This is a genomic window from Paenibacillus sp. MT86, from assembly GCF_058792535.1.
Genome location: NZ_CM179499.1, coordinates 6,866,542 through 6,924,212, shown reverse-complemented (window position 1 = coordinate 6,924,212; position 57,671 = coordinate 6,866,542). Strand labels below are relative to the sequence as shown.

General features: G+C 48.1%; 47 protein-coding genes and 2 pseudogenes (1 of these 49 running past the window's edge). 42 read left to right on the top strand and 7 right to left on the bottom strand.

Going from position 1 to position 57,671, the window contains the following annotated elements; all coding sequences use genetic code 11:
- Positions 1-93 precede the first annotated feature (93 nt).
- From yycF to AC3RCL_RS31535, 5 genes are read left to right on the top strand one after another with little or no spacing between them, the layout of a single operon-like run.
- The gene (gene yycF, locus AC3RCL_RS31555; RefSeq protein WP_009591483.1) at positions 94-825 is read left to right on the top strand and encodes a response regulator YycF; all 732 of its coding nucleotides are present in this window, start codon (positions 94-96) and stop codon (positions 823-825) included.
- Entirely contained in the window at positions 825-2,654 is a 1,830-nt protein-coding gene (gene walK, locus AC3RCL_RS31550; protein ID WP_015738098.1) for a cell wall metabolism sensor histidine kinase WalK, read from the top strand. The genes yycF and walK overlap by 1 nt, the downstream gene beginning before the upstream one ends.
- Positions 2,651-3,925: a YycH family regulatory protein gene (locus AC3RCL_RS31545; protein WP_492533942.1), complete on the top strand. Its 1,275-nt coding sequence runs from the start codon at positions 2,651-2,653 to the stop codon at positions 3,923-3,925. The genes walK and AC3RCL_RS31545 overlap by 4 nt, the downstream gene beginning before the upstream one ends.
- A gap of 37 nt (positions 3,926-3,962) precedes the next feature.
- The gene (gene yycI / locus AC3RCL_RS31540; protein WP_009591504.1) at positions 3,963-4,712 is read left to right on the top strand and encodes a two-component system regulatory protein YycI; all 750 of its coding nucleotides are present in this window, start codon (positions 3,963-3,965) and stop codon (positions 4,710-4,712) included.
- Between the two features lie 7 nt (positions 4,713-4,719).
- Positions 4,720-5,523 carry an MBL fold metallo-hydrolase gene (locus tag AC3RCL_RS31535; protein ID WP_009591509.1) on the top strand — a complete coding sequence of 268 codons (804 nt, stop codon included), beginning with the start codon at positions 4,720-4,722 and terminating at the stop codon, positions 5,521-5,523.
- A 145-nt stretch (positions 5,524-5,668) separates the two neighbouring features.
- On the opposite strand, the gene AC3RCL_RS31530 is transcribed toward AC3RCL_RS31535, so the two are convergent.
- Positions 5,669-5,932 carry an alpha/beta-type small acid-soluble spore protein gene (locus AC3RCL_RS31530; RefSeq protein WP_175495081.1) on the bottom strand — a complete coding sequence of 88 codons (264 nt, stop codon included), beginning with the start codon at positions 5,930-5,932 and terminating at the stop codon, positions 5,669-5,671.
- Between the two features lie 328 nt (positions 5,933-6,260).
- Between AC3RCL_RS31530 and AC3RCL_RS31525 the strand changes: the two genes are divergently transcribed.
- The 4 genes from AC3RCL_RS31525 to AC3RCL_RS31510 all read left to right on the top strand — a co-directional run bounded on the left by AC3RCL_RS31525 (position 6,261) and on the right by AC3RCL_RS31510 (position 10,239).
- On the top strand, positions 6,261-6,530 hold the full coding sequence (locus AC3RCL_RS31525; protein ID WP_492533939.1) for a hypothetical protein: 270 nt from the start codon (positions 6,261-6,263) through the stop codon (positions 6,528-6,530).
- A 524-nt stretch (positions 6,531-7,054) separates the two neighbouring features.
- Positions 7,055-8,422 carry a S1C family serine protease gene (locus AC3RCL_RS31520; RefSeq protein ID WP_015738095.1) on the top strand — a complete coding sequence of 456 codons (1,368 nt, stop codon included), beginning with the start codon at positions 7,055-7,057 and terminating at the stop codon, positions 8,420-8,422.
- 415 nt (positions 8,423-8,837) lie between these two features.
- Positions 8,838-9,005, top strand: a complete 168-nt coding sequence (locus AC3RCL_RS31515) for a CxxH/CxxC protein (RefSeq protein WP_007129186.1) — start codon at positions 8,838-8,840, stop codon at positions 9,003-9,005.
- 187 nt (positions 9,006-9,192) lie between these two features.
- Positions 9,193-10,239 carry a GTPase gene (locus AC3RCL_RS31510; RefSeq protein ID WP_492533936.1) on the top strand — a complete coding sequence of 349 codons (1,047 nt, stop codon included), beginning with the start codon at positions 9,193-9,195 and terminating at the stop codon, positions 10,237-10,239.
- 93 nt (positions 10,240-10,332) lie between these two features.
- Here AC3RCL_RS31510 and AC3RCL_RS31505 read toward each other — a convergent pair whose 3' ends face one another.
- The 3 genes from AC3RCL_RS31505 to AC3RCL_RS31495 all read right to left on the bottom strand — a co-directional run bounded on the left by AC3RCL_RS31505 (position 10,333) and on the right by AC3RCL_RS31495 (position 11,408).
- Positions 10,333-10,626: a hypothetical protein gene (locus tag AC3RCL_RS31505; protein WP_090909598.1), complete on the bottom strand. Its 294-nt coding sequence runs from the start codon at positions 10,624-10,626 to the stop codon at positions 10,333-10,335.
- Positions 10,627-10,736: 110 nt separating this feature from the next.
- Positions 10,737-11,180: a HEAT repeat domain-containing protein gene (locus tag AC3RCL_RS31500; RefSeq protein ID WP_492533934.1), complete on the bottom strand. Its 444-nt coding sequence runs from the start codon at positions 11,178-11,180 to the stop codon at positions 10,737-10,739.
- Between the two features lie 54 nt (positions 11,181-11,234).
- On the bottom strand, positions 11,235-11,408 hold the full coding sequence (locus tag AC3RCL_RS31495) for a DUF3934 family protein (RefSeq protein WP_015738091.1): 174 nt from the start codon (positions 11,406-11,408) through the stop codon (positions 11,235-11,237).
- A gap of 266 nt (positions 11,409-11,674) precedes the next feature.
- On the opposite strand from AC3RCL_RS31495, the gene AC3RCL_RS31490 reads away from it, so the two are divergent.
- The 9 genes and pseudogenes from AC3RCL_RS31490 (at position 11,675) to AC3RCL_RS31450 (ending at position 21,406) form a co-directional block, all read left to right on the top strand.
- Positions 11,675-12,253, top strand: coding sequence for a TetR/AcrR family transcriptional regulator (locus tag AC3RCL_RS31490; protein ID WP_015738090.1), 579 nt, complete (start codon positions 11,675-11,677; stop codon positions 12,251-12,253).
- A gap of 76 nt (positions 12,254-12,329) precedes the next feature.
- On the top strand, positions 12,330-13,454 hold the full coding sequence (locus AC3RCL_RS31485) for a cytochrome P450 (RefSeq protein WP_492533931.1): 1,125 nt from the start codon (positions 12,330-12,332) through the stop codon (positions 13,452-13,454).
- Between the two features lie 190 nt (positions 13,455-13,644).
- On the top strand, positions 13,645-14,124 hold the full coding sequence (rlmH, locus tag AC3RCL_RS31480; RefSeq protein ID WP_090909602.1) for a 23S rRNA (pseudouridine(1915)-N(3))-methyltransferase RlmH: 480 nt from the start codon (positions 13,645-13,647) through the stop codon (positions 14,122-14,124).
- A gap of 92 nt (positions 14,125-14,216) precedes the next feature.
- Positions 14,217-15,413 (top strand): FRG domain-containing protein, encoded by a 1,197-nt coding sequence (locus AC3RCL_RS31475; protein ID WP_015738087.1) that lies wholly within the window; start codon positions 14,217-14,219, stop codon positions 15,411-15,413.
- Positions 15,414-15,431: 18 nt separating this feature from the next.
- On the top strand, positions 15,432-16,634 hold the full coding sequence (locus AC3RCL_RS31470; RefSeq protein ID WP_015738086.1) for a DUF262 domain-containing protein: 1,203 nt from the start codon (positions 15,432-15,434) through the stop codon (positions 16,632-16,634).
- A 355-nt stretch (positions 16,635-16,989) separates the two neighbouring features.
- On the top strand, positions 16,990-18,207 hold the full coding sequence (locus tag AC3RCL_RS31465) for a hypothetical protein (RefSeq protein ID WP_015738085.1): 1,218 nt from the start codon (positions 16,990-16,992) through the stop codon (positions 18,205-18,207).
- Positions 18,200-19,990 carry an ATP-binding protein gene (locus AC3RCL_RS31460; protein WP_015738084.1) on the top strand — a complete coding sequence of 597 codons (1,791 nt, stop codon included), beginning with the start codon at positions 18,200-18,202 and terminating at the stop codon, positions 19,988-19,990. Before AC3RCL_RS31465 ends, AC3RCL_RS31460 begins: the two co-directional genes overlap by 8 nt.
- Positions 19,991-20,306: 316 nt before the next feature.
- Positions 20,307-20,870, top strand: a pseudogene (locus tag AC3RCL_RS31455) (helix-turn-helix transcriptional regulator).
- Positions 20,871-21,001: 131 nt separating this feature from the next.
- Positions 21,002-21,406: a VOC family protein gene (locus AC3RCL_RS31450; RefSeq protein WP_404564272.1), complete on the top strand. Its 405-nt coding sequence runs from the start codon at positions 21,002-21,004 to the stop codon at positions 21,404-21,406.
- A 122-nt stretch (positions 21,407-21,528) separates the two neighbouring features.
- Here AC3RCL_RS31450 and AC3RCL_RS31445 read toward each other — a convergent pair whose 3' ends face one another.
- Positions 21,529-22,635: a PRK06851 family protein gene (locus AC3RCL_RS31445; protein ID WP_492533927.1), complete on the bottom strand. Its 1,107-nt coding sequence runs from the start codon at positions 22,633-22,635 to the stop codon at positions 21,529-21,531.
- Between the two features lie 313 nt (positions 22,636-22,948).
- Here AC3RCL_RS31445 and pnuC point away from each other — a divergent pair, with 313 nt between their 5' ends.
- From pnuC to AC3RCL_RS31420, 5 genes are all read left to right on the top strand, one after another.
- Positions 22,949-23,626, top strand: coding sequence for a nicotinamide riboside transporter PnuC (pnuC, locus tag AC3RCL_RS31440; RefSeq protein ID WP_096777242.1), 678 nt, complete (start codon positions 22,949-22,951; stop codon positions 23,624-23,626).
- The gene (locus tag AC3RCL_RS31435) at positions 23,623-24,633 is read left to right on the top strand and encodes an AAA family ATPase (RefSeq protein WP_492533925.1); all 1,011 of its coding nucleotides are present in this window, start codon (positions 23,623-23,625) and stop codon (positions 24,631-24,633) included. The genes pnuC and AC3RCL_RS31435 overlap by 4 nt, the downstream gene beginning before the upstream one ends.
- Positions 24,634-24,710: 77 nt before the next feature.
- Complete coding sequence (locus AC3RCL_RS31430; RefSeq protein WP_096777240.1) at positions 24,711-25,595, top strand: NUDIX hydrolase; 885 nt, start codon at positions 24,711-24,713, stop codon at positions 25,593-25,595.
- Between the two features lie 3 nt (positions 25,596-25,598).
- The gene (gene ybiA, locus AC3RCL_RS31425; RefSeq protein ID WP_492533922.1) at positions 25,599-26,162 is read left to right on the top strand and encodes a riboflavin biosynthesis intermediates N-glycosidase; all 564 of its coding nucleotides are present in this window, start codon (positions 25,599-25,601) and stop codon (positions 26,160-26,162) included.
- A gap of 64 nt (positions 26,163-26,226) precedes the next feature.
- Entirely contained in the window at positions 26,227-26,634 is a 408-nt protein-coding gene (locus AC3RCL_RS31420) for a DUF7668 domain-containing protein (protein WP_492533920.1), read from the top strand.
- A 179-nt stretch (positions 26,635-26,813) separates the two neighbouring features.
- Here AC3RCL_RS31420 and AC3RCL_RS31415 read toward each other — a convergent pair whose 3' ends face one another.
- Positions 26,814-27,998, bottom strand: a complete 1,185-nt coding sequence (locus tag AC3RCL_RS31415) for an ROK family transcriptional regulator (RefSeq protein WP_249732900.1) — start codon at positions 27,996-27,998, stop codon at positions 26,814-26,816.
- A 321-nt stretch (positions 27,999-28,319) separates the two neighbouring features.
- On the opposite strand from AC3RCL_RS31415, the gene AC3RCL_RS31410 reads away from it, so the two are divergent.
- The 12 genes from AC3RCL_RS31410 to AC3RCL_RS31355 all read left to right on the top strand — a co-directional run bounded on the left by AC3RCL_RS31410 (position 28,320) and on the right by AC3RCL_RS31355 (position 44,127).
- Entirely contained in the window at positions 28,320-28,904 is a 585-nt protein-coding gene (locus AC3RCL_RS31410) for a YdcF family protein (RefSeq protein ID WP_096777236.1), read from the top strand.
- Positions 28,905-29,099: 195 nt separating this feature from the next.
- Entirely contained in the window at positions 29,100-30,575 is a 1,476-nt protein-coding gene (locus AC3RCL_RS31405; protein WP_492533918.1) for an ABC transporter substrate-binding protein, read from the top strand.
- A 126-nt stretch (positions 30,576-30,701) separates the two neighbouring features.
- Entirely contained in the window at positions 30,702-31,652 is a 951-nt protein-coding gene (locus AC3RCL_RS31400) for a carbohydrate ABC transporter permease (RefSeq protein WP_096777234.1), read from the top strand.
- 29 nt (positions 31,653-31,681) lie between these two features.
- Complete coding sequence (locus AC3RCL_RS31395; protein ID WP_096777233.1) at positions 31,682-32,518, top strand: carbohydrate ABC transporter permease; 837 nt, start codon at positions 31,682-31,684, stop codon at positions 32,516-32,518.
- Positions 32,515-33,276 (top strand): Cof-type HAD-IIB family hydrolase, encoded by a 762-nt coding sequence (locus AC3RCL_RS31390; protein ID WP_492533915.1) that lies wholly within the window; start codon positions 32,515-32,517, stop codon positions 33,274-33,276. The genes AC3RCL_RS31395 and AC3RCL_RS31390 overlap by 4 nt, the downstream gene beginning before the upstream one ends.
- Positions 33,277-33,320: 44 nt before the next feature.
- Positions 33,321-34,430, top strand: coding sequence for an SGNH/GDSL hydrolase family protein (locus AC3RCL_RS31385; RefSeq protein ID WP_492533913.1), 1,110 nt, complete (start codon positions 33,321-33,323; stop codon positions 34,428-34,430).
- A 104-nt stretch (positions 34,431-34,534) separates the two neighbouring features.
- Positions 34,535-40,603 (top strand): CehA/McbA family metallohydrolase, encoded by a 6,069-nt coding sequence (locus AC3RCL_RS31380; protein WP_492533911.1) that lies wholly within the window; start codon positions 34,535-34,537, stop codon positions 40,601-40,603.
- 126 nt (positions 40,604-40,729) lie between these two features.
- Positions 40,730-40,894, top strand: coding sequence for a hypothetical protein (locus AC3RCL_RS31375; RefSeq protein ID WP_492533909.1), 165 nt, complete (start codon positions 40,730-40,732; stop codon positions 40,892-40,894).
- 422 nt (positions 40,895-41,316) lie between these two features.
- Complete coding sequence (locus AC3RCL_RS31370) at positions 41,317-41,526, top strand: hypothetical protein (RefSeq protein ID WP_492533907.1); 210 nt, start codon at positions 41,317-41,319, stop codon at positions 41,524-41,526.
- A gap of 214 nt (positions 41,527-41,740) precedes the next feature.
- On the top strand, positions 41,741-42,295 hold the full coding sequence (locus AC3RCL_RS31365) for a TetR/AcrR family transcriptional regulator (RefSeq protein ID WP_492533905.1): 555 nt from the start codon (positions 41,741-41,743) through the stop codon (positions 42,293-42,295).
- 198 nt (positions 42,296-42,493) lie between these two features.
- Positions 42,494-43,270 carry an AAC(3) family N-acetyltransferase gene (locus AC3RCL_RS31360; protein WP_492533903.1) on the top strand — a complete coding sequence of 259 codons (777 nt, stop codon included), beginning with the start codon at positions 42,494-42,496 and terminating at the stop codon, positions 43,268-43,270.
- Between the two features lie 257 nt (positions 43,271-43,527).
- Entirely contained in the window at positions 43,528-44,127 is a 600-nt protein-coding gene (locus AC3RCL_RS31355; protein ID WP_492533901.1) for a uracil-DNA glycosylase, read from the top strand.
- A gap of 81 nt (positions 44,128-44,208) precedes the next feature.
- Here the strand turns inward: AC3RCL_RS31355 and AC3RCL_RS31350 are convergent, their stop codons facing one another.
- Complete coding sequence (locus AC3RCL_RS31350) at positions 44,209-45,288, bottom strand: hypothetical protein (RefSeq protein WP_492533899.1); 1,080 nt, start codon at positions 45,286-45,288, stop codon at positions 44,209-44,211.
- 435 nt (positions 45,289-45,723) lie between these two features.
- Between AC3RCL_RS31350 and AC3RCL_RS31345 the strand changes: the two genes are divergently transcribed.
- From AC3RCL_RS31345 to AC3RCL_RS31315, 7 genes and pseudogenes are all read left to right on the top strand, one after another.
- The gene (locus AC3RCL_RS31345; RefSeq protein WP_192570195.1) at positions 45,724-47,586 is read left to right on the top strand and encodes a sensor histidine kinase; all 1,863 of its coding nucleotides are present in this window, start codon (positions 45,724-45,726) and stop codon (positions 47,584-47,586) included.
- On the top strand, positions 47,583-49,133 hold the full coding sequence (locus tag AC3RCL_RS31340; RefSeq protein ID WP_192570196.1) for a response regulator transcription factor: 1,551 nt from the start codon (positions 47,583-47,585) through the stop codon (positions 49,131-49,133). The genes AC3RCL_RS31345 and AC3RCL_RS31340 overlap by 4 nt, the downstream gene beginning before the upstream one ends.
- 271 nt (positions 49,134-49,404) lie before the next feature.
- Positions 49,405-50,334: an ABC transporter permease gene (locus tag AC3RCL_RS31335; RefSeq protein WP_492533897.1), complete on the top strand. Its 930-nt coding sequence runs from the start codon at positions 49,405-49,407 to the stop codon at positions 50,332-50,334.
- Positions 50,335-50,355: 21 nt separating this feature from the next.
- A complete protein-coding gene (locus tag AC3RCL_RS31330) occupies positions 50,356-51,303 on the top strand; it encodes a carbohydrate ABC transporter permease (protein ID WP_009590967.1) in 948 nt (315 codons plus the stop codon).
- A gap of 117 nt (positions 51,304-51,420) precedes the next feature.
- The gene (locus tag AC3RCL_RS31325; RefSeq protein ID WP_096777216.1) at positions 51,421-52,944 is read left to right on the top strand and encodes an ABC transporter substrate-binding protein; all 1,524 of its coding nucleotides are present in this window, start codon (positions 51,421-51,423) and stop codon (positions 52,942-52,944) included.
- A gap of 129 nt (positions 52,945-53,073) precedes the next feature.
- Positions 53,074-55,854, top strand: a complete 2,781-nt coding sequence (locus AC3RCL_RS31320; protein WP_492533894.1) for an endo-beta-N-acetylglucosaminidase — start codon at positions 53,074-53,076, stop codon at positions 55,852-55,854.
- Positions 55,855-56,439: 585 nt separating this feature from the next.
- A pseudogene (locus tag AC3RCL_RS31315) lies at positions 56,440-57,671 on the top strand (ATP-binding protein) (it continues 791 nt past the right edge of the window).

Here is a 57,671-nt window from a genome sequence, read left to right as displayed (position 1 = left end):
GTGTGGTAAAATGGAAAGAAGACCGTTTAAGTGTGAGTTCAAAAAGGGACTTTTTGAACATCCTCTTTAAGAAGGTATGAGGTGAACAGGAAGATGCAGGGAACCATTCTGGTGGTGGATGACGAACAGCCCATCGCCGATATTTTAAAGTTTAACTTGGAAAAAGAGGGCTATGAGGTCATCTGCGCCTTTGACGGCATCAGCGCCGTGGAGATTGCGCTCACGCAGCGGCCGGATTTGATGCTGCTTGATTTGATGCTGCCCGGCAAAGACGGAATGGACGTGTGCCGCGAGGTACGTGCCGCTAACCTGCAGATCCCGATCATCATGCTGACGGCGAAGGACGGAGAGATCGACAAGGTGCTTGGGCTTGAGCTCGGGGCGGATGATTACGTGACAAAGCCGTTCAGCACGAGAGAAATACTCGCACGCGTGAAGGCGCATCTGCGACGTCAGCAGAAGCCGGACAACTCGGCGGATAACACAGGCGGCACAAGTGCAGGCGGACAAGGCCTGCGGCTGTTTGAGCTGTTTATTGATACGGACATGTACATGGTATATAAAAGCGGGGAAGCGCTCGATCTGACGCACCGCGAATATGAATTGGTTTATTATTTGGCCCGTAATGCCGGCAAAGTGATGACTCGGGAACATTTGCTGCAGGCGGTATGGGGCTTTGAATACTTTGGCGATGTGCGAACCGTGGACGTGACGATCCGCCGGCTTCGCGAGAAGATTGAAGAGAATCCGAGCAAACCGGAATATATCCTGACTCGGCGCGGACTGGGCTACCTGATGCGCAGCGCGAAAAACGGAGGCCTGTAATGAAGTGGCTGTCCTTCTTCCGCACCATCCAGGCGAAGGTCATCATCATTTATGTCCTTCTCATTCTGATCGCGATGCAGCTGATCGGGGTGTATTTTGTGAGTGCGATGAAGAACTCGCTGACCAGCAACTTCACGAAGGACTTGCAGGAACGCGCCGAACTGATGTCGGTTTTGGCGGCCAAAACCCTTGGCGGCGAGAACGATACCGAGGAGGATCCGATCGAGAGCCTGCGCGTCATGGTGAACAATCTGTTCAACCTGAACGGCGCCGAGATCCAGGTGCTGGATTCCACCGGGCGGGTGCTGACCACCTCGCTGCCCTCCCATGCCGATTATGTGAGCACCAAGAACACGCAGACGGTTGTCAGTCGGGCCTTGCAGGGAATACAGGATAATGAAGAGTACATCATCGACGATGATAATATCCGCAAAAAAGTGGTGGCCAAGCCCGTCATGTACAACGAGAAAATCGTCGGCGCGATATATATCGTAGCCAGCATGAGCGAGCTGTACAGCACGATGCAGCGGATCAACAATATTTTTATATCGGGCATTCTTTTGGCCCTCGGCTTGACCGCGGTGCTCGGCGTCATCCTGTCGCATACGATTACTCATCCGATCAAGGAGCTGACCAAGCACGCGCGGGCCGTCGCGGACGGCCGGTTTACCGAGAAAACGCCGGTATTCGGCAGCGATGAGATCGGCCAGCTCAGCCAGGCGTTCAACTATATGACCAGCCGTCTGCGCGAAGCTCTCTCGCAGAACGAAGAAGAGAAGGAGAAGCTTGCTTCGATCCTGACCAATATGAGCGACGGCGTGATCGCAACCGATGAGGCAGGGCGTGTCATCCTGATGAACCGGCGCGCCGGCGAAATGCTGGGCGTGGAGGGGGAAGAACTGGCAGGACACGATATCGTGTCCCTGCTGGGCCTGGAAGAATCCGAATCCGAAGCCTTGGCGCGCGGCGAAGGCCATGATTCGAAGCTGCTTGAGATTACGCCGCGCGAGGGCGGCGAGCCGTTCATGATGCGCGTGACCTTCACGCCGATTCACCGGCGGGAGATCGGCATCACGGGTACGATTGCCGTGCTGCAGGACGTCACCGAGCAGGAGAAGCTGGAGGCATCCCGGCGGGAGTTCGTGGCGAATGTATCCCATGAGCTGCGCACGCCGCTGACCACCATCAAGAGTTATACCGAGGCGCTGGAGGATGGCGCACTGGAGGATAAACAGATGGGGCCGAGATTCGTCGGCGTCATCCAGAATGAGACCGGCCGGATGATCCGGCTGGTGACGGACCTGCTGCATTTGTCCCGGCTGGATTCCAAGGAGGCCGCTCTGCATAAGGAGCGGACGGACATCGTGGAAATGCTGGAGGACGTAGAGGACCGATTCTCTTTCCAAATGAAGCAAAAGCATATTCGCACCATTATCGAAGTGAAGCCGGGCGTATCCACGGCGATGCTGGACCGGGACGGCATTGACCAGGTTCTCGATAACCTGATATCCAACGCCCTTAAATATACGCCGGACGGAGGCACCATCACCATGGATGCAAGCATAACGGAGGAAGGCATGTTATCCTTATCCGTTAAGGATACCGGGATCGGTATTCCGAAGAAGGATCTGGACCGGATCTTTGAGCGCTTCTATCGGGTGGATAAAGCACGGACGCGCAATTTAGGCGGAACGGGCCTCGGTCTGTCCATTGCCCGGGAAATTGTCAGGGCACATGGAGGTTTCATTACGCTTCAATCCGAATTGGAGAAGGGCACCACGGTGACCTTTACCTTGCCCCTGGACGATGAGGGGAGGGTGTTAGCGTGAAGGAACGATTGAAAACCGTGCTGCTGGTCCTGTTGGTCGTTGGCAGCTTGGTACAGAGTTATGTGTTGATTTTCCGTTTTCCGGGCAGCGACTCGGTTGTGCAATCGAAGGACGCCTATATCCGAACCGAGGAGATGGGGCCGGAAGAGAAGCCCGAGAATCTGCTCTTTCCCGACAAAATGGTCATTCATCTGGGCGAAGACAAGCATACGGTGTTCTATCCGAACGATACGTTCTATAATCTCGTGTATAACCGGCTTAAAGGCCGGACCTTTGATAATTTCCAGCGGCGGATGGTCAGCAACATCGATTGGGCCAAGGTTCGTTCCGAGAATCGAGGCATTGAGCTGAGCTTTGATTCAGGCATTCCGGTAACGCTGCTCCAGAGAGTGATGCAGATCGTCCCGGATACCCTGTTTGAAGGGGAAAGCATCAACAAAATGTGGCTGTACAGCGTGGAAGGCGAAGCGAAGATCCATGTCATGTTTTTCAGTACGGAGGGCGATGTCGTCTATGAAGCCGCCCAGGCGGATTTGACCGTACAGGACGTGGATCAGCTGGTGGACTTCGGGCTGAGCTGGACGCCGTATAAGATGGTGGAAGGCCGGTATTATACCCCGGAGAAGGAGCTGAATATGGTCAGCATTGAGCTGCCGATCGGGGAATATACGGTTGATCAAATGCAGCGCAGCCTGTTTTTTGACCCAAGCATCACCCGCAACATTCGGGAAAAAGACGGCTCCGAGATTTATACGGACAGTAAGCGGAGCCTCCAGGTAGACCAGGGACAGAAATGGATCAGCTATACCGATCCGGCTGCGCCGCCATCCGGAGAGAGCAGTCCCGGCAAGGATGTGCTGTCCGCCATCGATTTCGTGAATCAGCACGGGGGCTGGAACGGCACATACAGGCTGGCTAAAGCGGGTGAATCCGAGGATCGGACGCTGGTGAAATTCCAGCAATACTACGGCGGATTTCCGACCCTGAATACGCCAGGCTTCCAATATGGCGTCATGGAATTGGACTTGCAGCAGGGAACGGTAACCTCCTATGAGCGCTCGCTGTTATATCTCGAGCCGGCCTCTTTGAAGAAACAGATGGTAAAGCTTACGGGAGGCGAGGCCTTGGAAGCGAAGCTGAAGCCTTACGAGGAGAGTGTGGTTACAGGTCTGGATCCCGCCTATTTACCGGTGCTGACGGGAGAAGGGCTGCTGCTGAAGCCGGTATGGGCTTTAAAGCTCCAGAACGGCTCGGTTGTCATACTCGAGTAATCATTCGGGGTACATTGAATCACAAGGAGGGATATTCATGGATTGGGGCCGTGCCAAAAATGTTCTGATTTACGCGTTTTTGCTGCTGAATCTGGTACTGGGCTATCAGCTCTGGATGGATTACCGCGAGCAGGTCGGCTCCAATCTGGATTTCACCTCGCTTTCCGAGAGCACCCAGCAGGTGATGGAGGAGAATGGGATTCAATTGCTGAGTCCGATCCCGACGGAAACGCCGCAGCTGCCCAAAATTAATTATATCTACAGCGCGGAAGCCCAGGGCGAGCCGGTAGGACTGGAGCAGCCGGTGGACACGAAGCTGATTTATGCCGATGAGAAGGAATTGCGCAATGCGCTGGAAGGCAAGATTGCGGATCTCGGGAACTATCGCCATGACGAGCCGTCGGACAAGGAGAATGTCTTCATATTCCGGCCGTTGGTGCAGAAGGAATGGCCGCTGTTTAACGTGGAGTTGGAGTTTATCCATGAAGCCCAGAAGATTCATGCGTTTCGCGAACCCGTGTTTGAGATTCTGCCAAGCAGCGATATGGAGGAACAGAAGGTTCTGCCTGCATCGAAGGCCTTGGAAACCCTTATCGAACGTAATTTCATCCCGCCTGATTCGGCGGTACGCGATATTCAGCTTGGTTATTATGGGCAGTTGTTTAATACAGAGGATCAGTTGGCAGCACCGACCTGGCGGTTTACGCTGGATCATGGCGAGATGATCTATGTGCAGGGCATCAGCGGGGATGTGCTGACGCCAAAAAGCGATACGACAAAGGAGTAACAAGACTATGGGGATTTCATTTTCCGTGCTGTCGAGCGGCTCAACGGGCAATGCGACCATTGTCCGCAATGAGGATACGACACTGCTGATCGATGCGGGCCTAAGTGCAAGGCGCATCGATGAGCTGTTGAAGGAACGCGAAATGATGGGAGAAGAAATCGACGGAATTCTGGTCACGCATGAGCATTCGGATCATATCCGGGGGCTTGGCGCGGTGGCGCGCAAATACAATCTGCCGATCTATGCGAATGAGAAGACGTGGGAAGCGATGAGCAAGTCGCTGGGCAAGATTGCGGAAGAGAACCGGATTGTGCTGGAGAGTCATGAGGTCAAGGATTTTGGCACGCTGCGGGTGGAGCCGTTTGAAATATCCCATGACGCTGCGGCACCGGTCGGTTACTGCTTCTATGACGGCGACGAGAAGCTGGGCGTTGCCACGGACCTCGGTTATGTCAGCGACAAGGTGAAGAAAGCGCTGGATGGATCGGATGTGCTGGTGCTGGAAGCCAATCACGATATCGAGATGCTCCGGATGGGACGGTATCCGTGGAATACCAAGCGCCGGATTCTCGGCGATATGGGGCATTTGTCGAATAATTCGGCAGGCGATGCGTTAAGCGAATTGCTGACGGGCGATACCAAACGGACGTATCTGGCCCATCTCAGCCTGGATCATAACATGATGGACCTGGCAAGAATGACCGTACGCGATACGATGGAAGACCGCGGCTGCTTCTTCAAGGACAGCGAGTTTAAATTGTGCGATACGTATTATGACCGTCCGACCCCTTGGGATAAAGTCGGGGAATAGTTTAGTGAGACAGCTTGCCTTGGACGAATTCAGCATTCATAACATGGATATCTTAAAATAGGCATGAGCAAAACAGCCCCATGATGACGTGGGGCTGTTTTGCTGTTGCGGACAGACGCATCACATGCAGAGAAACGGCTCGTCTCTAACGCTTGCTGAGGCTTTCTTGCGCCATACGAACCATTTCCCGAACCATGGAACCGCCGATAGCACCGCCGACTTTACCCGCCTGTTCGGTGGTCAGGTCTCTGTTGTCGCCGGGTTTCAGCGGTACGCCGAGTGATTTGGCCACCTCATATTTGAGGTCCTGCTGCCGCTGCGGGTCGACTTGATAGCCTTCGTTTCGCATCACGTTCGTCATGAACTGCTGCATTTCGGGACTCCGGTGCCGCCGTGACCTTCTTGCCATCCTTAACCCTCCTTGCATATGGTTTCCCCTTCATAACATTCCCTGCGGGCAACCTGCAGATGAATGGATAACCTAACCAGTGCCAGAAAGCGGAGAAGCAGGTCGAAATCCTATGGCTTGCGCAGGCAATGTGCTTTTTTGATAGGCCAAACAGGGTAGACGAGCCTTGTCTGCAGGCATACTGCAGAGGGGACGGGGAAGTATTTTTGCAGCGGAGAGCTTAGGAAAGAATAAGTAACGGTGAATCCAAATAGGAATGATGTGTGGGTCGCCGGAGAGATGTAGCGCGGTACTCCGAAATGAACATAATTGGCCTGGAAGACCAACCGTGGTTGCCATTTTCTTAACACATTTGTTCGGTATAGTCTTTAAAGGGGGAATGCACGAATCAAGGGCTGCCGCTGCCAGGATTGCGGGAATGCCGGAAGAAGGGGTCATGGAATATCCTCGAAAAATGGAACCTTTTGGCTGTCTGGCTCGTATACAAGGGTATTGTGTTCACCCGGACAATCGCTATGAATCGAATGTAAAATCTCTCTTTACACAGACTCTTAAAATTGCCATCAATTTAGCATTTGTTTTTACCAAAGAAAGCTGACGTGAACCTGTGTTCGTGTGGTACAATAGGAGCACCGGAAGGTCTGAGGGCTGTGGTTAAGCACCTGCAACGAACTAGAGGACGGGGTGCTTGTAGACGCCAAATGAAGCCAACCCAGGTATTCCCATCTTTTTTAGAAAAAAACGGATGTTTCGCGCTTAAAACGCCCTGTTTGTGGTAATAGAAGGATACAGGGTCTTTTTTGAACGGTCGGGTGTCAATACATACCTTTTCTGGAACTAGATTTCTGGCTGTGGGTTCAAATATTGGATAAGGAGCGATATTTCACTAAAAGTTCAAAGACAGAGCTCAAAAATGCAACTTTTTGAGCCGCAGAAGAGTCATACAATAGAGAGATATTTAACAGGTGGCACGCTGCCGATTCATAGAAAGATAGATACATGCGGTGCAAGGCGGTTGTTATGACGACAAGATGATTTTAGTAGGTCAGTCGGTAATGGCGGTAGGTCTGAAGCTGGTAAAGTATCTTGACGCGTAGCAACCAAGGGGAGAGAGGGATCGCAATGGGATTGTTTGACGATGATTTCTATTCAACTAAAATTTCCAGACGGAGCAAAAATACCAGCGAGGACCGATCTGAGCGAACGAAGTGGCGGTCCACCCGCCGCAGGAAGGGTTTATCCACATTCCAGATTTCCGCGATCAGTTCCGTGTGCAGCGCCTTGATTGCGGTGATGCTGTTCAGCTTCATTACAGGTCATCCTGCGACGTCGTCACCGATTACCATGATCAATGGCAGTCATCAGCTGTCCACGTCGGATGGCGATCCATATGAACGGATTATTAGCGCTGCCCAGAAGGTGCGTCCTGCGGTTGTCAGCGTATTGACGCACAAAGAGACTCCGCTGCCTGAAGAGGAAGGGATCGAGGGTGAAGGTCTGGAAGAGGAATCCGGCACGCTGCCTGAGGATGAGGGCGACTTCGAGCTTCCGGAAGGGTTCGACTTCGGCGATGATTTTGATTTCGGTGAAGATTTCGGCGGCTCGCAAGAGGATGCCCTTGGATCTGGCGTCATCTTCAAGAAACTCGAGGGCAAAGCCTTCGTGATTACGAATAACCATGTGGTGGAAGGCGCCGATTCCCTGGAGGTTGTGCTGGTAGGCGGCGAGAAGAAAAAAGCGACCTTGGTCGGCACGGACAACGTCAGCGATATTGCCGTTCTGTCGATTGACAGCAAAGGCATCGGCGAGGTTGCCGAATTTGGAGACTCCTCCAAGCTTCGTCTCGGCGAAACGGTCATCGCCATCGGCAACCCGCTGGGTTTGGGCGATACGCTGACCTCCGGGATTGTCAGCTATACCAACCGCATCATTCCGGTATCCCTGAACCAGGACGGCATTTACGACTGGGAGCAGGAGGTCATCCAGACCGACGCAGCCATTAACGAGGGCAACAGCGGAGGCGCTTTGGTGGACCTGAACGGTAAAGTCATCGGCATCAACACGATGAAGATTGCCGACACCGGCGTCGAAGGACTCGGGTTCGCGATTCCGGTCAACGAAATTACGGAGGTCGTAACCGAGCTGATGCTGAAGGGGCATATTGCCCGCCCTTATCTCGGCGTATACACCGTCGACTTGAGCAATCCGTATGCTCCGCTGAGCAAGAAGGAGAAGGAGGATCTCAAGCTGCCGAAGACGGTAACCGAAGGCGTGGTCGTGCTGGATGCGCTTGGCCCTGCGCTGGATGCCGGTCTGCAGCTGAACGACGTGATCGTGAAGCTGGATGGCAAACCGATTACAACGACGCTCGAGCTCCGCAAGCACCTGTACTACAACACGAAGGTGGGCGGAGACCTGAACGTGACCTTCTATCGTGACGGCAAGCTGCAGTCGCTGAAGGTCAAGCTGGAAGAGAAGCCTGGAGAATAACGCAGGCTGTCTTGGCGGACGATTTTGCTCAGCAAGTGTGCAAATTCCCGCAAAGATGTGTTTGTTCGGTGTTTATTGAAGCAAATAGCGGGTATATATTATCGTTAGCATGGAATAGAATCCATATATAGAGAGATGGAAAAAGGTTAGATACGAGCCGTTAAAAACGGCTGCGAAAGAAGAGCGTGTTTCACGCTCTTTTTTTGCTGCTCACCTGTAATTAAGTTGGGCGGAAGGCCTTGGGATGTGAAATCCATGGATGGATCGGAAGCTTTTGTGGGTTGAAATACAGCGGGGATGGGCAATTGGGTTAAAAACATTTCTTTTTCTCGTAGAGTGTGGTAGAACAGAAGAGTGGCTATACTGGTTTGAAGGTAAACACAACATGAGGCGAAAGATAGAAAGGATGCATAGAATGTACGTCGTATGCAAGGAACATGTGGAACTAGCGATCGAAAATTTCGTGGATGAATATGAGGATGCCCCGGATATTGTTGATCTGAAGGAGACCGAGTTTTCGGACTGGGACCCACCGGTGAAGTGCGCGGAGTGCGAGAAGCATGCTGAATTTTTAATTGTGTAACGTGAATTTTTTAATTCAATAAATAATGCGAATGGGAAAGCGTGATGAATTCACGCTTTTTTTGTTTAAGAGAATCATGAAGGGAATCGAAGAAACGCAGCTTCGGTGGACAGTCCTGCGTAGTGTATGATGAATGTATAGATTGCACGGAGGCGCGAAAACCTATCGTGAATGGAGACGATCAGAAATGGATGACTTCGGAAAAGCTTGGGAGGAAGAGATCAAGAGGGCAGCCGATGAGGCCTACGAGAAGGAAATGGATGAAATCAACCGCCAGTTGAAGCAGGAAATCCTCATTGCGCTGATTGGCGACGTGAATACGGGCAAGTCTTCCACCATGAACCAGATCGTGGGCGAAGAGGTGGCCGGCGTCGGGGCAGAGCCTGGGGAAACGACGGAAATTCATCCGCACAAGTACAAGGACCATATATCCTTTATCGATACACCCGGATTGAATGATGTGAACACCGCCAATTCGGAGGTGACCTTGAATTACTATAAACAGGCGGATATCGTGCTGTTCTTTCTGAACGCTGCAGGCACCGTCTTCTCGGAGGCGGAGAAGAAGTCGTTTCAGAAAATTCAAGGCGTTAACTCGAACATCCTTATCGTGCTGAACAAAATCGACGCCGCGGATGAAATCGATCGCCTGGTGGCGCGTGTGCGGAAGGAGACCGGAGGGCGCTATGAGGTTGTGCCGGTGTCCTCACGGACGGGCCAGAACATCGATCGGCTGCGGAGCAGCATTCTGGAGATACTTAAAAAAAAGTCTAAAGACATCCTCTTTGCCAAAAGCATCAAGGAAAAGTCGGCGACCGCCAACGGGTGGATCATCGGTGCCTCGATCTCGGCGGGAGCGGTAGGCGCATCCCCCATCCCGGGGTCGGATATCATTCCGATTACCGGCATTCAAGTGAGTCTGCTTACCCGGCTTGCGGTTCTGTACAATAAGCCGATCAGCAAGGAGACGGCGAAGGAGCTCGTCATTGCCACGATATTCGGGAATATCGGGAAGAGCATTTTCCGGCAGATCGTGAAGGTGTTCCCTGGCGCGGGATCGGTCGCCGGAGCGACGGTAGCGGGTGCTACGACCTTGGCGCTGGGATATGCAGTGAAATACGCTTACGAGCACAACATCGAGATCAATACGGCGAATATTACAAAGCTCTATAAGAAATTCAGAGAGAAGGCCGAGACGGAACCGGATTCGGAATCCAAGTCCGAGTCGAAGTAAGCAAGTCGATGTCGAAATGCATACCACGTTAAAAGGATGGAATAGAAAAAGGGGCCTTCGGCCCCTGATCATAGCTGCGTCATAGCAGCGATATTACTTCATGGCAGCCGCATGATCGGCTTTGGCCTGCTCCAGCATCGATTTCCAATCCGGGAAATCGGTTTCTCTGGAGACATGACGGTCAAACAGTTCGTCCGGAATGTTATCGATATCTTCGTGCGTTTCCACTTGGAAGTTGCCTTTTACGACAAAATCCCCAAAGCTGTTGTGGGATGAATGCTTACGCATAAACGATTCATTGAACAGCTTTTCCAGAGAGATGTTATCCGGATCCTCCTGTACCGATTTTTGGCCTTGCAATTCCTTCAGCAGATCATCAAACGACATGGGCTTTTGCTTTCTCAGAGTACCACTCCTATAAATTAATATTTGTGTTCAGTATAACATAACCGGAATTCTCATATACATGGTGGGCATCCGGAAGGCTGAGCGCACCGTTATCTTCTTAGCAAGGAAGACCAGGTTTGCTCCAGCCAGCTGTCGAAGTCGGCGCCTTTGTCACCCTCGTACGTATCGTAGATGTCGATTCTCATCTTCTTCAGCTTTTCTTTGAAGTCTTCATACGTGTGGTCACGGGGAAGGCTTTTTTTGATGCGCAGGAGCACCTTCGAAACGTCTTTCATCAGCTCGCCTTTGCGTCTTTCGGGCATCTGCACGTCCTCGCCAAAGGCCAGGAGTTTATGATAGGCAGCCTCCCGTACTTGGTGAACCGCATCCGTATTTAGTCTATGCAGCAAAATATCGATGGATTTTTGATTTTTCCATTTTCCCAGCTCTTCAACGGCGCTTAAGCGTTCTCTCCAATTGGCGTTTCGGTTGGCGGAGCTTTTCAATTCCCCATAATTCGACGGCATGTCCGTCAAAACTTCTTGATTGTCCAATCCGTTCATCTCCTTCATTAGGTTGTATCAGGGGTTCTTAAAACCATATGTTCATTATGGGGTACCTTTATGATTATCGGCGTCCGCTGTATTGTCCGCCTGCTTGGTCCCTTTACTGGTATAAGGTTTGGGTTTACTCTTGGCTCTTCTTGCGCTTGCATCCCATCGGCTCCAGCCTTTCTTGCCCGTGCCTCTGCCTGTTCCGCCCTTGCCCTTGGATTTACTCAACCCATCACTCCGTTACAGTATATTCTTGTTCCTATATGCTGATTCTTTACCAGCCCTGTTGAAATATACACCGTATTTGTCCATATGTATAGGATACCACGGAAATAAACCTAAGAATCGAAATAGATCGAGATGGAATCCAACATTCATATGGAGGAAAGGCGTATCCGTTGACTAATTTTTGCCAGCATGGTATCTTATTTTTGAACTGACCAGTCAGAATAAGAACAGTGAACTAAATTTAGCTGTGAAAGGCCGACCCTATTGTGAGCAAAGAAAAAATTATCCAAGCAGCCATTGAAGTATTCTCCGAGAACGGATACCACCGCGCAAGCATGGACGAGATTGCCGCCCGCGCCCAGGTTGCCAAGGGGACGCTGTACTACAACTTCCCGGGCAAATCCCAGCTCTTCAAGACGGTGGTGAAGCAGGGCTTTGAGGATATCATGCAGCGGACGGAAGCGGATCTGAATTCCTCGCTGCCGATGAAGGAGAAGATTGAGCGGACGATTCGCCATCATTTGGATTTGTTTCTTGAATCCCGACATTTCTCGCATATCGTATTCAATGAGATTTCGAACGGTATCGAGCAGGATGTCCTGGATGAGTTAAAGGAGCTTAAGAGGAATTATTTAAGCTTTCTGGCAAGCATGATTGAGGAAGGACAGTGTGAGGAGAACCTGTGCCGTGCCGTGGATCCCAACCTGGCCGCTGCCAGCATCGTCGGTACGCTGGAGAGCACTTGCAATTACTACTTGAATCATCAAGATCGGTATTCGCGCGAGGATCTGGAGCGGTTTGCATTCACGATGATTACCCAAGGCCTGTTTATATCGCTTGAATAAGCAAGGCCTTCTTTTTTTACATGCCTATAACTGACCAGTCAGTTCAAATTTGATGAGGAAAGCGAAGGTGTTAAGCATGGAATGGAATAAGAACGGTTTACTCCCGCTGGAATGGTTCCGCCAGATGCGGACGGAATCTCCGGTGGCGGCGATTGATGGTGGCGGAGCCTGGAACGTATTTAAATACGAGGATGTCAAAGCGGTCTTCACGAATTACGAAGTGTTCTCTTCCCAGGGCTCCTCATCCTCCGATGACCCTATTGAATCCAGTGTGCTGCGGCAGGATCCGCCGAAGCACCGCCAGCTGCGCAAGCTGGTATCCCATGCTTTTACGCCTCGCATGATCGAATCGCTCGCCCCCAAGATCCAGGAGATCACGACATCCCTATTGGACGAAGCCGAGAAGAAGGGGAAGATGGATATCGTGGCCGATCTCGCAAGTCCGTTACCGATCACGGTGATCGCGGAAATGCTCGGCGTATCGATGGAGTATCGGGAACGGTTCAAGGCCTGGTCGGATGCTCTGGTGGGCGACAATGCCGATGCCTATTTCCAATGCCAGCGCGAGATGAGCGAATACTTCTCCGAGATCGCAGAAGACCGTCGCCGGCATCCGCAGGACGATTTGATCACGAAGCTGGTCGAGGCCCGTATCGACAATGAACACCTGACCGAACTGGAGATTATCGGGTTCTGCATTCTCCTTCTCGTAGCCGGCAATGAAACGACGACCAACCTGATCTCATCGGCCGTGCTCGCCTTCGACAGCCTGCCGGAGGTCCGTGCAGCGGTGCTTGGAGATTCACAGCTGCTTCCTGGGGCCATTGAGGAAGTCTTCCGCTACTTCTCGCCCGTTCAGCTGATGTTCCGCAGCGTGAAGCAGGACACGGTGCTGCGGGGGCAGGAGCTGAAGCAGGGACAGTTCGTTTATATCTGGATGGCCTCGGCCAACCATGACGATGATGTATTTGAGCAGCCGGACGTATTCAACATTCACCGGAATCCGAACCCTCACTTGGGTCTGGGCAGCGGCATCCACTACTGCATGGGCTCTCAGTTAGCCCGCATGGAGTCCCGAATCGCCCTCCAGACCTTGCTGGACCGTTACCCCAAATACCGCAGGGACCGCTCCGTAGAGCTGGCACGGATGGACAGCACGATGATGTTTGCGCTGAAAGAACTGCCGGTCATTTTAAAATAGATAGGAAGTGAAGAAGAGTCGCTCCCGTTGGAGAGGGCTCTTTTTTAATATACGGCTTGAATTTAGTGGAATCGAATGAGGGAGAGAGTTCTCTTAGGAGGTGGGATGCGTATGGTACGTCCTTTAATTGGCAGTGGCACCATGTTAGAATGAACGTCATAAAGTCGAGTTTAAGGAGCGAAACAGCGCCATGAATATACAGATTGTATGCGTAGGCAAGTTGAAGGAGAAGTACCTGGTTCAGGGCATTGCGGAGTACAGCAAGCGTCTTGCGCCGTATGTGCGCCTGACCGTGCACGAGGTGCCGGATGAGAAGGCGCCGGAGAACATGAGCGAAGCCGAGATGCGTCAAGTGCAGGAGAAGGAGGGCGCCGGCATTCTCGGCCATATCAAGCCCGACACCCACGTCATCGCCCTGGCGATCGGCGGCCAGCTGTGGTCCAGCGAGGACCTGGCGGCCCATATGGACAAGCTGGGCACGTACGGGACCAGCAACGTGGCTTTTGTCATCGGCGGCTCTAACGGACTCTCCGAGGACGTCCTGAAGCGCGCCCAGACGAAGCTCAGCTTCGGGCGGATGACTCTGCCGCACCAGTTGATGCGGCTGGTGCTGGTGGAGCAGATTTACCGGGCGGTGAAGATTAACCGGGGGGAACCGTATCATAAGTAGGGCGAAAGCCCCAAAGTATTTATATTAATTTGTCAATTTTACTGATAAAATGTTGGTGATTTAAATAAAACATTTAGGGAGTGGAGGGAACTTTGGAAGAGTTACTAGAAAAAGTCCTGCTTTATTTTAGAGATGACCCCGATGGTTTTTTCAATAACTTTGATGAGAATATTGCTGTAATATCCTCAGATAATAAAGATATTGACGGGTTAATTGAATATTCTGATCAAGATATAAAAGATTATTTAACGGCTAGTTATAGTGATAAAGAGCGAGAGAAATATTTAATGTTTTTGACACGTGTTAAGAATACTCTGTCAGTTGCTAAAATTGAAAATGAGACAAAAGGAGATAATACTGAGGGAGATGATCTATTATCGTCAATAAAAGAGTATTTTAATGAGTCAAATATTCCATTTGATGAACTTGAATTATCTTTAGAAAAAGATAGGTTAGTAATGAACATAAACTTTTCAGATGGTAGTAGATTCAAGGATAAAATCCAAGAACTAAATTCGTGGTCTACCGAAAATGTAATTGAAACTTTTTCTAATAAGTATAGAGTACCAGTTGTAAATATATCTTACATAGATAGTGTAAGTAAGTATATTGAGTTTATTTCAGGATTTGAAAATATTAATTATGTTTCAAGAGGGCAGAAAAATTGCCAATATGACTTGATACCATCTCTTCATAGATTATATAAATCAAGCTATAAGAGTCACTCTTCAATATATGAGTCTTTATTCAAACAAAAGGTAGCTTTCTATGATAGTTCCTTGGAAAATAAGGATGCTGAGGAATTACGCGCGTATGGCCAGCATTTTGGATTACCAACCAACTATTTAGATTTCACTGAAGCACACTTAATATCTTTGTTATTCGCAGTGGAGGATTATAGGTATACAGAAAACCATTCTATTGTTTATTTCGTCGATGCGCTAGCACATAATAAAGAAGCTATAAAAGATGAAATAAAATTAGTTGATTTCTCAGATAGAGAGCTGAAGGCGACAAAGGAGAAGAATTACTCTGATAAATCTTATTTTATCAAGGTTGGAAATTCGAGTGAGAGAATTCATTTCCAAAAGGGGTGTTTTCTAAAAGTTGAGCCGAATGACTCGCTAAGTAGTATGCTTCAAAATTATACAAAAGTTGCAATTATTGATCGGAATTCAAAGAAGACAATACTTACAGAACTGTTTAATTTAGGAATTACCTTCGAAAATATATATCCAGACAAAGATAACATGGTCAAAACAATTAAATTTATCAACGAAGAAATATGATAAGGAGGGGAACCGATTTTGGAAATCAAATATTCAAGGCCACTTGTTTCAGTCCAAGATGCTGTGAATTTTATAGATAAAGGCGAAAAATATATAAAAAGTGGGCTAGAAGGTCTGAATGATGCTGAACAACTGGAAGTACTACACGGAATTGTACTAAGCCCAGATTATCAAAGGCAGTATCGTTCAACACCTCAGGAAGAAATATCAATTATTGAATCTTTACTGCTTAATATTCCTATACCGGAAATATTCTTAGTAAGAACAAGTAACAAGGGAATTCAATTAAGACATGTAATGGATGGTCAACATAGACTAACTGCTATTTATCGATATATTAAGGATAAGTTCCCCTTGAAAAATTTAGAAATATTAGGTCCAGATTTAAGGTACAGCAATAGGAAATTTTCAGAATTAGATAGAGAAGATAAAATAAAAATTCTAGGTAGCCATTTGTCAATATTAGAGTTTCTTCCTTTTGAAGATGATGATATAGAAATTGAATTATTTAAGAGATATAACAGAAATACAAAACCTCTAGAGAAACATGAAATTGCAATGGCTACTTATTACTCTAAAACCAGTCAGTATATCGGTAATTTCATAAATAGGATTACGGACGAGAAAGAAACTTCTGCTAAATATGAAAGACTAATAAAAGTTTATAATATTACCCCGGATAGAAAGAACAAACAAAAAAATCACCAAGAAATGTGTATTATAATCAGTATCCTTGATGAAGGTCCAGATTTTAAAGCTAAGGATGGGGTAGAAGCTTCTACCAATCTCCTGAGAAGAAAAGCTGATTTATTCAAAGCGGATGAAGATGAGAGACTAGATTTTTTGAAAACTGAATTTGATAATTTTAACGAGTTTATTCTTAAATTATCGGATAATATGGATTACCCTTTTTCAAGCAGCATATATAAAGAATTTGATAAGAGATTAGCTAAGTTTCATGTTGGAGTTTCGATGATTTTAGCAATCTTATTTTATTTTTTTGAGATTGATTTAGAAGATCCATTGTTGCTAAACGAAATTAGGAGTATTTTAGCAGATTCGCCTTTAGGTGATGTTGAGTATAATGCATCTAGTACAAACACAAGAAATATTATGAATTACCTAAGTGTTAAAAATAATGTTTTTGAACAGCAATATAGCTCACTTAGTTTAAAAAGAGATAGACTTTATAGAATTGAACAACAGCTCAGAATTTTTTGAAGTTTGGTTTAACAAATAAAACAAGGCACTCAACACTGAGTGCCTTTTCGCTTACTGGATGATACGGTGAACCGTATCATCCAGTAAGCGAAATTTATTAAGAGAAACCTGTTGAATCTTAATAATCAGTTAAATAATAGGTTTTCAAATGGTGAATGACAAGTAATAACCAAGTAAATATAATGATTTCATGGGCATCCGATAGGGTGCCTTTATTGTTTGTTAACTCAGTTACCTCTAAGAATTTAATATGATGAATTGAGTGGAAGTATGTCGAAAGAAGAGTTAATTTATATACAATTGTAATAGGCATTCTGTATAATAGGAATATGATGGAAATTTAGGAAGATGGGTTGTGGGTACCTTGTCACGAAGCGCTGACTATACTATACAAGGTTTTATTTATCAGTTTAATAAAACATTACTAGAAATATTAAATGATGAAGATGATTCATTAATTTCAATTGAAGGCATCATTGAGGATATAGAAATCGCCACTGCCCTCACAACAAGGGCAATACAGTGTAAATACCATGAGGAACAAGAGAAGTTCACCCTAGGTAATGTGTACAAACCTATTCTTCAGATGATGGAACATTATTTTGATAACATTGACAAGGATATAGAGTATAAACTCTATGCGCATTTTCCAAATGAAAGTGAGGGTAGTAATTTTGAGATAAATGAGGAACATATAAAGACAATACTTCAATCACGCGATCAGAGGTTTCAGAGAATTATTAATAAAATAAATGGAAATGTTGATATTCCAGGTTTTCTTAAACGCTTTACTTTGGAATTTGGTGCTTCTCTGCAGGTAATTATTGAACGTATCACTATGTCTCTGGAGAGAAACGGTCTACCAAGGGATGACATAGATACTTTATTTTACCCTAATGCCATCCAGATGATTGCAGACCTGAGTATACTTCATGAGGCTCAACAGAGGATAATCAAGAAATCCTCAATGTTAGAGGATCTACAGCAAATTAGGAAAACTGCAATTACAAGATGGACAAGATCATTGAGAACATTGGATAGAATTTTGACATTCAGAAGAAAACAGTTGAAAACTAATCTTGATAAGAACTCTAGGTTGCGATACTTATTTTTATCCCAACAATCTATCAATAATTTCAATGATGAAATAGTAAATTTCATATCTGATTTTGTGAATAAGTACCATTTTAAAGAGGTGCACGATAAAACGCCACTAATTTGTATAGATTGTTCACAGGAAGTTTTTAAAGAGATACGAGTAAGGTTACATAAAAAGAATATTAGATATAATGATGGATTAGTGACTGACGAATACTTTGATAAGAATAAATTTCTGACAGGACCTGTAAGATCCAAAATAGGGAAACAATTTTATTCTGAGTTTCAAGTACGACTTCTACGATATGATGAGAATGAAATCGGAATATTAAATCAAATAAAATCTGATGATTTCTTCTTATTTACAGATACTGTACCCGATTTAGATTTTCAAGATGTAAACGTGGAGCATATAAATCTAAACGAAATCAATCAAATTAAATTTGTTATGGGAATGGTGGACACTTATGAGTAATGTAATTGGTAAAGTATTGTCTAGTTCTCCTGATAGTATTGTTGTGACAATACAAAATTTAAAGGCCCTTGAAGATAACAAGGACAAATTACAAATTGGACAATATTTAAAAATAGCAGATGGAAACAGCAATTACATTGTGAGCGTGATAAATAATATTAAAGCGATGGATTATAGTATTGAGGATGACATTAAACTAATAATTGAAACGCAACCAATAGGCAGTATAATTGAGGATGGTTTCCGCAGGGGAACTAAAAATTTACCTGTTCCAACAGAACCCGTATATGTATTAGATGCTGGAATGCTTGATCGTATTTTTGGAGCAGGTGCAGAATATAATTTTCCTATGGGTGTTCTGTCTCAGAATGAGAACATTCAAGTAAAAGTAAATGGTGACAAGTTTTTTGGGAAACATATTGCTATTGTAGGCTCTACTGGCGCAGGTAAATCATGTACAGTAGCAAAAATACTACAAGGAGCTGTGGGTATTAATAATTCATTAAATATTTATTCAGAGGAACAAAAGAATTCTCATATTATTATTTTCGATATTCACTCTGAATATTCCGCTGCTTTTACACTAGCGCAAGAGCAGAAATTCACATTAAATAATCTTTCCGTGGATAAAATGAAACTACCTTATTGGCTAATGAATTCTGAGGAGTTGGAATCATTATTTATAGAGAGCAATGAAAATAATTCCCACAATCAGATCTCAATGTTTAAAAATGCCGTTATCTTTAACAAGGAGAAACATAATCCTACAATTAACGATATTACATATGATACGCCTGTCTATTTTGATATTAAAGAAGTATTTAATTATATCGAAAATATGAACAGAGAAGTGATTAGTAAGCTTGAAACTGAAAATTGCCCAAAATTAGCAGACAATACGTTGGTGAGAAATCGAAAACAACTCTACTTTGATGATGTATATGAATTTGTGCCACAATCTACAGCCGCTGCAACTAAAGCTTCTAATGGTCCATTTCATGGTGAGTTTAATCGATTTTTGTCCAGATTAGAAACGAAACTTACCGATAAAAGGTTGAATTTTTTATTGAATCCAACCAAAGAAGATGGTGGATTATATTCGACTAATGACTTTGAAGAACTAATGAAGCAGTTTTTAGGATATCTAAATAAAGCAAATGTCACAATAGTTGATCTTAGTGGAGTGCCCTTCGAAGTTCTGAGTATAACAGTTAGTTTGGTTGCAAGATTAGTATTTGATTTTAGCTTCCATTATTCAAAAATACAACATGATAGAGAGTTACTTAATGATATCCCGGTAATGATTGTTTGCGAAGAAGCTCATAATTATATTCCACGTAACGGTGGCGCAGAATACAATTCATCAAAAAAATCTATTGAGAGAATTGCCAAAGAAGGGAGAAAATATGGGCTAAGTTTAATGGTTGTAAGTCAAAGGCCTTCTGAAGTATCGGAAACAATACTAGCGCAGTGCAATAATTTTGTTTCACTTCGTTTAACAAATCCAAATGATCAAAATTTTGTGAAAAACCTCATGCCAGATAGTACAAAAAATCTTGGGGAAATACTCCCGAACCTTGGGCAGGGTGAGTGCATAGTCGTAGGTGATTCAATAATAATGCCTACTGTTATAAAGATGGAGAAACCGATACCGGAACCGAAATCGCAAAGTGTCCCATTCATTCAAGAATGGGAGCAGCCTTGGAAACAGGTAACCTTTTCAGATATTATTAAACGTTGGAGAAAAGAAGAAGGACTATTAGAAACAGTAATTATAAGTTAGGGATGCGGATGCATCCCGTTTATCTAGTCTATTAATCCCAAGCAACTCATAATATTCTTGAATTCTTCTTTTCATTTGATCTAATCTACCCTGAATACAAAGAGTTCTTTCAGTCGGTAGTTGAGGCTTGGAAGCTAGGAGCTTGAGTAAATTATTATTTAGCAAATTCAATTCCAATGGGACTAGCCTTTAGGACTGGTGGTGACTGTGCAGTCACACACCGTTCGAATATTCGCTGATAGGGTGATACGGTGAACCGTATCATAAATAGCGGTAAGTTTCTGTTGTACAGTATTACGTTTCAAGGGAGCAGTCAATGAACAAAACAGATCGTTTGTTGGCCATCGTGCTGGAGCTGCAATACAGGCAAGTGGTACGTGCCGAAGATTTGGCGGCACGATTTGAAACCAGTGTGAGGACCATCTATCGCGACATTCAGGCGCTCAGCGAAGCAGGCCTTCCGATTACAGGCACTACAGGCACAGGGTATTCCTTAATGGAGGGATTATTTCTACCTCCGATCAGTTTTACAATAGAGGAAGCTGTGATCTTGCTTATAGGAACAGAATTTATCGAGCAACGATTTGATGACAGGGAGCATTTTGACTTAAGGGAATATACACCTTTAGATGATCGCCACTTGCGAGTATGCCTTCGATTTAACCATGACATCGCAGATAAGGTGAAGGAATCGAACTATCATTACGTAGAGGATATGTAAGAGCATCGAGGTGGATTGGATGTGGTCTTACGCGTTCGTCAGCTGGATGAATTGCTGCAGTGGGTGCTTGGTTGGGGAGCGGGGGTAACCGTGTTGGAGCCCGAATCATTCCGAAATCGAATTCGTGAGGAAGCCCAAAGAATTCTAAAACGCTACTGACATAACGTTGTCAGTAGCGTTTTTTTATAATTGGACATGTAAATGTAAAGAAGATAGATAAGTAAAATGTATGTTTTACAACGGCTGTGGGACACAGCCAGACCTATTATTAATAGGAAGGATGATATCTTGTGAATTTCGCTTCTGTACGCATCATTACTAACGATGTGGATCGTCTCGTCGAGTTCTATGAGAAAGTCATGGGGGTTTCGGCGGAGCGACCAGCGCCCGTATTTGCCGAACTCGTTGTGCCATCATGCACCCTTGCAATCGGCCACTCCCAGACGACGCAGTTATTCGGCGCCGGTTCCTTAGTGGGGGCCAATAATCGCACTGTCATTATTGAGTTCCGCGTCGACGATGTCGAAGCCGAATATGTACGCTTGAGGCCATTTGTCGATAATTGGGTAAAGGAACCGACCACGATGCCGTGGGGGAACCGTTCTATGCTGTTCCGCGATCCCGATGGCAACCTTCTTAACCTCTTCGAGCCGGTGACCGAGGAAGCGATTAAACGGTTCAAAGGTAGACATTGACGGGCAGTAAGGCATGGAGAAGGGAATAGGATAAATGGAAGCAGATTCAATCTCAAACGGGGCTCAGCTTGTTTTAGACTGCTGAGCCCCGTCTGAAATCGACGCTTTTGGGTGGGATCTTATTATGAAGGCTGAATGGAGCCGATCAGTTCATTCAATTCGGACTGTAATTGCAGGTGGAGTTTCTCTACGATCGAAAAATCGGTGGCCGCAACATAGTAGGCCTTAATTTGAGAATCGATGGCTTCGGCTTCGGCCAGATGGGAGGTAGCCTCTTTCATTTTTTCCGAATAGCGTGCTTTGATACCGGCTATTTCGGCAGCGTGGGCTTCGTCTGTTCCAGGAGCTATAGTTCGTATATACATATCTAGGATCTCATCCCCGTCCCGATCTGGAAAGTATTCATGCGGAGCGGTACTGTCGAAGATGGCTGTTTGAAGCTTCGGGAATATCAACATATCCAAACTATTCGGATCAAAGCCGCAATGAAACACTTGAACGTCGATTCCTTTCTGTTCGGCAGCGGAGGCAAGCTTTTTCAGCATCGTCGATTTGCCGGATCCCGCCCTTCCTTTGATGAAAATCCGTCTTTCCAGCTGAGCGGTCAAGCTTTGAATAAAATCATAAGCCCCCCTTGGAGTCGCAGCTCCGAAAAATACGTGACGCGAAGTGGTTGACGTATCGCTTTCATGACCGGCGTATAATTCTTGAATCAATTCCAGCGCAATCTTGTCAGCCTTCGTGAAATCCATGTTATCGATATAAAATTTTTCCCACTCGTCATGAATCCGTAATGCTGCTGCGAACGTTTCATACGCATTGGAGTAGGCACTCTCAAGCTTGACTCTAAGATCTTCTATCGTGATGAAGTCTCCCGGTAAAATAAGGCTGTCATCAAACGCTTCCTCGAAATCGATAAAGACGATGTCACCGGCCCCGCTATCCGAAATCCCCTTGCAGACTCGCCCGTCGACAATACCAACCTTCAATTCCGTACAAATGATGCCATCCAGTTCGTCGGGACGGAGAGGGGAGTGGAAGCATTGCACATGGTTGCCTTTATCCAGCAGGCTATCCGCCAAGCTTTGCATGACCGTTGATTTCCCCGTGCCTTGGGGCCCCGTAAGGACAAAGATCTTGTTCAACCCATCAAATGCGGATGTATACAAGAAATGAGCCCCGCGCGCAGTGTTGCCGTGGGCAAAATAGTGAGATGATTTTTGTACCAACCTACACACTCCTTTGTGCCTATTCCGATTCGCAAAGTGTACAGAATAAGCATGATTGGGATAAGTGCCTATATATTTGTATATTCCGTGTTGTAACAAGTGGTGTTCGTCCTCTCCCATGTTTTTCGTTATCTGTTGACCGGGCTACAGAAGGTAAAAATCAAGCCTGCGATAAATGGGGAGATTTCACTTGCCCTACGATGGATATTCTGTTATTTTTGATAGTAACAAATTGTTATTAACAAAATGATACTAAGTTTGATTGGGCGTTTTCGCTCTGTAAACTCAGTGGAGAAGACGGAGGGGATGCAATGTGAAGAAGGTTGCGAGTGGCTGGAGCCTGTTCGAAATAGCGTGGTTGGCGCTGTTTACCTCGATTGCCGCCTTGTTTACGGTGATTTCAAAGGACTCTTTATTCGGATTTACCGTTTTTATTACCGGGGTGCTATGCGTGGTGCTTGCGGCGAAGGGCAACCTGATGAGCTATGTTTTCGGCATGTACAATACCGTCGGTTACGCTTATCTTGCCTACATTAACGGATTGTTTGGAGAGGTTATGCTGAATTTGCTATTCTTCGTTCCGATGAACGTCATTGGCTTCTACATGTGGAAAAATAACCGCCAAGACGGCAAGCTGATCATGCGCCAAATGGAGCTTAGAGGTCTGCTTCTCGTTGGGGCAGTCTGCGTATTGGGCTGTTTGCTGCTGGGATATGGGCTTTCGTTCATCCCCGGACAGAACTCGCCTTACATCGATGCGACTACGACGGTGCTGTCCGTTGTAGCTACCTTCTTAATGGTCCGCAGATTCAAGGAACAATGGCTGGTCTATATTGTGTTGAATTTGTTTACGGTGCTGCTGTGGGCGATTCGATTGCTGGAGGGCAGCAGCGAAGGCATGCTGATGATCGTCATGTGGAGCGCGTATTTGGTCAATGCGGTATACGGGTATTACAATTGGAACAAAGGGGCCAAGGAGGTGGCGGCATGAAAACGCTCGGATTAACGCTGGGGAAGTTTGCCCCGCTGCATAAAGGGCATCAGTTCATGATCGAAACGGCGCTGCAAGAGGTCGATGAATTAATCGTGGTCATTTACGAGACGACGGTCACTCCGATCCCGCTTCATATCCGGGCGAATTGGATACGGCGACTATACCCGGCAGTCCGGGTCATCGAAGCTTGGGACGGACCGGACGGGTATTCGGATGACAGAGCGCATGAGATTCGGGAAGAACAGTATATACTCGGTTTACTGAACGGCGAGCAAGTCACGCATTTTTACTCGAGCGAGTTTTACGGCAGGCATATGAGTCTCGCTTTGGGCTCGGTCGACCGACGGGTCGATGAAGCCCGCGAGCGGGTTCCGATCTCTGCAACGATGATCCGTTCCGACCCATATAAGTACAGGGAGTTCCTAAGTGATATCGTGTACCGGGACTTAATAACGAAGGTGGTATTTGTTGGGGCGATGTCGACGGGGAAGTCGACGATCACCGAAGCGCTGGCAAGACGGTATAACACGGCCTACGCGAGCGAATACGGACGCGATTATTGGACCGAGCATCAGGTGGACCGCAGAATCGGCCTAGAGGCGTTCGATGAAATCGCAGTGGGTCATATCGAGCGTGAAGAGCAGGCTTTGCTTGCGGCGAACCGATTTCTGTTCGTTGATACCAATGCGATAACGACGTATATGTTCGCTATGGATTACCACGGCGAGGCCCCGGAGCTATTGACCCGGATTGCTCTGGAGAATGCGCAGCGCTACGATCTGTTCTTCTTGTGCGACGACGATATTCCTTATGACGATACATGGGATCGAAGCGGGGACCAGAAGCGGCATGTTTTTCATAAGCAGATCATCGCGGATTTGAAGGAGCGGCGCATTCCCTACATTACGCTGCGGGGAAGCCTGGAGGAACGCATGCGCAAGGTAGACGAGGTGCTGGCGAAGTTCGAGCCCTATCGAAACTATTTCGGGGAGCTGAACGGTTAGAATTAGATGCAGGCAGGGAGTAAAATGAATCCATAACCACAGCTCATTTAGAATCAAAAAACAAGGAGGCGCCCCCATTGGATTTGTTGGATCGGAACGGACTTACGGAACGCGAATTTTTGGAGCAGTACCGGGCAGGAGATTACGAGCGGCCTTCGGTGGCAGCCGATATGGTGATCTTCACGGTTACGAATGGGGTGGCTGACAGTTATCGCAAATTACCGGAAAAAGAGCTCCGCATCCTGCTCATCCGCCGGGGAGGTCACCCCTTCCTGGGGAAATGGGCGCTGCCTGGCGGCTTTGTCCAGCCGAGCGAGACGACTGAGCAGGCCGCTGCAAGGGAATTGCGTGAGGAAACCGGCGTGGACGACGTTTATTTGGAGCAGCTATATACGTTCAGCGATATCGGGCGAGATCCCCGAACCTGGGTGATGAGCTGCAGCTACATGGCGCTGATCAACAGTGATAAGTTGGAGCTTAGAGCGGGAGACGATGCGGCCGACGCCTCTTGGTTCAAGGTCTCCTATCGGCAGCTGCGGGAGCAGAAAGAGCTGATGGAGGACGGATACGTCAAGACGCTGGAGTATGAACTTAAGTTAAGCGGTGAAGAGGAGCTTTCGGCGGTCGTGGCCAGAACGTTGACGGTAAAGACGACATCGACTAGCACGGAGTATAAGATCGTATCGAATAACGGATTGGCCTTCGACCATGCAAAGATTATAGCATGCGCGATCGAGCGGCTGCGGGGAAAAGTGAATGATACCGATATTGCGCTGCACTTAATGCCAAAGCTTTTTACCTTGACGGAACTGCAGCAGGTTTATGAGGTCATTATGGATAAAGAGCTATTGAAGGCGGCCTTCCGGCGCAAGGTGGCCGATCTCGTGGCGGAGACCGATCATTACACCGAAAATGCGGGACATCGACCATCCCGGTTGTATCGGAGAAAACTGGAGGACTAACGGATGATCTACAATCTCAATGAGCTAAGGAAAGCTTATAACGAAGGAAAAACGTTCAAGTATGTATTCTTTTGGGGCCATACGCCGCCTAAGGACGGGGGCGTCGACAAAAGCTGCTTCAGCCAGTGGTGGATGTGCCCGTTCACGGTAGAGGGGACGGAGTATTCCTGTGCCGAGCAGTTTATGATGGCCGAGAAGGCAAGGCTGTTCGGCGACAACGAAATGCTGGAGTCGATCCTTACGGCTAAGCATCCCAAGGAAATGAAGGCTTATGGGCGCGCGGTCCGTAACTTTGACAAGGATACTTGGGACAAGGAATGCTACGGCATCGTCAAAAGAGCCAGCTTGGCCAAGTTTTCGCAGAATCCGGAGCTCGGCGATTATCTCAAGTCGACGAAGAACCGCATCCTCGTCGAAGCCAGCCCGCGGGACCGCATATGGGGGATCGGCATGGGCCAGTCCAATCCGGATGCGGAGAATCCCGTGAAATGGCGGGGGCGAAACCTGCTGGGGTTTGCGCTGACCGAAGCGCGGGACGAGTTGCTGCAGGTGAGTAAGACATCGTGATGGAGCAGTGAAAGGACGGTCTTCGTAAGATACATATGATTCTGGAGATAAGGGAGCACATGGTATGCTTAAACGGGTGTTAGGCAAAGAGGAAGATGTTATTCGGGCGTTTGCAAAAGAGATTGTTGACTCCATCGCAGATGGACGATATGAGGAAATTGCCCGAAACGTTGATGATATGCAGAATTGGGACGTTAAGCTATTAAAAGAGGTCATCGAGAGTTTTAAGGAAGATAATGAGTTGGAACAGATCGATAGGTTTGATGTAGAATGCACCTTTAGGCCTGTTTATAAAGATGGCAGTGTTTATCAGCAAGAATCTTTCTATCACTTTAACGATGGAAGCGGAATTGCTTACGAATATGCATTGACGACCGATGGCGAACCTAATGATTTGACTTTGAGCGTTGAGTTTCACGTTGAAGGTGACTATTTGAAAGTCATTTTTGAGAGTGGGATTACTGTACTTTAATAATATCGTATTTAATCTGAAGAAAAAGGCATAGGGATAAAGGTTATTGAAGCAGGCCATCTGCAAGTTTACAGAGGGCCTGCTTTTACTTATAGTCCAGAAATCAAGGTATCATACCGTGCAAAAATCTAACCGAAGAACTCCATCCAAGGGGGAGAGAATTCATGAAGGGGCGCAATTTAAAGAGATAAAGTATCCAGCGGTATTTCAAATGCACGTTTAATAACTAACCCGGCAGCGAGCTTGGTTTCATCCGGTTTGTCCTGAAGGTGGATCAATTGTACGTTATTAACTGTCACAGGCAACTGGTGCATCACTCTAGCTTTAATCTCGTTGAACATTTCGGGACTGATGGTAGGAATGACTCGGCCAGTCATAAGCAGGCTGTCTGGATTGATAAATGTAATGATATTGGTAACGGCGATCGCGATGCCATCGACAATTTTTTCGTATAAACCAAGGAACTTAGGATCTCCTGTTCTTATGCCTTCTGCGAACTCCTCTAGTGTGCATTTGATGGAAACACTAAGTCCGCTGCTGGAAGCCAGCGTCGTTAAGCATCCGGATCTGCCGCAATGGCAAGGATAGGCATCTTCTCCATAGAAGCCTTTATAATGCCCGAATTCACCTGCAACAAAGCTTGATCCTGCAATAATTTGTTTATCGTGGACGATCGCGCCGCCTGTACCATAATCAAACTTAATGGTGATATTGTTATTGGAATCCTTCAAGCAGCCGTTCATATTCTCGTTGACAGAGAGAAGATTGACATCGTTCTCGATATACACGGGTATGTCATATTTGTCTTCAAGCAGCTGCTTGAGCGGCAGGCGATGAACGCCTATGCCGGGTGTTCGCAGAACGATGCCATGCTGAGAATCTACCAGGCCCTGCATACTGATTCCGATCCCTTTTACTTTGGAGGCGTTGGGCACCTGGGTGAGCAGCTCATCGATAACTTCATGCAACAGCTGCATCAGCACATCTATAGAACCATATTTGTTGATCGTGCGTTCTGCGGATGCGACAGCTTCTTGACGCAGGTTGAACACTTTTCCGCGAATGTATTTGCCGGCGAGCTCAAGCCCGATGGCATAAAAATGGCCGCTGTTGATATGAAGGCCGACTCTTTTCCTTCCGCTGCCTGCCTCCAAGTCGATAAGCTCCCCTGTCACGATTATTTTTTCCTTCAACAGGCGATTCACGATATTGGTTACCGTTTGTCTGCTTAGTCCAGTCTTTTCCGCAAGCTCTACGCGAGAGATCGGCCCCTCTGAATAAATGAGAAAAAGAACCTTCTGCTGATTTATTGATTTTAATAACATATGGCTAGTTTGTTTGACCGAATCACTCACGATATGCATCCTCTTTCCAACAACGTTTTATATAATATAGATTCAAAACATTTGACAAATTAGGAACATACTTTGCTTCAAGTGTAGCATTAATACGAGGCGAATAAAAGTTGCAAGTTCGTTTAATTCAACGAACGTCATTTTTAAATTTCTTAAAAACGATGATAGATGGCGGTTTTATGCAGCATGATACAATCAGTACGGAAACTTTCAATCCAAAAACAATGAAAAAAACGCAGCCAATTGTATTGACATTGTGATAAAAAAGGATATTATATTTGTAAACTGATTTGATTAAATACAATAATTTGACGCCTAGAGGAGTAAGTAATGGTATGGATTGGATGGATCATTGCAATAGCAGCGATGACGGTGCTGACTTACATATGCTGGCTGCATGCAGTTATGTTACAACCTGGTAAAGCAGATGCACTTATTGTACTTGGCTATGTATCTAAAGACGGCCGAATACACCCGTTGCTTAAAGAAAGACTGGATGAGGCTTACAAACTGTTTCAGCAGTATGGGCCCAAATATATCATTGTATCGGGGGGAGCCGTTGGTTCACGTCGCTCGGAAGCGGAGCTGATGAAGAAGTACCTGATTGAGAAGGGCGTCCCAGCAAAAAGAGTGTTAGAAGAAGACAAGTCAAACAACACCGTTCAAAATTTAATCTTTAGCAAGCAATTGATGGAGCAGTACCAGCTAAAATCTTTTGTTATCATAACCAATTTATTTCATGTCCGCCGCACGAAGTATATTATGCATCGTCTTGGCATAAAGGGCGGATTCTGCGCCAATCGAAGCCTTAGAAGCATCGTGGGATTCCAGCTTAAATTAACATTTTTGGAGATTCGGGCATTTCGATTAACTCTCCCTATTATTAAGAGGGTCATCAATGATCAAAACGATTGACAAAAAGGTTGACAACTGGCCGTTTAATAATTAAAATGTAAGCGTTTCCAGAATATATGGGAGGTGAGGCTTAAAAGGCCAAAGCCAGTACTTATTTACAAATTATTTACCCTGATTTGATTGCTGATTAACAAATCATAGTTATGCTTAAATAGTTAATCCAATTTATTTATTAATTAACGGGGGAGCGAAATAATGTTTAATGGAAAAATGAAACGATTCATGAGCACGGGTGTTGCAGCGGCATTATCATTAGCCATGCTGGCTGGTTGCGGTGGAAACAGCGGAAAGAACGAGGCTAGTCCAAGTACAACTCCTGCTGGTTCGGATAAGCCGGGTGTATCTGCAGAAGTAGAAGTTTATGAGAATGGATTGCCGAAGAATGAGGAAGTAACGCTAAAGGTAGGCTTCTTTGTAGGAGGATATGGCCGGGAGTGGTTCGATTATGCAGTTGAATCGTTTACAGCCAAGTATCCAAATGTCAAAGTAGACATCACGGCTTCAGCTGATATGAAGACGATTCTTTCTACAAAAATCTCTGCGGGCAATGATAATGACATGTTTGATCTATTTAATACCGATCCAGCGGGAGGTATTGTGGGGCTCGCTGAAGCCGGCAAGCTTGAACCAATGGATGACATTTGGGAATACCCTCTTCCAGACGTGCCGGACAAAAAGGTCAAGGATCTTATGATGCCGGGCATGTACGAGTCAACGCAGCTGATCAATGGGAAAAGATATGAATTTACGACGGCGAGCAGCTTTGGCGGGTTGTTTTTTAATAAAAAGCTATTCGAAGAGCATGGCTGGAACCAAAACCCGAACACATGGGATGAATTTAAAGCACTTCTAGCAGACATTAAAGCGGACGGCATTGCTCCCATAACGTTCCCGGGTATTCATCCAAGCTACCATAACTGGGCTTTCGGAACGGCCAAAAATTTTGAGCTGGCTGATATCAATGGCCATGTGGATGAATTTATCGAAAATTATAGAACCTACGGTCTGCCGCAATACACAAATCCGGAGACAGTTGAAACCTGGCAGCGCATCTATGAGCTTGGGAAGCTGGGATATTTTGCAGAAGGACTTCCGGCATTGAACCATACGCAATCGCAAATGCAGGTTATTCAGGGGCAAGCGGCGATGGTATCGACAGGGACTCATGTCGAGAATGAGATGAAGGAAGCAACACCCGAGGATTTCGATTGGGGCTTCATGGCTGTTCCTTTCAGAGATAACACAAATCAAACGCTTTGGATTCGAAGCGGAACTTCAAACTTCAACTATATCTGGGCAGCTAAGCCGGAGCTTAACAAAAAGTGGGCCAAAGAATTGATCACATGGATGGTTACGCTTGAAAATCAACAATTTGCTGCTGAAAAGGCAGGCGCTTTGCCAATGCGCAAGGATTTGACGGAAGACCCTGCCAGAACGGCTAACCTTTCCAGTTCCGCCCAATCTGTTCTGAAGTACATTGCGGATAATAATGCTCAAACTTATAAAGCAAGCCGGTCTATCAGTATTTCCGATCCGAATCTTGCTCAAGCGGAAAAATTATTGAATGAGAATATTGTTAAATTTGCTATGGGTATGCAGGATCCGAAACCGATTCTGGAGCAAGCCGAAGAGCTGCTGAAGAAAGCTGTAGAGGCTGAAAAGAAAAAATAAGACGTGATGGAGCGGGGAGGACTCATCTCCGCTCTTCTGTTTTAACTCTGCGACCCTATAGGCTTCACATAGTACGTGTTCAAAAAGTCGGATTTTCACGTCCAGTAAGATAGGAGCTGATCTCTCGTGTCTGATTTAACCGCTGTGAAGACACCAAGGCCCTCTGTGCTGCGCAAACTGGGTCTTGATAAAGCGAATACGCAGAAGTGGATATTTCTGTTCATAGCCATTGTGCCTCCCTTTGGCGGATATTTGCTTTTCACGTTGTTTCCGAACATCTTATCCGTTTATTATGCGCTGCTTAATTGGGACGGGTTTACGGATGCAACGTTTGTCGGGTTGTCCAATTTCGTCAACGCATTTCAAGATAAATACGTGTGGCGCGCGCTTACCCACAACTTGATTTTAATGATAACGGTGCCCTTCTTTGTTATTATCATCTCTTTGATACTTGCCTATTTAATTACAAATAAATCGTATAAAGAAAATAAGTTTTTGAAGATATTGTTTTTCTTTCCGAATGTTTTATCTACGGTCGTAGTCGCGCTCCTCTGGGCTTTTATTTATGACGGATCGTACGGTTTGCTGAATGGGCTACTAAAGTTCATTGGCATTGATACCGGTAATTTCTATTGGCTGGGCAATGAAAATACGGCGCTTGCGTCGATTATCCCGGCATGGGTATGGGGCGGCGTCGGCTTGTACGTCATTATCTTTGCCAATGCGATGCTGGCGATTCCAAAGTCATTGTACGAGGCGGCGATTCTTGAAGGGGCCGGACATATGACGCGTTTGTTTAAAATTACAATGCCGCTTGTTACGCCCATTATTCGGGTCAGCGCTTTGTTCCTGGTCGTTGGCACGATGAAGGGCTTTGAAATCATCCTCATTATGACAAACGGGGGCCCATTCGGGTCGACGGATGTCATCGGCCTCTACATGTTTAACTTGGCTTTTGGCGTAGAGTATCGGAATTACGGCTACGCTTCCGCAGTCGGTATGATCCTGTTCGTCATATTAGTAACGGCAAAGCTGTTAATCGATAAATTTGTGCCGAACAAAGGCTACGAGTATTAGTTTCCATATGAAGTTCGGAGGGATAAAGTTTGAAGGAAAAACGAACGTTTATGGACGTTGTGTGGCGTGTGCTGCTTTATGCTTGGTCGCTGACCATATTGTTTCCTTTAGCCTGGGTTATCTATGAATCGTTAAAAAGCAATCCTGAGTTTTTTAAAGATATATGGGCGCTGCCTTCGGAACTAAGATGGCAGAATTATTCGAAGGCTTGGAATCAATACGGTTTTGGGCAATCACTCTTAAATACCCTTTATTATGTTGGCGGAAGTCTGGTGCTTGGGCTTTTCTTTACGACAATTAACGCCTATGCGCTTACTCGAATGCAGTTCAAAGGCAGAAAATTGATTTGGGGCTTGATTATGTTGTCCCTGTTCCTGCCGGGCATCAATGCGCTTGTACCCCAGTATGTCATTATGCGGGAGCTGAGTTTGACCAATAGCTTGACCGGATTAATTCTTCTGTCCAGTCTAGGTGAAAGCGTGTTCTATCTTATGCTGCTCGGAGGGTTTATGAGCTCTCTGCCGATGGAGCTTGAAGAGAGCGCAACGATGGATGGCGCTACATTATTCCAAAAGTTTTGGCGTGTTATCGTTCCTTTGTCTACACCGGGAATTGTAACCGTTGGCGTATTCAAGTTCTTAGGGTTTTATAACAATTTCTTAGCGCCGTTCATCTATTTGAGCGATCCCAAGAAATATCCCATTGCGGTGCAAATGTATTCTGCGAATAAGCAAATGGAGTTTACTGCGGATTGGGTGACTTTGTTTGCCGGTGTAACCATTGCGATGGTACCGTCCATTATTATTTATATCTTATTCCAAAAACTTCTTATGGAAGGCGCGACCATGGGGGCGGTGAAGGGATGAATACTGCAGAGCAAGTGAAGGCGAAATATAAGCTGATTGCATTGGATCTGGACGGGACGCTTCTGACGGATGAAAAGCACATTACGGATGAGACCAAAAAGTGGCTTCAATATGCAGTAGATCAGGGTGTTAAAGTCATGTTCTCCACCGGGAGAGGCTTGCAAACTGCCAAGGGCTTCTGGGATGAGCTTGGGCTCGATTCCCCCATGGTGCTGCTCAATGGAGCAGAAGTTTGGGAGGGACCGGGCAGGCTTAAAAAGCGAGTCTTCCTCCCTCGGGACACGGTCCGCGATATGCACGCCATTGCTGCCAAGCGGGGCGAGTGGTACTGGGGCTACAGCGTGGAAAGCTTGACGGGCGACAAGGAATGGACGCCGGAGATGTTCGAACGGGATTGGATGAAATTCGGCATTGGCAGCAATGATCAGCGGAAGCTTGCGGAAATTAAGGAAGAGCTGCTCAGCTGGGGCACGCTCGAGGTTACCCATTCGGCTCTTACTAATATGGAGATTTCAGTTAAAGGCATTACAAAGGAAAGCGGAGTGCGCGAGGTTTGTCAGACGCTGGGCTTCTCGATGTCCGATGTCATTGCTATGGGGGACAGTGATAATGACGCGAAGCTGCTGAAGGCAGCAGGTCTCGGTGTTGCGATGGCCAACGGTGAAGAGCATATCAAATCCATAGCGGACGTAATCACGGCTACCAACAACGAGGACGGCGTTGCTCTGGCGATTCGAAAATATGTATTCCAAATGTAGTAAACACAGCTTTGCTAGTAAATATAATGAGGGAGTAGAAATAGATGACCGTTCAATCGAAAGAGATAAACTTAGATCAACTGGGCGGAACTATACACCAGGAGACAACTAATGGCGAAGAGTTGAGATGGCATTCTCCGTTGGAAGCGCCCTTTCACATCGCGGGCTTCCCTTGGCTTGCGCAGGATGGGATATACAGACGCCTGCCCTTGGCTTCCGAGGCGGTCTTGCCTCCCGCGGTTGATACGCTTGCTTATTGTACGGCAGGCGGGCAAATTCGCTTTCGCACGAATTCTTCAAGGCTGGTCATACGGGTACGCCTTGCCGGACCGGCCAATATGTACCATATGCCGCCTACAGGGCAGTGCGGGGTTGACTGCTATCTTGGGGAGCCGGGAGAGCAGAGCTTTATCACCACGGCTAAATTCAAACCAACGGAAAGTGAATATGAATCACAGCTTTATCAGTGGGATTCAAAAAAAGATGTGGCCGTCACCTTAAATTTACCGCTCTATCAAGGGGTAGAAGAGGTGTGGATCGGTGTAGATAAGGATGCTGTCATAAGCGATGCACCTGCCTATGCAAGCAGTAGACCCGTTATTATATATGGAACTTCGATTACGCAAGGGGGATGCGCCTCCCGGCCGGGTATGGCTTATTCTAATATTCTCAGCCGTATGATTCCGGTGGAGTTCGTCAATCTTGGCTTCTCGGGGAATGGAAGGGGCGAGCCGGAACTCGCGCATATCATGTCGGAAATCGATGATCCGGCGCTATTCATTCTTGATTATGAAGGAAATACGGGCGAGGCCGGAAACATCGCACGAACGCTGCCTGCCTTCATCCAAATTTTGAGAGAGCGGCATCCCGAAGTTCCTATATTAGTAGTCTCTAGGATTTACACTGCGGAAGACCAGTTCTATATGGAGAGAAGGGGGCTTCATGATCGCCGCAGGCTGATTCAGATCGAGAATGTGGAACAGAGGATGGCAGAAGGAGACCGTAATATCCATTTCGTTGACGGCTTTAAGCTGCTGGGCGATGATTTCGTCGTAAATGATTGTACGGTTGACGGAACACATCCAACGGACCTCGGGTTTTTGCGCATGGCACAGTCGCTTGCACCAATCATTAAGCCATTGTTGCAACTGTGATTAACAAGATAGAGGATAGAACAGCCTTCAGACTGCATTTTTTGGTTTAGGGGCTGTTTGTTTATCAGTCAGACACTTTAAGCCGAAAAAGGAGAGGGTTTTGAGTGAAGTCCCAAAGAAGAAGACTACCTTTTATTGTGATGGCTTGTATGATTGCGGGGGTTGTTAGTCTTTATTACGGCATTAATGTATTCGCGGCGTCTTCAGAGACAGAGAATGGTGTCTCTAAAAAAGATAGAGCTAAGTATTTAGGAGCTTCACTGTTCAAAGGTCATATGCATTCCCATACTTCTCTCAGTGACGGGATATTGCTGCCTAATGATGCTTATAATTTTGTGAAAAGTAATACAGATTTTGATTTTTTTGCAGTGACGGAACACGACGTGACCTATGACATCAGTACGGGCAGTGACTTTATTACGAATGTTCAAGACTCTTATTCAGAAGAATACAAGCTGCTGCATGAGCAATCCGATGCTCACAATCATGATAACGAATTTATTACGCTGCCGGGTACGGAAGTGACTTGGTATGATGAAGCAGGCCATATCAATTTGTTTAATGCCCCATGGTTTGCAAGAACACATGGAGTAGGTGCTGATGGCACTTGGGGCTGGAGCGACATCAAATATGATCTGCCAACCTTTTACGCAAGACTTGCCCAAGATCCGAATGCAATTGCGCAATTTAATCATCCACGATCATCAGGAAATTGGAGTTTCAATGAATTTAAACACTATAACCGGGAAGTTGACAGAAACCTTAATCTGATGGAATACAAATCGTCCAATGATTTTGCAATCTATACCAAGGCATTAGATCGAGGCTGGCATGTTTCTCCCGTGTTTGGCGGGGACGAGCACAAAGGAAATTGGGGAATGGTTCAACCCCATGTGACCGGTATGTGGGGGAAAAAGCTTACTAGAGAAGGCCTTTACGAGGCGATGCGAAACCACCGCACCTATGTATCATTTGATCGCAACCTGGAAATGGCGGTTTCAGCCAAAGGTCAGATGATGGGGTCGATTCTTCCGGCCAAAACAAAGAAAATTAATCTCAAGATACAGATAAGTGACCCTGATGCTAACGATGTGTTGGATAAAGTCGTTGTTTACAAAAACAGCGGTGAAATCATCAAGGAGTACGGCAATATTGCCAGCAATCAATTTAATCAGGAAGTATCCTTAGCAAGTAAAGATGGGGACTACTTCCTCGTGAGAGCTTTCCAATTGGACGGTGAAGAGGCTATAAGTGCTCCAATATGGATTGGTGATGAAACGAGGGGCACGGTGCATGCGCCTGAAATTAAGGTTCATGGACAATATCCGGACACGATTAAGCTTGGGGATCAAATAGAAGTGCTGGACGCTTCGGCGACAGATCACAGCGGTCAATCTTTATCGGTGGAAGCCATCGTTCTAAATGATAAGGGAGAAGTAGCGGCTCTAAATCAGCATTTCAAGGTCGACATGTATGGAGAGTATTTCATTAAGTATGTAGCAACCGACGCTCAAGGAAATACGCGTGTTGAACTTATTCGAATCCTTGTTGATCAGCAGAATCTGGATGCCGAACAAATTTTAAATGAATTTCAACCCATTGTTAATGTTGGTGAGAATGAACGTGAAGTAGGAATAAACTTGGTCACAGATAAGGCATTAGAAACGTCGTATATTCAGTATAAACCTCAATCCGAGACGACGTGGGACCAGGCGGAAGTAGTACAGGCAGAAGCCTCTTATTTTCAGGCCGCCTATGGTGATACGTATGACAAGAGTAACTATCGGGTGCTTGCAGCTCATGAAGCGAATGTAACAGATCTCGGCTTAGGGACTACGTATGACTATCGGTATGGAATGTCACCTTCTGGACCTTGGAGCGACAGTTATAGCTTTAGGACCGCACCAGCTTCAGAGGAAGCCGTGATGTATGTGATGGGCGATCTTGGAGTTCCGGATCGAAATCCGGAAAGCTTCCGGCTCTTTAACAATATGCTGGACGTTCTGAGGGAGAAGAATTCAAACGGACAGACGGTGATTCAAGTCGGAGACTTGGTCGAAAATGGCGGAAATATGTATGCATGGGATGATGTGTTTAGCAACATTTACAACAACGATATGGGTCTAGTTTCTGCTCACATTGTCGGGGACCGTGAACGTGCGACGGAGCGGAAGCTCGTGCCGTTCTCCGGGTTTTTCAACCTGCCGAAGAACGGTGAGGGCAGTTACCGGGAAACGAATTATTCGTTTGATTACGGCGACATGCACATTGCTGTTCTGAATTCTGTGCTGGATTTCGACAAGCAGCTGTCATGGCTGGAAAAAGATTTGCGGGCAACCGACAAGAAGTGGAAAATCGTTATGGGGCACTATCCTTATTATGGCGGTCAATCGGGTGATGAGACCGGTATGGACATGATGAGAGTGAAATTGTCTCAAGCCTTTGAACGGCTTGGTGTCAGTCTGTACATTGGCGGTCATGATCATGTGTATAAACGGACAACCGTACGAAACGGTGTAAAAGATATATCGGAAGAAGCGATGAATCTAGGTACAACCTTTGTGACAGTTGGTTCATCAGGTCCAACGTTCTATGATAACAAATCGTTTGACTGGGATCATATCGTATACGATGAAAATAAGCAGACGGGTGTTATTTTAGAATCAAACGATCAATCTCTCACGTTGAAAGCCTACAACAGCGACGGTGATGAAATTGATTCATTTACGATTAAACAACCTGCAAATTATATGAACTTAACAAGCGCAATAATTGAAAATAACGTCTTGAAGGGCGTTGGGGTCCTGAATTATCCGAGCTCGCCTGAACGTGTCACCGTTATCGGGGAAAAGCGGGATCATACAGGTGAACAGCTGCTGGAAACGGTGATTCAAGAAGCAACGCTAGAACATCTCGGACGTGAACAAATCATCTTATTTGACAACCCGCTTGCATTTGGCGATGAACATACGATCGTCGTAAGAGTGGTTAATAACCCAATCGATCAAGAGCCGTTAACGGAGCCGTTAATAGCTAAAGAAGGCATGCTGGGCGATGGTTCGGAAGGCAACCCCTATCAAATCAAAAGTGCCAGTGGACTCAATAAAATGCATGAGTTCCCGGACAAACATTTTGTTTTAGCTCAAGACATTGACGGTAAGGGCATGTTTTTTGAAGCCATTGGCGCGAATGGCACTCCATTCACGGGTACGTTTGATGGGCAAGGGCATACGATTACAGGCGTTATAGTCTCCTCGGGCGGTGCCGGTCTCTTTGCTATTAATGAAGGGACGATCCGTAATGTAGGAATCACCAATGCCGATATTGATGTTCGTCGAAGTAATATTGGGATCCTGGTTGATCAGAATGATGGGATCGTGGAATATGCCTACAGTACCGGATCTATTCGAGGCAATTCTACGGTTGGCGGTCTTGTGGGTTACTCGAACGGTATCGTTAGAAACAGTTATTCAACAGCTCGAGTCCATGCGCGAGGCAAGCAAGCCGGCGGCTTGATCGGGATTACGAACCGGGGGAGTACAACAGAACAGGTCTATGCAACCGGAGCCGTAATAGCAGAAGAATCAAATGCTGGCGGCATCAGCGGATACGGATATAACAATACGGTTATTCGAAATAGTATGGCATTAAATCCATCTATTGTTACAGGTACTGCATCGAATCGAATCGTCGGCAGAGTACTAGCTGGGGAGACGGCAACTTTAGTCAATAATTACGCCGATGAAAATATGTTTGTTAGCAGTGAGAACGTTACGGTGAATGATCCGAACAATGAGAAAGGACAGGGGGTCGGTGCAGAAACATTCTCGAAGCCATCCTTTTTCATTGAGACTCTCGGTTGGGATTTTGATACGATCTGGATCTGGAACGAAGATGCCAAACGTCCGTTACTGCAAAGTAATTTGGAGCAAATTAACGAAGACAATATCCCAAAACCGAAGCTTGATCGGAATGAAGAGGGGTACTACATCATCCGCTCGATTCAAGAATTAAAAACGATATCCGAATTCCCAAATGAGAATTATATATTGGAGGATGATCTTGATTTTGAAGGGCGGCTATTTGAACCTTTATTTAAAGCGACGCCATTCCTTGGCACGTTTGATGGGAACAATAAATCCTTAACCAATTTTAATTCAGAAAATGGCGGCTTATTTCATCTCAATGGCGGAACCATTAAAAACATAGCTATGGTAGATGCAAGCGTCACTGGCGGAAGTAATATAGGCATACTCGTTAATACAAACAACGGAACGGTAGAGAATAGTTATGTCACGGGCTCAATCGAAGGCTCCAGTACCGTGGGCGGTCTAGCGGGTTATTCCAATGGCATCGTGAGAAACAGCTATTCCATGGCAGATGTAACGGCCCAGCTGAACCAAGCTGGCGGTCTAATCGGAATTACGAACTCAGGCAGCTTAACGGAAAACGTGTATGCATCCGGAGCCGTCCAGGCGCTTAGAAGCAACGCAGGCGGAGTGACTGGCTACGGTTATAATGATACGGTTGTTAGAAACGTGATTGCTCTTAACCCTTCCGTCGTGACGCCGACGATGGCGAACCGCGTGGTAGGACGAGTCCTTGCCGGGCATACGGCAACGCTTCAGAATAATTATGCGTTCGATGGCATGATTGTGGATAAAGAAGGCGAGAGTATTGCCGCTGCTGACAACAGAAAGGGTTTGGGGCTTTCTCAGCAGCAGGTTGAAGACCCTAACACGTATACCGATCGACTGAACTGGGATTTTGAGTCGGTTTGGATGTGGAATGATGCTTTAAAGCGTCCGGTATTGAGCAGTAACCCTGAAGAGGCAAGCGAGCCTGTCGTGCCTTTGGAAAGAAATGAAGCTGGTTATTACCGAATCAAGTCCATTGAAGATCTGAATGTTATGGAAGCCTTCCCGGCAGAAAAGTATATTTTGGACCATGATTTGGATTACGCAGGACAACCGGCTGAGCCACTTTTTAAAGATGTTTCGTTCACCGGTGTTTTGGATGGCGACGGGAAGAAAATAGTCAACTTTAATTCCTCGAGCGGCGGCTTAGTCCATCTTAATGGCGGAGTGATTAAAAATATAGCCATGATCGATGCCGGCGTCACTGGCGGGAGCAGAATAGGCATACTCGTCAACACGAACAATGGCGAGATAGAGAATAGTCTTTCAACAGGCTCCATTACAGGCTCCAGCACAGTCGGCGGCCTAGTGGGCTATTCCAATGGCATCGTAAGAAACAGCTATTCTACCGCGGATGTAACCGCTCAGGTAAGTCAGGCCGGCGGCCTAATCGGAATTACGAACTCGGGCAGCCTAACAGAAAACGTGTATGCGTCTGGAACCGTTCGGGCGATGACGAGCAATGCGGGCGGAGTGACTGGATACGGATACAATGATACGGTCGTCAGAAATGTCATTGCCCTGGGCCCTTCGGTTACGGCGCCAACGATGGCGAACCGGGTGATGGGACGAGTTCTTGCGGGGCACACCGCCACGCTCCAAAATAATTATGCATTTGACGGCATGATGGTTGATAAAGAAGGTGTCGCTGAGGGAGCATTAACAACCCTTAAGGGATTAGGCCTATCTGAAATTGAAATAGAGACTCCATCCACCTATACAGACAGGTTAGGGTGGGACTTTAACGCGATTTGGAGATGGGACGGTATGGGTAAACGACCTGTTTTACAATCGATATCAGAAGGCAACGGAGAAGAGCCGGTTCGCCTGATTGGGCTTGAGCTCGAGGGGCTGCATACGCTGGCCGTTGGAGAGAGTGATCAAACGGTGACTACTGCAGTATACAGTGATGGAAGCCGTGAAAAGGTAGAGATAAACGTCACCTATACAAGCAGTGATCCAAGGATTGCGGAGATCAGCGTTAGCGGTGTAGTAAAGGCGAATTCGGAAGGAACCGTAATCATCACCGCAGAGTATGACGGCTTGGTTTCATCCTATGAGCTAAAAACCTTGACTCCGAAGCAAATCGATATGGAGAGAGTCGACCCAGGCATGGATTCTGAAGGCACGCTTCCTTTCACTTCTTCGGCCTTAATCGGAACGGGGGAGTGGTGGAGCGCGAACCAGATGCCGCACCCTCCTGCCTTCATGGCGGAGCAAGCCATGAGATCGTTTGAACGGCACCATATGTATTAGGCAGTTGAATGAAATGAGTCCGGTAATGATGCCGGGCTCATTTTCATTTATATCCGCAAGTGAACGTATTACTTTTTGAACAGCCCTCTTTCCGATAAATGAGATCGCTTTAGGGTGAAGTATGTTATGTGGATAAAAATGAAAGAACCCTCCAAACCTGGAGAGTTCTTTTCTTTCGTGGAGTACCGATCCACTTATCCCTTCATGAATAATCTCAAAAACGCGGTCATGTCGACGGGGCTTCACCAGACGCTGAAGACCCTGATTTTGTCCTTTCCGCAAGCTTCGTAATCGACTCAATGTCTTGATCCGTTAATTGGTCAAGGAAATGTTTGCGTATTGCCCTGGAGACTATGGGAAGGGCATCATCCAATGCCGATTTTCCAGCGGGAGTGATGACGACTTGAACACAACGATCCGTGTCTCGACTCGAGGACGCTGAACCTTCCTCCTGAAGATCCCCGTACGCCACGGATCTGGCGTTTCCGAGTCGAGGACCTGAAACGGTTATCGAAGCTTCCGTTCCCGGTCTTAGTGGGCGCCTCGATCGGAGCCGCATCGCCGCTGCCGGACACTCCTGGGGAGGCCAGACGGCGAGCATGCTGCTTGGCGCGCGAGTCCTCGATCACAACGGCGAGCAGGGAGAGGATATGTCCGACTCGCGCATCAAGGCGGGCGTGCTGCTTGCCACGACTGGCAAGGGTGGAGCTGACTTGAGTCCGTTCGCGGCAGAGCACTTCCCCTTCATGAATCCGAGCTTCGCGGAGATGAGCACGCCGACCCTCGTGGTAGCGGGGGACCATGACCAGTCCAGACTGTCCACTCGGGGGCCGGACTGGTTCACCGACCAGCCCATCTGCGAAGAAGCGAATGAACAGCAGCTTGACCGACTTGGCAAGGTGCTGGCGGAATTGGCCGACTAGCTTTGTAATTTGATATCGGCATTGACGCGAAATGACTGCTGCCTAGTTGATGACTCTAAAATGGTCGCCGTTCACGATCCCTGTCGGGGAATCGGACGGCGATTTTTTTTTAGTAACGGAAGACGGCGGTAGAGATCTCTTCTGTTGCTGATTTCTCCGTCAAGCTGAGCCGTGAGCATATGAAGTGCCAAATAAACGATAATCGAGGGATGACATGCCTGAACATAAAAGAGTGGATCCACGAGCCGTTCGCTCCAAAAAGCTGCTGAAACAGGCCGTTTTTTCATTACTGGCCGACAATCTGGAAGTCTCTCAATTGACCGTCCAGAAAATTGCAACCCGCGCAGAGCTAAATCGCGCCACGTTTTATTTGCATTATGAGGATATTAATGATTTGCTGCGCCAGATCGTGCATGAGATCTTTGACGACCTGTCCATGAAAGTCGAGCCGCTATTACAAGTGAAGAGCAGAAACGAGCGGGAGCAGCTAATTACATTTTTAAATTATTTTTATGAATACCGGAACATTTTCGCCGTGTTGGTTGAGCATACGGGCTTCAAAACCCACTTGTCGAACCTATTGAAAAACACGATAGAACAACGCAGAGACGCAAGAAACATCCATTCCACAAGTCGGGTTGCCTCCGTTGATATTGTGGCCTCATCACTTCTGGGGATTATTATGTGGTGGATTAAGGATGGTACCGAGCATAGCGCAGAATACATTGCGGATCAGATTACCTTGATGTATAGAAGAAAGTATTTGTAACCGATGAGGCGCAAGAGGTAAAGCTTGGAACGTTAGAACCAACGTGCATTCATTGCAAATATTCCCAGTCCTCTATATCATGGACGTATCGTATGTAAAAGCCTATAAAAGGAGATACATCCGCGGAACTGCACTGGGAAATCATCGAAAAATAATAGTGACAGCCAGTTTAGATATCCTGGCCGGGAGGAGAAGAACATGCATACACGGGAAAGCTTAATGAAGCAATTAGAGCAGCTGGGCATTGACGGAAAAGGGACCTTGCTGGTCCATTCTTCCATGAAGAGCATGGGGCCGGTCGAAGGCGGCGCGGACACGGTCCTCAATGCGCTGACAGCGTATATGAAAGAAGGGCTGCTGGTGCTGCCCACCCACACGTGGTCTTATATCAATGCGGATAATCCGAAATTTTACGTGGACCAATCCCCATCCTGCGTCGGAATCCTGCCGGAGCTTTTTCGCAAACGTCCGGATGTGGTGCGTTCGCTGCACCCCACGCATTCCGTGGCGGCACTGGGCCAGGATGCCATCCCGTTCACAAACGACGACCATCGGTTCGACACGCCATGCGCTAGAGGATCCGCTTGGGGCAAGCTGCTTGACCGCAAGGCGACGATTTTGTTAGTGGGTGTCGATTTAAAGCGCAACACTTTTATTCATGGAGTCGAGGAGTGGGTGGACATCCCGGGCAGGTTAACGGATGGCCATGAGAAGCTGTACACGGTTTTACCGGATGGAACGGAAATCCCGGTGCCTTCCCGCAGACATTGCGGGTTGTCGTGGTCGGAGCATTTTTGGAAGGTCGATGAGGTCCTGGAAAGTCGGGGGGCGATGCATAAGGGGCATCTTGGCGATGCCGTCGTCCGGGTATGCGATGCGGCCGCGGTGGCCGATGTCATAACGGAAATGCTCAAGGATAATCCGGACTTGTTCTCGGATAATCAACCCTTGGACCATACCATGCATAACGTATAGACGAGGACTTTCATCGTATGTGACTGCGATGGATGGGAAGATGGATGTTAAAGAATAAACCAGCCGTCTTGTAACGCTGCATCCATTTTCCCGTTCATCTTCTCAACTAACTGTTTAGACAGATAATAGGCCGATCCCGCTGGATTCCGTGTTGGTTCTGCTGGCGACCTGACCGAATATACGCGAGGGAAGTTTTTACATTAGGTGGCAGGTGGGCATAATGGAACCATTGCATGCGATAGAAAGGAAGAAATGGCATGTCTACGGAAACGAATCATCCCTGTGTCATTTTGCCAGAAGAGCAAGCACCCGAAGATATGCAGCAATGCGAACGCTGCGAATTGTGCAGACAGCGGAATCGCGTCATCTGGGGGGAAGGCAATCCGCAAGGCTCGCTGATGATGATCCTGGATAATCCGGGAGGCCGGGAGGATCGGGAGGGTAACCCGTTCTTGTGCGGGACCCGGGAAACCCTCCAACTCGGCATGAGGGAAGCGGGCATGGATATCCACTCGGTTTACGTCACCTATTTGCTGAAACGCCGGCCAACCCGTGCTTATGATAAGCCTGCAACCCGAGCGGCATGCCTTCCGCATTTGCAGTCGCAGCTCCTTCAGAAGCAGCCGCTCGTATTGTTTGGCTTTTGCAATGTCGTAGTCGAAGGATTATTCCCGCAGAAGGAGAATGCCACCGTCAAGGAGTTGTGCGGGAGCTGGCATGAATTTGAAGGAATCCCGATTGGCTTTACCTATCATCCGCTGGCCGTTAGAAGAAGACCCAATTTGCTAAGATTCTTTGTCGAGGATTTGAAAGGTTTGAGGGCGAAGTGGGAGGAGAGAGCAGGGAGGGAGACATAAGAAGGAGCGAACGCATCCGGCGTTCGCTCCTTTTGCTGCAGTTTATTTCATCAAGGTCTCCATAAAATGCTCCCTCAGCGATTACAAATAAATCCTCCGCGCTTCCTCATTAAAGAACGCAGTCACGTTCGCATAATCGGCAATATCGATCCGATGATGCCGCAGGATCTTCTGCATAAAAATAGCATCCGTAAAAAGGGAATTAATCATTCTCTCGCACCATACCGGCGTATCTTTAAAATAATCCACCAAATGATGAATTTGCTCAAACTCAAAATAAAGGACATAACAGGTATAATTCTGAAGCAGCATACGGAAGCAATGATCACGGTAAGGGGTGGAGCGAGCGTCCGAGAGGAAATCGCTCATGATCCCGAATAGCGTCGTTTTATCCACCAAATGCATGTGCATAAAACCATCAACGTCATTGATCAGTCGCAATAGGGCCTCTAATCCTTCTTCCGGTGGCATCTCCAGCTTGGCCGATTTGCCCTCGATGGACCTTAACAGCTCCAGCGTAAGATGTTTGCATGCCTGGATATCAGGGGGATCGATGAATACTTGATCTGCATACTTGTCGAGATGCTCGCTGTAGTAATCGTGATATGCAGTTACATAATGCTCAACATGAATGTTGGTTTTGGTATGGATCAAATCCTGCCCGCGGAATGAAAAGGCGTAGAGGGTCTCCTCATTAACCGGGTGCGCGTATAGGTAGAAAAAGAAGAAAAAGTCTCTTAATTGCAGCCTCTGTTCCTCGTTCAAGCCGGTGACACCGTTCAATTGAGACAACTGAAAGAAACCATAGCTCTTCATGAAATCATTCATGGCATTGTACGGGTTGATCTTGGCTATGGACGTCGTTGCATTGATCGTAAACAGCAGATAATAGAATACCAATTCATCATAGACGTCCAGCTGTTTAAAAGAGTCGGAGTCGGACAGCACAGGCTTCCAGTCCGGACTCGCAACATAATGGGCGTCCCTCGGCTGCAATTCATGCGTCCACTCCACAAAAGCCTCATCGTTACGCTCGGCAAAGAATAATGCAGCGCCACCGTCCTCAAGAAGGCCGTATTCAAAGCCGCCTATCGGAGTGGACGGTAATCCTCTATTGAATTTCAGATTGAGATATTCGTTATATAGGAATTGAAGTTTCATCGGTCATATCCTCGGTTCGTAAAGGTTTCCTTCATCGGGAACACGGCAGTAGCTAACACGGATCCTTAATAGATATTCAACATCCAGCAGGGCATTCCTCTAGTTTCGCGGCAGGTGGACGTTATCTAAGCAGCGACATGCCAAGCCTTCTTTCATAAACGACGGATCCTCGAAAACCTGCGATACGGTTCTGCGCGTTCTCTTCAGCAAAACCTCTTGTTTGCCTCTGGATCTCCTATGCGGGCAAGTTGAAGGATTCGGCACATCCACTCCCATGCCTAGCGACTCTGCAACACGTTCGGTGGGGACGAACGGAATCCAGCCTGCCGTTTCCGGCACAGCCCATCCATGCCGTCTTGGTACAGCAGTGCTCGTTCACAGAGCTGCAGAATGCAATTGCCGGGTTTACGGAAACGGTGTACACTGGGTGCCGAAGTGACCATTATAGAACAGGGTGTGTTACATATTTTCAGACTGCGCCAATTTTATTTAAACCATCTGAAGCGAAAGATGTTCAACAAAATCGTCGTGCTGTATTCGGCCGTCATGATCGTGCTGTTCGCGATTGCGGCGACCTTGGTCTATCAATACCAAACGCAGCGCATACTCCGTGAGCAGACGGATGCGAATCTCAAATCCGCGCATGTCCTGAATATCTATTTGAGCCGGCAGTATGAGAGCATCCAGAATATATTCCAGCAGATTTACGGCGACGCCACGCTGAGCGACGAGCTGATCTATTTTTTGAACAACGAATATGAGAGTTACCTCAAATACCGCCTGGATTTGTACACCAAGACGGGGGAGCAGCGTTTGCGGTCCTTCAATACCCTGCTGAAGAATTACCTGGAGCAGGAGCCCAGCGCCAAAAGCGTGTCCATCTACAGTTATCCGAACGATTTTTATATGCACATCAGCCGGACCAACCAGCAGCTGAATAATGAATCCGGTTCCAAAAGCAAATGGGAGAACTGGTTCGCCCGCCGGGAGCAGCACAGCTGGGATACCATGCCGCTAAACGAGCTTTCAGGTTCAGCCGCAGGCTCCGGTGCAAGGTCCTATTCCTATTCGCGAGAGCTGAAGGACCCTTGGACCCTGGAACGGGTAGGCATGTTGAACGTGGAGTTCGACGCCCGGCAAATATCGACCTGGCTCGAGAGCAGAGCTTCGGTCAAAGGCCGGATCATGGTGTTGAACGCCCAGGGAACCGTGATTTACGACTCGGAGGATGTGTATTACGGTCAAACCTATCCCTACCACTTGGAACCGGAAAAAGCCGGAGACTGGGTGGAGCTGGACGAACCCTCCAAGGTGAACATGTTGAATGTCGGGAATGCGGGCTTGTCGGTGGTGGGTATCGTGTCGAAATCCTCGATCGAGGAGAATACGGAGAGTTTGAGGACCGGACTGATCCTGGTCACGCTTGTATTTATGGCGGCCAGCTTTGCAATTACGTTCACGATCGTTCGAAAATTCTCCAAAAAAGTGCAGCGGATCATCCGCTCGATGAACCGCATCGGCGAAGGCGATCTGTCGACGCGCATCCAGATGTCCGGCGAAGACGAGCTGCAGCAAATTTCCCGCCGGTTCAACGACATGGGCGACCGTTTGGAGCAGTACATCGATAAGATGTACACCTCGGAAATCAAGCAAAAAAACGCGGAGCTGGTTGCCCTGCAGTCGCAGATCAATCCCCATTTTTTATACAATACGCTGGAATCCATTCGCATGAAGGCGTATTTCGTGGGAGCGAAGGAAGTGGGCCAAATGATATACAGCCTGTCGGTCATGTTCAAGAACATGGTGAAGAAGAGCACGATGGTTACCGTTGAAGAGGAGATCGATATGTGCTCGGTTTACCTCGACTTGTTCCGCATCCGCTATGAAGGGCGGCTGGAGACGGAAATTGAGGTCGACCCGGAAATCCAAAACCTTAGCATTATCAAGCTGCTCATCCAGCCGATCGTGGAAAACTATATCGTTCACGGATTCCGTCCGCTTGAGGACAACAATAAAATTTCAGTCCGGGCCCACGGGGCAGAGGACCGGGTCGTGATTACCGTCTCAGACAATGGAACGGGCATACCGGAGGAAAAGCTGATCCAGATCCGCCAGACGCTGGACAAGGTTCTCCAGCCTCCCGACAAGGGCTACCGGTCGATCGGGCTGATGAACGTGCATGAACGGATCGTTCTGAATTACGGAAGCGATTACGGCGTGACTATCCGCAGCACGGAGGGGCAGGGAACCGAGGTCCGCATGGAAATACCGAAGCTTCGCAAGGGGGAGACGACATGAGGAGCGTATTTTTTGTTGATGATGAGCCTTTGATTGCTCAGGGATTGGCCACGATTGTGGATTGGCAGGAATACGATCTGCACGTGTCCGGTTCGGCCAACGATGGGCTGCAGGCGCTAGAGAAATTAAAGGAAGAGCCTGTGGATCTGCTGATCACGGATATTATGATGCCAAGAATGAACGGACTCGAGCTCATTAAGAAGGTGAAAGCCATGCATCCCCGCACCAAGTTCATTGTGCTTAGCGGGTATGAGGAATTCGAATATGTGAAGATAGGGATCACGCTCGGCATCCAAAATTACATTTTGAAGCCGATCAACATCGAGGAGCTGGAAGCAACGATCAAGCATATCCGAGGCGATTGGGAACGCGAGGAGCTGAAGCGGTTTCGCTCCGAGGAGGATTGGAAGGTTCTCCGCAGCAATATTTTGCAGCGATGGGTGAACGGCGAAATCAAAAGCTCGGAGCTCAAGCAAAGAGCCGAGCTTCTCGGCATTCCGCTGCATTATCCGTCTTACCAGGTTAACGTGCTGCGGCTCATATCCGACGAGCGCTCGGTATCCCAGCTCTTCCGCCTGACCAGCCTGGCGGATGAATGCTGCCAAGCTCTTTCGGAGGAGCTTGGGGGAGATCATGAGGTCATTTGTTTTCCCGATGCGGATGACGACATCGTTGTTTTGACGGCCTCGATGAAGGAGCGAAAGGATGCTGCGCGGGAAGGGATGAGAGGAGCCATGGCCAAGCTGCGGCAGTTGACCGGCTTGCGCATGTGGTGCGCCGAAGGTCATGCGGCTGTCCATGATTTTAAAGATATTCAGGAGAGCTACAGGCTAGCGAAAGGCCACTTCAACGCCCGCCTGATTGCAGGAGATGAAGAGACCTTATACCATCCGCCTGCGGAACCGGAGTCCGATCCGGCATCTTCGCCGTCGGTTCGCCCCGATGCCTTCGCGAAGCTGCTGATCGAAGGCGATGTTTCGTCCTTGCAGGCCTACATCGAATCCGTTCTTGACGGCGGCAGCGGGGCGCAGACGGTACCCAGGGGAGCCTGCATGAATGCGGCTGTCCAATTGATGATAGCGGCAAAGGATGTGGAGAAAAGCCCCGACTACAGCGAGGTGTTCACGCCAATGCACCGGATTAATACGCTCCAGGGGCTCCGAAGCCATGTATGGCGCATTGTCGAGCGCAGCCTCCAGCGCCTGCAGGAAGCGGAACAGGGGTACAGCCCCCATGTATCGTTCCTTGTCGAGCAGGTGCAGCACCATTATCCGGAAGAGCTATCCTTGAAGACGCTGAGCCAGCGGCTGCAGATGCATCCGAATTATTTGGGGCAGCTCTTTCAGCAGGAGGTCGGCGCAAGCTTTTCGGATTATTTGAACCATTACCGCATCGAGAAAGCGACGCAGCTCCTGCTGCATACCGATCAGAAGACGGCGGATATCGCTTTCAGCGTAGGTTACACGGACAGCTCGTACTTTTACAGGCAGTTCAAAAAATATACGGGCGTATCTCCAACCGAGATGAGGTCCATGTATCGGATCTAACACCAACGTTTCTCTTTGCGACAGGCTCAAGGCGAATCCGCTTTGGCCTGTTTTTCTTGTTGTTTGTGAAGGATTCTTTAATTTATCCATCCCGTTCTAGTATTTTTCAACTTGAGGGCGGTAGCGCTTACTTGGCACAATAAAAGTAGTTAAAGGACGAGTGAGAAGATAACGGCCGGCTCTTGGATAAAGCCGCATTGACAACGATCATGGGACATTTTAAAGCTTCGGTCGCATCACTTGCATTTAACAGGGAAGAGGAGGAGTGCCCATGTCGGGGTTCATCAAAAAGGTTATACGCAACCGGTTCATGCTGCTGATGATACTGCCCGGAACCATTTGGTTTCTGATCTTTGCATACTTGCCCATGTTCGGCACCGTGCTCGCGTTTAAGGATTTCCGCATCAGCCCGGACGGTTTCTTCGCCAGCGTGTTCAACAGCGAATGGGTAGGATTCAAAAACTTCGAGTATCTGTTTACGACCAATGATGCCTTTATCATTACGAGAAATACGATTCTTTATAACCTCGCCTTTATCATTCTGGGCCTGGTCATTGCGGTCGGGTTTGCGATCATGCTGAGCGAGCTTGTCAACAAGCGGACGGCGAAGGTATATCAGACCGGCATGTTTCTGCCGCATTTTTTGTCGTGGGTCATCATCAGTTATTTTGCGTTCACCTTTCTGAGCGTGGACAAAGGAACGCTGAACCAAATCATTACCTATTTCGGAGGAGAGCCGATCAGCTGGTATTCGGAAGCGAAGTATTGGCCCTTCATCATCATTTTTGTCGGCATCTGGAAAGGCGTAGGCTACAACAGCGTTATTTATCTTGCGGCTATCACAGGGATCGACAAGTCTTATTATGAAGCGGCCGTCATCGACGGCGCCAGCAAGTGGAAGCAGGTGCGGTACATCACCATTCCGCTGCTGAAGCCGCTCATGATCATCCTGACCATACTGGCGATCGGCGGCATCTTCCGTTCCGATTTCGGATTGTTCTACCAGCTTCCGAAGGATTCGGGCGCGCTGTACCCGGTTACGAACGTCATCGATACCTTCGTCTACCGCGGTCTGATCAACATGGGAGACATCGGCATGAGCACGGCAGCGGGCTTGTACCAATCGTTTGTCGGACTGGTTCTGATTCTGGTTGCCAATTATATCGTTCGAAAAATCGAAAAAGATCATGCGATCTTCTAATCCGAGGGAGGTGTAACTTCAATGTCGCAGCTATCAACGCAAACCGCCCGCCAGTCGGCCAAGCGTTCAAGGAAGAGAGACTATAATGCCATCTCCCCTTTGTGGAATACGATTTTCAATATCGTGATCGGGCTCTTCTCGTTCTCCTGTATCTTTCCGTTCCTATTTGTTATCATTATTTCCCTGACGGACGAACAGACGCTGGTCCTGGAAGGCTTTAGGCTGCTGCCGAGCCAGTTCAGCACGGCCGCGTACGAGTATATTTTCAAAACGGGAAGCGAATTGCTGTCCTCATTCGGCTTGACGCTCCTGGTCACGGTGCTGGGAACGCTGGTGAGTCTGGCGCTGGTTACGACCTATGCGTATGCCTTGTCCCGCCGAAACTTTGAATTTAGAGGGTTTTTCAGCTTTCTGGCGTTCTTCACCATGTTGTTCTCGGGCGGCATGGTACCGGGTTATATCGTGATGACCCAGTTCCTGCATCTGCAGAACACGATCTGGGCGCTAATCTTTCCGCTATCCTTGAGCGCGTTCTCCATCATCGTCATGAGGACCTTTTTTCAAACGACGATTCCGGATGAGATTATCGAGTCCGCCAAAATCGATGGCGCCGGCGAATTTCTGACCTTTATCCGTATCGTCCTGCCGGTCTCGCTGCCGGGGATCGCCACCATCGGCTTGTTCAGCTCATTGGGCTACTGGAACGACTGGTTTAACGCCTTGCTGTACTATAACAATCCGCAGGCGACGCCACCGCTGCAGTTCATGCTCATGCAGATCGAGAAGAACATGGACTTCCTAACGAAGAATGCGCAGAATATCGGCTCGTTCGATGTGGCCGCCGGCCTGCCGACGGAGACGGTAAGGATGGCGATGGTCGTATTGGCCACGCTGCCGATCGTCATGGCGTATCCGTTCTTCCAGCGGTATTTTGTCCAGGGTCTGACCGTAGGCTCGGTCAAAGGATAATTTCATAAGGTTGAACCCGCAAGCGCACACTGCCGGAGAAATCCGGCTTTCATGTCCCGGGTGTGTAAGCGGTATCAATATAGCAATAACCATTAAGTGACACAGGGGGAAAAACTCATGTTTAAGAAGAAGATTTCTTTACTGTCCCTTGCTCTCGTGCTTCTGCTGACCGTTGTACTGTCGGCCTGCGGCAGCAAGGAAGGCGGCAGTAAGCCAAGTGAACCAGCGAAGGAAGAGGCGGCTGTCCAAAGCGACGGCACCATTGATGCCTCCAAACTGGATCCGGTCAAACTGAAAATGTACATGATCGGGCCAAATCAGAAAGACCTGCCTATGGTTCAAGAGGAAATCAATAAATATTTGACGGAAAAAATCAATGCAACGATCGAAATCAGCATGATCGACTGGGGCGATTACAGCCAGCGGATGCAGGTGATTACGAGCTCCGGCGAGAATTACGACATCGCCTTCACCAGCTCGTGGGCGTTCGATTACCTTCCAAATGCGGCAAAAGGCGCGTTTAAGCCGCTGAACGAACTGCTCGATCAGTACGGAAAAGGCATTAAGGAAGTACTGGATCCCCGTTTCCTGGAAGGAACGAAGGTTAACGGCGTCAACTATGGCATCCCGGCCAACAAGGAACTGGCACAGCAATTTGTATGGCGCTTCAACAAAAAGTATCTGGATAAGTACAACCTGGACATTTCCAAGGTGACCACGCTTGAAGATCTGGAACCGCTTCTCAAAACGATTAAAGAGAACGAGCCTGCGGAAATTACGCCGCTTGCCGTACCGAAAGGCTTTAAACCGTACATGCCGTTTGACTACCCGCTCGGCGATGAAATTCCGATCGGCATGTATCTGGACACCGAGGACTTTAAATTCGTGAATTTGCTGGATTCGCCTGAATTGAAATCGGCGCTGACGACCATGCGCAAATACTATAAAGCGGGCTATGTGCGTGAGGACATTGCAACGCTGGACGGCATCGACAACATCAAAACCGGCAAATGGCTCGTGGACCGCGAAATTACGCAGCCATACGCTGAGCTTGGCTGGTCCAGAAACGCGGGCTATGACATCGTGACCAGACCGATGCATGATCCTGTCATTTACACCAGCTCCGCAGCAGGTTCGATGATGGCCATTTCTTCTTACTCCAAAAATTCGGAGCGGGCGATGATGTTCCTGAACCTGCTGAACACGGACGTGAAACTCCGGAACATGATTCAATACGGCTTGGAAGGAACGCACTACAAGAAGCTTGAAGAGCCGTATATCGAGGATATGCCTGCCATGCAGGAGAACTATGCGATGCCTGGTTTCGCGCTCGGCAACATGTTCCTGACGTACCTTCACGAAGGCGAGCCGAAGGACAAATGGGAAGCATTCGAGAAATTCAACACCTCTGCCGTAGTGGCGCCTACGTTCGGCTTTAATTTCGACACGGCTCCGGTCAAAACGGAGGTCGCGGCCATCACGAACGTAGCCAAGGAATTTATTCCGGCGCTGTACACCGGCTCCGTCGATCCTGAAGAATATCTGCCGAAAGCTAAACAAAAGTTCCAGGATGCCGGCATCGACAAAGTGATCGCCGAAGCTCAAAAGCAGTTCGATGAGTGGAAGGCTCAAAACAAGTAATCCGTAAAGGGTATGAAGGGTAGAAGCGGCTGTTCCTTACGGCCGTTTCTCTCTGTCCTTTCTTTCTTCACCGAAAAAGGCTCCAATGTGCGTAAGCGAAATGATCTTCGAATAATAGGAGGTTTTCCCATGAAACGAATCAAACCGGATTATTACGCAAGAACCCAGTGGAAGCGCAGAATGGCGGCATGGATGAGCACGGCTTTGCTTGCCGCATCCCTGACGGGCTTTGCCGGAGAAGCCGAAGCGGCCCAGCCGCATTCGTCGTATTGGTATCCGAACACGCTGCTGGAATGGTCGCCGTCCAAGGACAAGGATGCCCGTTTTAACCGGGGAACGGTGAAGCTGGAGGATCAGCGCATCCAAGGAAGCAAAGTAAACGGCAACGCCAAGGAAGAAGTAAAGGTGCTATCGATCGCTTCCATGTATCCGAGCACAAGCGGAGCTCCTTCGCAGGGCTCGGAGAAGTTCCATACCTATACTTTCAGCAATTGGCAGTACATCGACAAGCTGGTCATGTGGGGCGGCTCCGCAGGCGAAGGATTAATCGTTCCGCCAAGCAGCGACGTCATCGATGCGGCCCATAAGAATGGGGTTCCTGTTTTTGGAACCGTTTTCTTGCCGCAAACCGAGCACGGAGGCAAAATCCAGTGGCTGCATGATCTGTTAAAGCAGCGGGAGGACGGTTCTTTCCCGGTTGCGGATAAGCTGATCGAGGTAGCGACGTACTACGGCTTCGACGGCTGGTTCATCAATCAGGAAACGCAGGGCGGAACGCCGGAAGATGCGGCCAAGATGGCTGAGTTTCTGACTTACTTGCAGCAGAACCAAGGACCCGGCATGGAAGTGATCTGGTACGATTCCATGATCAAGGAGGGACCGGTGAAGTGGCAGGGGGCCCTGACGGATAAGAACGAAATGTTCTTCCAACAGGGAAATCAGCGGGTTTCCGACAACATGTTCATCGATTTCCGCTGGCAGTTCAAAGACGAGAAGAACGGCCAATACGATTACATTACTCCGTTCTTGAACTCCCCGGCCAAAGCGGCGGAGCTTGGCCGCAGTCCGTATGATCTATATGCCGGCATCGACGTGGAGGCGAAAGGCTACGAAGGCAGGTTCAATTGGCCGGTTCTGTTCCCGGACGGGAAGAAAGCCACGACCTCCCTGGGCATTTACCGTCCGGATTGGGCGTACAACAGCTCCGAAACCCATGAGGAGTACATGAATAAGGAGCAGATTTTCTGGGTGGGACCCGGAATGAATCCAGCGAACACGTCACAGCCTGCAGGGACCGATCCGCTTGCCTGGAGAGGGATTGCCCATGATGTCGTTGCAAAAACCGTGCTGACCGACTCCGAATTCGTCACCCATTTCAATACGGGCAACGGCCATTTGTTTGCGGTGGACGGCAAAGTGATGCGAAGCCGCGATTGGAGCAACCGGAGCCTGCAGGATATTTTGCCGACCTGGCGATGGATCGCGGAGACTAACGGCAAAGGCGAGGCCCTGAAACCGGGATTTGATTTCGGCAAGTCCTATTACGGCGGCAGCTCGCTTCAAGTGGCGGGTGCCGTAAGCAAAGGCTCCTCCACCCATCTCAAGCTGTATAAGGCGAATATCCCGGTGGAAGCGACCACGGAAGTATCACTCGTGTATGCCGACAATGCCAAGGACGCCAAGGTGAAGATCGGCTTGGCATTTTCCGATGCGCCGGATCGGTACGAATTTTTCGAGCCTGGCAAGTGGACCGCCACGGGCGCGAATCAGGATTGGAAGCAGGGAAGCGTCAAGCTGAACAAGTATAAAGGCCGCACGATTGCCGGAATCTCGCTTCAATTCGAGTCCGCGGCGGATCAGGCGGATTATCGGGCCAACATCGGCCGCCTGGCGGTTACGCAGGTGAACGACAAGGCGAAGAAACCGCACGCGGTAACCGATTTGAAGGTTATCGAGAATGATTTCCGCGATGGAATATATGGTGATGCGCGCTTGTCGTGGGAAGCGCCGAAACAGAATGAAGACGTTCTGTACTATCAGGTTTACCGCGTCCATCCGGACGGCAAGTACGAGTTGATGGGCATGACGGGGAATACCGTATATTACGTGCCGGAAATGAAGCGTTCGCTTAAGGAGGAGGCAACCAAAATGGTTGTGATTCCGGTAAACCGCCACTACCAGCAAGGAAAGGCGGCATCCGCCAGCTTCGACTGGCCGGAATATCCGAAGCCGACGGCAGCCTTCAAGGCGGATAAAACCCTGATTGCGCCGGGAGAAACGGTGCAATTCACGGATCTTTCCTCGGAAGTGACGGAGTCCTGGAGCTGGAGCTTCCCTGGCGGGCAGCCGGCGTCCAGTACGGACCAGCATCCTAAAGTGACCTATCCCGAGGAAGGAACGTACGAGGTCACGCTGACCGCTAAAAATAGTGTTGGCGAGGATCGGATCCAGAAGAAGCTCATCACGGTAACCCGGGAAGCCGAGAACGGCGTCGGCAACCTTGCTCTTGGCAAAAGCGCGTCCGCATCCAGCTTCGTGAACGAGAAGGAAGCGCCGCCATTTGCAGTGGACGGCAATGCCGCCACCAAATGGTGTGCCGTCGGAGACGGGCCGCACTGGCTGACGGTAGACTTGGGAGCCGAGCACAAGGTCAGCGAATTCGTGATCAAGCACGCGGAAGCCGGAGGCGAGCCGGCCGCGTTCAACACGCGGGCCTTCTCCATTCAAGTAAGCTCGGACGGCAAGGAGTGGAAGGATGCCGTCTCGGTCAAAGACAACACGCAAGGGATCAGCAGCCATGCCATCGAACTTACCTCCGCACGGTACGTGCGTCTTCAGATCGAGAAGGCGACACAGGGCGGGGACACGGCTGCACGGATTTACGATGTTGAAGTGCTGGGCTTGAAATAATTCGGATGACTAGAAAGAGTGTTTCCCTTCATGGGGGAACACTCTTTTTTGGTTATTTATATCGTCACGATGCGTCATAGAAGCGCCGTTTAGGCCCCTGAGCCAGCGTGTCGTGTATAGATTTTGTATAGATAGGGTTGTTAATCTGATGTAGGACAGTATATGGATGCTGCGCAAATGACCCGTGCTGAGGACGGCATTGATGGCAAGAATGCTGAAAGTGACCGGTCTGACCGATAAATAATGAGTAGAACAAACAACCATTGATGGCATGGCAGTCATCAATGGTTGTTCTTTCATTTGGGTTTGCAATTGTAAATAATGGAGCTATGCTTACACTAAAGTGGATTAGGAGAGGAATATCTCTTGGCAAAGAGCCTACCAAGTCACCAAATAAAAAAGAGCCACATTTTATGGTTAATAGGATTACTCATAGTGATTCTATCGAGCATGCGCATGCTGTGGGTGGAAGTGTTCCCTGATCAACAGCAGGTGACGATAAATAAGGGGCATCTCGATTTGCGGGAATGGGATGCCGAAGAAGGCGGCATTCTGTTGCTTGACGGAGAGTGGGAGTTTTATCCCATGCAGTGGCTGCTGGATGGGAGCGGGCAGGATGCATCAGGCGGGCCGAAGCCGAAGCTGATTGCGGTTCCGGGGGGATGGAATCAAGCTCTGCATGGTAATGGCAAAGCGTCTCCATATGGATTTGCTTCCTATCGCCTGCGTATTCTAGTGAATCCCGAGGAGAAGCTGAATTATAGCATTCGCGTGCCTAGCGTACGTTCGTCATCCGAATTATATGTCAATGGACGTTTGCTTGCCAAATCCGGGCGGGTGGCGGACACGAAGGAAGCCTATACCGCGAAGAACCTGCCGTATACTACAAGCTTTACGGCGGACGGCAATGGCGTCATCGAATTTGTGATTCAGGCGGCCAATTATGTGGATAGCCGAAGCAGCGGCATAGCCAGATCCATTAAATTGGGTTCAGAGGAAGCCGTGGCCAAAGAAATGAAACTCTCGGTTTCGATGCAAACACTGGGAGCCGTTATCTTCCTTATGCATTCCGTTTATAGTGAAGTCGGTCAGCATCGTCAATCAGATCCCGGAGGATTTCCCTCCCGTCTTGGCGGACGAGAACCGGATGATTCAAGTCGTGTTCAATCTGCTGCATAATGCCGTAAAATATACGAATGAAGGGTATATTTCGATTCAAGCTTTTACAGAGGACGACAGAGCCTATATCGCGATTGCCGATACGGGGATCGGAATGGACGAAACCATGCTGAAGCGTTTATTCCTTCCGTATGAGCAGGCGAGCGCCAGCGAGACCATGATCGAAGGCGGATTTGGGTTAGGTCTAAGCATAAGCAAGCAGCTCATTGAGCTTCATCGGGGTACGCTTGAGGTGGCCTCCGTTCCAGGGGAGGGCTCGAGATTTACGTTTTCATTAAAGCTGGCAGGGTTTGAAACAGAGGAAGTTCAGCGTGATTCGAACTCTAACGGACCGCCAACATTGCCATCCATGCCGATGCAGGATACCATTGGGGCCGGTTTGCAAAAAGAGGAGATCTTCCCGACAGCCGCGATACAAGGAGCTTTGCCCGAAAGGAGAAGTAACCGGCCGACCCTGCTCATCATTGACGACGATCCCGTCAACCTTCAGGTGCTTGAGGCCATACTGCCTCCTGACGAATACGAGGTGACGATGGCAACAAGCGGTAAAGAAGCGTTGGCTGTACTGGATGCGAAGGAGTGGGATTTGGTCATCTCCGATATTATGATGCCGCAGATGTCCGGGTATGAGCTGACGC

Excerpts from the sequence above, each read along its gene's own strand:
- AC3RCL_RS31375 (WP_492533909.1), top strand. The coding sequence starts at position 40,730 with ATGTGGATAAAAATGAAAGAACCCTCCAAACCTGGAGAGTTCTTTTCT.
- walK (WP_015738098.1), top strand. The coding sequence starts at position 825 with ATGAAGTGGCTGTCCTTCTTCCGCACCATCCAGGCGAAGGTCATCATC.
- AC3RCL_RS31320 (WP_492533894.1), top strand. The coding sequence starts at position 53,074 with ATGAAACGAATCAAACCGGATTATTACGCAAGAACCCAGTGGAAGCGC.
- AC3RCL_RS31340 (WP_192570196.1), top strand. The coding sequence starts at position 47,583 with ATGAGGAGCGTATTTTTTGTTGATGATGAGCCTTTGATTGCTCAGGGA.
- AC3RCL_RS31485 (WP_492533931.1), top strand. The coding sequence starts at position 12,330 with ATGGAATGGAATAAGAACGGTTTACTCCCGCTGGAATGGTTCCGCCAG.
- AC3RCL_RS31460 (WP_015738084.1), top strand. The coding sequence starts at position 18,200 with ATGAGTAATGTAATTGGTAAAGTATTGTCTAGTTCTCCTGATAGTATT.
- AC3RCL_RS31335 (WP_492533897.1), top strand. The coding sequence starts at position 49,405 with ATGTCGGGGTTCATCAAAAAGGTTATACGCAACCGGTTCATGCTGCTG.
- ybiA (WP_492533922.1), top strand. The coding sequence starts at position 25,599 with ATGATCTACAATCTCAATGAGCTAAGGAAAGCTTATAACGAAGGAAAA.
- AC3RCL_RS31435 (WP_492533925.1), top strand. The coding sequence starts at position 23,623 with ATGAAAACGCTCGGATTAACGCTGGGGAAGTTTGCCCCGCTGCATAAA.
- AC3RCL_RS31325 (WP_096777216.1), top strand. The coding sequence starts at position 51,421 with ATGTTTAAGAAGAAGATTTCTTTACTGTCCCTTGCTCTCGTGCTTCTG.
- AC3RCL_RS31390 (WP_492533915.1), top strand. The coding sequence starts at position 32,515 with ATGAATACTGCAGAGCAAGTGAAGGCGAAATATAAGCTGATTGCATTG.
- AC3RCL_RS31360 (WP_492533903.1), top strand. The coding sequence starts at position 42,494 with ATGCATACACGGGAAAGCTTAATGAAGCAATTAGAGCAGCTGGGCATT.
- AC3RCL_RS31410 (WP_096777236.1), top strand. The coding sequence starts at position 28,320 with ATGGTATGGATTGGATGGATCATTGCAATAGCAGCGATGACGGTGCTG.
- yycF (WP_009591483.1), top strand. The coding sequence starts at position 94 with ATGCAGGGAACCATTCTGGTGGTGGATGACGAACAGCCCATCGCCGAT.
- AC3RCL_RS31505 (WP_090909598.1), bottom strand. The coding sequence starts at position 10,626 with ATGTCGTTTGATGATCTGCTGAAGGAATTGCAAGGCCAAAAATCGGTA.
- AC3RCL_RS31330 (WP_009590967.1), top strand. The coding sequence starts at position 50,356 with ATGTCGCAGCTATCAACGCAAACCGCCCGCCAGTCGGCCAAGCGTTCA.
- yycI (WP_009591504.1), top strand. The coding sequence starts at position 3,963 with ATGGATTGGGGCCGTGCCAAAAATGTTCTGATTTACGCGTTTTTGCTG.
- AC3RCL_RS31405 (WP_492533918.1), top strand. The coding sequence starts at position 29,100 with ATGTTTAATGGAAAAATGAAACGATTCATGAGCACGGGTGTTGCAGCG.
- AC3RCL_RS31515 (WP_007129186.1), top strand. The coding sequence starts at position 8,838 with ATGTACGTCGTATGCAAGGAACATGTGGAACTAGCGATCGAAAATTTC.
- AC3RCL_RS31385 (WP_492533913.1), top strand. The coding sequence starts at position 33,321 with ATGACCGTTCAATCGAAAGAGATAAACTTAGATCAACTGGGCGGAACT.
- AC3RCL_RS31420 (WP_492533920.1), top strand. The coding sequence starts at position 26,227 with ATGCTTAAACGGGTGTTAGGCAAAGAGGAAGATGTTATTCGGGCGTTT.
- AC3RCL_RS31510 (WP_492533936.1), top strand. The coding sequence starts at position 9,193 with ATGGATGACTTCGGAAAAGCTTGGGAGGAAGAGATCAAGAGGGCAGCC.
- AC3RCL_RS31535 (WP_009591509.1), top strand. The coding sequence starts at position 4,720 with ATGGGGATTTCATTTTCCGTGCTGTCGAGCGGCTCAACGGGCAATGCG.
- AC3RCL_RS31530 (WP_175495081.1), bottom strand. The coding sequence starts at position 5,932 with ATGGCAAGAAGGTCACGGCGGCACCGGAGTCCCGAAATGCAGCAGTTC.
- rlmH (WP_090909602.1), top strand. The coding sequence starts at position 13,645 with ATGAATATACAGATTGTATGCGTAGGCAAGTTGAAGGAGAAGTACCTG.
- AC3RCL_RS31350 (WP_492533899.1), bottom strand. The coding sequence starts at position 45,288 with ATGAAACTTCAATTCCTATATAACGAATATCTCAATCTGAAATTCAAT.
- AC3RCL_RS31520 (WP_015738095.1), top strand. The coding sequence starts at position 7,055 with ATGGGATTGTTTGACGATGATTTCTATTCAACTAAAATTTCCAGACGG.
- AC3RCL_RS31355 (WP_492533901.1), top strand. The coding sequence starts at position 43,528 with ATGTCTACGGAAACGAATCATCCCTGTGTCATTTTGCCAGAAGAGCAA.
- AC3RCL_RS31365 (WP_492533905.1), top strand. The coding sequence starts at position 41,741 with ATGCCTGAACATAAAAGAGTGGATCCACGAGCCGTTCGCTCCAAAAAG.
- AC3RCL_RS31415 (WP_249732900.1), bottom strand. The coding sequence starts at position 27,998 with ATGCATATCGTGAGTGATTCGGTCAAACAAACTAGCCATATGTTATTA.